Below are 55,678 nucleotides of genomic sequence, written 5' to 3'. Positions count from 1 at the left end.
ATGCGCGCGAACGCGGCTTGAGGTGCGAGGCGAACTGCTCGGATGCGGCGCGCCACGAGAAGCGCTCGGCCCAGGCGCGCGCCGTCGAGCGCTCGATCTTGAGCGCTTCGAGGCAGGCTTCGCGCAGGTCTTCGTTCATCGCGCCCGCGCCGCCCGTGCCCAGCACGTCGATCGGGCCGGTGACCGGGTAGGCGGCGACCGGCGTGCCGCAGGCCAGCGCTTCGAGCAGCACGAGGCCGAAGGTATCGGTGCGGCTCGGGAACACGAAGACGTCGGCGGCGGCGTAGACCTTGGCCAGCTCGGGCTGGCTCAGCACGCCCAGATAGTTCGCCTGGGGATAGCGCGACTTGAGCTCGGCGAGCGCCGGGCCTTCGCCGCAGACCCACTTCGAGCCCGGCAGGTCGAGCTTGAGGAACGCTTCGACGTTCTTTTCGACGGCCACGCGGCCCACGTAGAGGAAGATCGGGCGCGCCGTGTTGAGCACCTTCGATTCCATCGGCTCGAAGATTTCGAGATCGACGCCGCGCGTCCACAGCACGACGTTGGTGAAGCCGAATTTTTCGAGGTCGGTCTTCACGACCGGCGTGGGCGCCATCACCGCGAGCGAGGGCTTGTGGAACCAGCGCAGGAAGCGATAGGTCGCCGACAGCGGAATGCCGAAGCGCGCCTGCACGTACTCGGGAAAGCGCGTGTGGTAGGCGGTCGTGAACGGCAGGTCGTGTTCGATCGCGTAGCGGCGCGCGGCGAGGCCGAGCGGTCCTTCGGTGGCGACGTGGATCGCGTCGGGGCCGAAGGCGTCGATGCGCTCGCGCAGATGGCGCCTCGGGAACAGCGAGAGCTTGATCTCGGGATAGGTCGGGCACGGTATCGTGCGGAATTCGAGCGGCGTGAGCAGATCGACCTGATGGCCGAGCGCGATCAGCTCGCGCGTCGTGTTCTTCAGGGTGCGTACCACGCCGTTGACCTGCGGCTCCCATGCATCGGTCACGATCATCACTTTCATCGGTCGTCGGCCCTCGGGGTTCGGGTGTTGCAGTGGGTTAGCGAATGCGTGGAATTAAAACGGTGCCAAAGCGCGGTGCCAAAGCGGTGCGCGCATCAGGCGGCGCTCACGCGCGCCTTGCGCGGTGCGCTTTGGGCTTCCGGCGACTTCATGACCGTCCAGTAGACGATGCGCAACTCGCCTTCGAAGGTCTCGACCAGCGCCGAGAGGCTCTCGACCCAGTCGCCGTCGTTGCAATAAAGCACGCCGTCGATTTCGCGGATTTCGGCCTTGTGGATGTGGCCGCAGACCACGCCGTCACAGCCGCGGCGGCGCGCTTCGTCGGTCATCACGCGCTCGAACGAGGAGATGAAGTTCACCGCGTTCTTGACCTGGTGCTTGAGGTACTGCGAGAGCGACCAGTACTGGAAGCCCATGCGCGCGCGAATGCGGTTGAACCAGCGGTTGAGCACGAGGATCACCGTGTACGCCGAGTCGCCCAGGTACGCGAGCCACTTGGCATGCTGGATCACGCCGTCGAACAGGTCGCCATGTACGACCCACAGGCGCTTGCCTGCGAGCGTCGTGTGGAAGGCTTCCTCGCGCACGTGAATGTCGCCGAAGGCGAGGTTGCAGAACTGGCGCGCGCCTTCGTCGTGATTGCCGGGGATGTACACCACCTGGGTGCCCTTGCGCGCCTTGCGCAGCACCTTCTGCACGACGTCGTTGTGCGCCTGCGGCCAGAACCAGCCCTTGCGCAACTGCCAGCCGTCGATGATGTCGCCGACGAGGTACAGGTATTCCGATTCGTTGTGGCGCAGGAAATCGAGCAGATAGTTCGCCTGGCAGCCATTCGTGCCGAGGTGGATATCCGATAGCCAGATCGTGCGGTAGCGATGCGGGGCGGGGTGATCGTCGTCGTGCGAGTCGGACGAGCCGGTGTCCTTGAGGGGCAGCGGCGGGGTGGGGAAGACAGCGGCGCTCGGACCGGAGTGGAAGGCGGCGGGATCGCTGTCCTGACCGGAGGTCTGCCGGAAAAGTGGGGTCGCGGACGTCTTCTGGGCCATGGCTCACGCGGCAGGTTGCAATACGCGCATTGCGCCATGAGGCCGTGACGGCGCCGTGACATTCACAAGAAGGTCTTGTTACGCAGTCCTTGCTAGAGCGGAGCGGCTGCCGCCGCAGCCGCGCGGGGCCTGGCTGGGCGGCTGACGATGCCGGTGCGCGCCGATTTCACGTGTCGTGACGTGACGCTTTGATGACGTGGTGCGCCGACTACGGTGCGGTTTTATGCGCCGCGCGCAGCACCGAAACGATGCGCGTCCCTGCGATCCGGTCGTGCGGAAACTGGCGGTCGTGGCTTAACCGGGCGCTGGCGGCCCAGAGCACGACCCAGAGTGCGGCGAGCACGAGCGTATGCGGGACGGTGAGATGCAGCAGCGGATGCAGCGCGAGCGGCGGCAGGAACCAGAGCCAGGCAGCGAAGTATCTGAGCGTGGCGCGGCCGGTCGTGGGGGGCTGGCCGTTCGGGCCGACTACGCGCAGACGCCAGGTCTTCATCGGCAGGGTCTGGCCGCCGTGACGCCAGAAGCCGACGAAGTACGCGCCCGCGACGAACGCAATCCACGCGGCCATCGCCTGGTGATACGTGTAGCCGTTGCGCTGCTGGAGGACGAGGCTGAACGCGAGGCCCGCGAGGAACACCACGCCGAACAGCAGCACGCTCTCGTAGACGAGCGCGGCGAGGCGTCGGCGGATAGTGGGCGGCGATACGATTGCGCGCGGTACGTCATGGGAGACGTCCGCAGCGGTGACGGCGGGCGCAGCGGTAGCGTGTTCGGTCACAGGGGCGCGAAGTGGACGAGACACGTCAGCATAACCGTGAACGATGGCAGCCAGAAACGCGGGAAAACGTGGGCAGCGTGGGCGGCGTAGGCGGCCTGAGCGGTGCGTGCAGTGCGAGCGCGCTCAGGAGCCCTTGAACGCGGCAGGCGCTTCCGAAGGCGACACCGGCACCGGGATCGCCGGTTCGAAACTGCCGGCAGCCGGAATGCTGGCGGCCATGGCTGTGGCAGGCGGTTCGGCGAGCTGGCCCGACGTGCCGGACTGACCCGGCACCGCAGGCGCGGACGTGCCGCCTGGCACGGAAGCCCCCCCGGCGGCGGTGCGCGCGCGGGTGCGATGCTCGCGCTCGTTCACGAGGCGTTCGATGTCGCGGATTTCGCTCTTGTTGCCGCTGGGCGGCGCGCTCACGACGGTGCGGCGCTTGCGTTCGCTCGCGGCAAGCTTGGCTTTCTGGTCTTCGGAGAGTTCCTGATAAGCCTTCCATGCGCGCTGGCGGGCCTGCGGCGGCAACTCCTTCGACACCTGATAGTTCTCGCGCGCGACGCGGCGCTGCTCAGGCGTCATGCGCACCCATTCGGTCATGCGCTCCTGCAGGCGTTTTTGCACATCGGGCGTCATCTTCGGATAACGCGCGGCGATGCGCAGCCATTTGCGCTTGCGCGCATCGCTGAACTTGTCCCATTCGCCGGAGAACGGCGCGAGCGCGGCACGCTGGGCGTCGGTCAGGCGCGACCAGGAGAGCGGGTTGTCGGAATTCTCGTCGGCCGGCGCTGCGGGCACGGCCGCCACAGAGGTGGCGGCGTCGGACGCCGATGGCTGGCCCTGGGCCTGCGTGGCAGGCGAAAGCGCCGATTCCGGGGCGGAAGCCTCGGGGTGAAAGCGCGGATACGTCGCCGCATACGACACCAAAGCCGTGACCACGCATCCGATGACAACGGCCAGGCCGCGCTTGTAACTCACCCCGTCAATCCCCCGCTTATTAGTGCGCGCGCGTCAGGTACGCATTGAAGCCGTGATCGAGATAGGCCGTGAGCGGCAGGTCGTCGCTCAGCATGGCCGCGTCGATATCGGCAAGTTCTGCGGTCCGTTGTTGGTCTTCGAAATAGGCGATCGCGAACAGGCCCGCGACCAGCGCGGCCAGCGGCCAGGCCAGCGCGAAGCGTGCAAGCGCCGAGCGGCGGCGCTGCGGCAGGCCGCCGGGCAGCGCAGCCATGCCCGCGCCGGCACCCGCTGCAGCCAGCGACGGCACGCGCACGAGCACCGGCTCGGCCTTCTTGCGGGCGAGCGCGGCCTTGCGGGCGGCAGTGAGGCGGGCAGTGGTGGCGGACGGCAGGCTGGCCGCGCTCTCGTCGAGCGCGCGGCGCATCCCCTGCACGAACTCTAATTCTTTGTTTTCGAGAGCGGAGCTCATAGCGTGATTCCTTTAGCCTTGAGCGCCTGAGCCAGCGTGTGCGTGGCCCGCGAACAGTGCGTTTTCACGCTACCTTCGGAGCAGCCCATGGCGGCGGCGGTTTCGGCGACATCCATATCTTCCCAGTAACGCATCAGAAACGCCTCCCGTTGACGTGCCGGTAATTTCTGGATTTCTTCTTCGATCAGCTTGAGGACCTGTTCACGCTCGAATTGCTGTTCGCTGCTCTCGACGCCGGGCGAACCCGACTCGGACTCGAAAGTTTCGAGGATGTCGAACTCATCGTCGTCGGCGCCGCCGAGGGACGAGAAAAGGCTCACCCACGTATTGCGAACCTTCTGCCGACGGAAATAGTCGTGCATCGTGTTCTGCAAGATACGCTGGAAGAGCAGGGGGAGTTCGGCGGGCGGGCGGTCTCCGTATTTTTCCGCGAGCTTGATCATCGCGTCCTGCACGATATCGAGCGACGCGTCGTCGTCGCGCACGGCGTAGACCGTCTGCTTGAACGCGCGTCTTTCGACGCCCGCCAGAAAATCGGCGAGTTCCTTGTCTGATGCCATCCGTTGCAGGCGCCGCCACCAGCGTACGCGTAATCGTTCGAAAAATGTCGTAAAACTGGCGGATCCTAGCAAATTTTCGCACAAGCGGGGTGGCTGTCTGGCAAGACGCTTGCGCTAAACCCTGAAAGAATCGCACGCGCTGCTTTCGGCGGGCTTGTGTGAAGGTTGCTGGAGTCTTTCAATTGCCTGATCGTCTGCCCGGTTCGCAAGTGGTCTGCAGGCGGATCTGCAGTGGATCGCCGTCAATTCGTCGCTCACGCAACGTTTATTCCCGATGCGTGACGAATGAACAATAAGCGCTTGACCGAATGCTTTCGAGCCGCTATCTTCGACGGTTCGCAACATAAGTGACTTGTCTCAATTCGGATGTGGCCCAAGAAGCTCATCTGTCAACTGGACGCGCCGCTTGAACCCGAGCCACAAGCCCGGCAGAGAGCACCCGATCAATTTTTTGCCGAAAATTCGAAAGGTGAATGATGAATATGCCCAGCGCGGAATTCTCCACGTCGGTCCCCTCTTCGCAAGAATCTGACCCTCAAGGCAACACCCAATCCATCGGCGGAACTGTGCTGATGAAGGCGCTCGCCGACGAGCAGGTCGAATTCATTTGGGGTTACCCCGGCGGCTCGGTACTTTACATCTACGACGAGCTGTACAAGCAGGACAAGATCCAGCACGTTCTCGTGCGCCACGAACAGGCAGCCGTTCATGCGGCCGACGCCTACGCGCGTTCGACCGGTAATGTCGGCGTGTGTCTCGTGACCTCGGGGCCTGGCGTCACCAATGCGGTGACGGGCATCGCGACGGCCTATATGGACTCGATCCCGATGGTGATCATCAGCGGCCAGGTGCCTACCGCCGCGATTGGTCAAGACGCCTTCCAGGAGTGCGACACGGTCGGCATCACGCGTCCCTGCGTGAAGCACAACTTCCTCGTGAAGGACGTGCGCGATCTCGCCGCTACCGTCAAGAAAGCTTTCTACATTGCGCGCACCGGCCGTCCCGGCCCCGTGCTGATCGACATTCCGAAGGACGTGTCGAAGACGCCGTGCGCGTATGAACCGGTGAAGAACGTCACGCTGCGTTCCTACAACCCGGTCACCAAGGGCCACTCGGGGCAGATCCGCAAGGCGGTGTCGCTGCTCCTCTCGGCCAAGCGTCCGTATATCTACACCGGCGGCGGCATCATCCTCGCGGATGCGTCGCGCGAACTGAACCAGTTCGCCGATCTGCTCGGCTACCCGGTCACGAACACGCTGATGGGTCTGGGCGGCTATCGCGCAAGCGACCGCAAGTTCCTCGGCATGCTCGGCATGCACGGCACCTACGAAGCCAATATGGCGATGCAGCACTGCGACGTGCTGATCGCGATCGGTGCGCGCTTCGACGACCGTGTGATCGGCGACCCGGCCCACTTCGCTTCCCGTCCGCGCAAGATCATTCACATCGACATCGACCCGTCGTCGATCTCGAAGCGCGTGAAGGTCGATATCCCCATCGTCGGCGACGTCAAGGAAGTGCTCAAGGAGCTCATCGAGCAGCTTCAGCACGCCGAACACGGCCCCGACACGGCGGCACTGGCCGACTGGTGGAAGGACATCGAAGGCTGGCGTGAAAAGAACTGCCTGAAGTTCGACCGTTCGAGCGAAATCATCAAGCCGCAGTACGTGGTGGAAAAGGCGTGGGAACTCACGGGCGGCAACGCCTTCGTGTGTTCGGACGTCGGCCAGCACCAGATGTGGGCCGCGCAGTTCTACCGCTTCAACCAGCCGCGTCGCTGGATCAACTCCGGTGGTCTCGGCACGATGGGCTTCGGCCTGCCGGCGGCGATGGGCGTGAAGATGGCGCACCCGGACGACGACGTGCTGTGCATCACGGGCGAAGGCTCGATCCAGATGTGCATTCAGGAGCTGTCGACCTGCAAGCAGTACGACACGCCCGTGAAGATCATTTCGCTGAATAACCGCTACCTCGGCATGGTTCGCCAGTGGCAGCAGATCGAATACAGCAAGCGCTATTCGCATTCGTACATGGATGCGCTGCCTGACTTCGTGAAGCTCGCCGAAGCGTTTGGCCACGTCGGCATGCGGATCGAAAAGACGGCGGACGTCGAACCGGCGCTCAAGGAAGCGCTGCGTTTGAAGGACCGCACGGTGTTCCTCGATTTCCAGACCGACCCTTCCGAAAACGTCTGGCCGATGGTTCAGGCCGGCAAGGGCATCACCGAGATGCTGCTCGGCTCGGAAGACCTGTAACGGTATTCGAAAGGTGCCGCTCCGACCTCGCGCGGCGCGCGTCCACACAAAGGGCGCGCGAGTTCGCGGGGGAGGGCGGCCACCTCGTCAAACTGGATAAATCGCGGATCACATCATGAGACACATCATTTCCGTTCTGCTGGAAAACGAGCCGGGCGCGCTGTCGCGCGTGGTCGGTCTGTTCTCCGCACGCGGCTACAACATTGAAACCTTGACGGTGGCGCCGACCGAAGACCGTTCGCTGTCGCGCATGACCATCGTTTCCATTGGCTCGGACGACGTGATCGAACAGATCACGAAGCATCTGAACCGCCTGATCGAGGTGGTGAAAGTGGTCGACCTTACCGAGGGCGCCCACATCGAGCGCGAGCTAATGCTGATCAAGGTAAGGGCGGTCGGCAAGGAACGTGAAGAGATGAAGCGGATGGCGGACATTTTCCGCGGCCGCATCATCGACGTCACCGAAAAGACCTACACGATCGAACTGACGGGCGCGAGCGACAAGCTCGACGCATTCATCGAAGCGATCGACGCAACCGCGATTCTCGAAACCGTCCGGACGGGCGGCTCGGGCATCGGGCGCGGAGAGCGCATTCTGAAGGTGTGACCCGACCACAGTCGATCTTGCACCGGAACTTGACCGGGTGCGTGCGTGTTGAACGCGCCGCATCCGGCGCAGCAAAAGCTAATAGCAGTACCGAAATTCACCAGACTCTCGCCAAGGAACCAACATGAAAGTTTTCTACGACAAGGACGCCGATCTCTCCCTCATCAAGGGCAAGCAGGTCACGATCATCGGTTACGGCTCGCAAGGCCACGCACACGCGCTGAACCTGAAGGACAGCGGCGTGAACGTCACGGTCGGTCTGCGCAAGAACGGCGCATCGTGGAGCAAGGCTGAGAACGCCGGCCTGACGGTCAAGGAAGTGGCCGATGCGGTGAAGACCGCCGACGTCGTCATGATGCTCCTGCCCGACGAGCAGATCGCCGATGTCTACGCGAAGGAAGTTCACGCGAACATCAAGAACGGCGCAGCGCTGGCATTCGCGCACGGCTTCAACGTTCACTACGGCGCAGTGATCCCGCGTGCCGACCTGGACGTCATCATGATCGCGCCGAAGGCGCCGGGCCACACGGTTCGCGGTACGTACTCGCAAGGCGGCGGCGTGCCCCACCTGATCGCTGTCCACCAGGACAAGTCGGGCGCAGCACGTGACATCGCCCTGTCGTACGCAGCAGCGAACGGCGGCGGCCGTGCCGGCATCATCGAAACGAACTTCCGCGAAGAAACGGAAACCGACCTGTTCGGCGAACAGGCTGTTCTGTGCGGCGGTACGGTCGAGCTGATCAAGGCTGGCTTCGAAACGCTGGTCGAAGCAGGTTACGCGCCGGAAATGGCGTACTTCGAGTGCCTGCACGAACTGAAGCTGATCGTCGACCTGATCTATGAAGGCGGCATCGCCAACATGAACTACTCGATCTCGAACAACGCCGAATACGGCGAGTACGTGACCGGCCCGCGCGTCGTCACGGCAGAGACGAAGAAGGTCATGAAGGACGTCCTGAAGGACATCCAGACCGGCGAATACGCGAAGAGCTTCATCCTTGAAAACAAGGCTGGCGCACCGACGCTGCAATCGCGCCGCCGCCTGGGCGCCGAGCACCAGATCGAAACGGTCGGTGCGAAGCTGCGCGCGATGATGCCGTGGATCGCTGCAAACAAGCTGGTCGACCAGTCGAAGAACTAATCTGACGGGTCAGGACTTCAAGTCCGGTCGGCTGCGCGGTTTTGATGGCTGCGCAGCCGTCGTACCCGACTCAGACTCAACAAAAGCCGCCCAGGTGCGATGATGCCTGGGCGGCTTTTGCTATGCTACGGTTTTTAAAATAACAGCGAAGCCACTATGAATTACCCCCATCCGATCATCGCGCGCGAAGGCTGGCCGTTCATCGCCATTGCGGCCGTCGTCACGCTCTTGATCCATGCGGTCGCAGGCTTCGGGCTCGCATGGCCGTTCTGGCTCATCACGATCTTCGTCGTTCAATTCTTCCGCGATCCGCCGCGCCCGATTCCGACCCAGGCCAATGCCGTGCTGTGCCCGGCCGATGGCCGCATCGTTGCAGTCGAAACCGCGCACGACCCGTATGCCAACCGTGAAGCGCTGAAGATCAGCGTGTTCATGAACGTCTTCAACGTCCATTCGCAACGCTCGCCGGTGGACGGCGCCGTCGCCAAGGTCGAGTACTTCCCGGGCGCGTACCTGAACGCCGCCATCGACAAAGCGTCGACCGAGAACGAGCGCAACGCCGTGGTGCTCACGATGGCCGACGGCACGACCGTGACCTCCGTGCAGATCGCGGGCCTGATCGCGCGCCGCATTCTTTGCTATGTGCGCGCAGGCGAGCCGCTCTCGCGCGGCCAGCGCTATGGCTTCATCCGTTTCGGCTCGCGCGTCGACGTGTACCTGCCGGTGGGCAGCCGTCCGCGCGTGTCGATCGGCGAGAAGGTGTCCGCCTCGTCGACGATCCTTGCTGAACTGCCGACCCAATCGGCATAAGGAGGGTAGCGATGGCCGGACTCAAACCGCGTCGACCCCGTAATCCCGGCAACGCGCCGCTGCCGCGGCCGTTCCGCCGCAACAAGGCCATGCAGGAATCGGTGGGCCCAGCGGCGAGCCGCCGTGCCGCCCGCCAGGAATTCCTGAAGAAGCGCGGCATTTATCTGCTGCCCAACGCGTTCACCACGGCTGCGCTGTTCTGCGGCTTCTTCGCGGTCGTGCAGGCCATGAATGTGCGCTTCGAAGTGGCGGCCATCGCCATTTTCGTGGCGATGGTGCTCGACGGCATGGACGGACGCGTGGCGCGCATGACGCACTCGCAGAGCGCGTTCGGCGAGCAGTTCGACAGTCTGTCGGACATGGTGTCGTTCGGCGTCGCGCCTGCGCTCGTGATGTACGAGTGGGTGCTCAAGGATCTTGGGCGCTGGGGCTGGCTCGCGGCCTTCGTCTACTGCTCGGGCGCCGCGCTGCGGCTCGCGCGCTTTAACACCAACATCGGTTCGGTGGACAAGCGCTTCTTCCAGGGCCTGCCTAGCCCGGCCGCGGCCGCGCTGATCGCTGGTTTCGTGTGGCTCGCCACCGATAACCGCGTGCCGGTCAAGCTGTCGTGGCTGCCGTGGGTCGCCTTCGTGCTGACCATCTACGCGGGCGTGACGATGGTGTCGAACGCGCCGTTCTACAGCGGCAAGGCGCTCGACGTGCGCCATCGCGTGCCGTTCGCGGCCACGCTGCTGGTGGTCGTGGCGTTCGTGCTGGTGTCGTCCGATCCGCCGCTGATGCTGTTCGGCCTGTTCGTGCTCTATGGCCTGTCGGGCTATGTGTTCTGGGGCTGGCAGTCGGTGCGCGGGCGCCATAACCCGGCGCGCTCGTCGCCAAGAGAGCGGTAGAACATTAGAGTTGCTGGATCCAGAAGGGCTGCGCGCGAGCGCGGCCCTTTTTGTTTTTGGCGCTTTCAGATCGCGCGCGTTCGGATTGCGCTATCGCCGGAATCCGGCTATAGTCGGCTGATGGACACCATCCAGTTCCCCTTCTTCTCCCTTCAAGCCGGCGCGCTACTAAGCACGCTAGCGCTAGCGCGCCTGCCGCGCTGATCTCGCTCGCCCTCCGTAAGCCTCGTTCATTGTCAGCGTCGCCATCGGTGGCGCGAACACCCAAAATCCGTTTTTAGACACTGAACAAGTCCCCCCGGAGACCCAAAATGGCAGCAGACAAGCTCATCATTTTCGATACGACGTTGCGTGACGGCGAGCAGTCGCCTGGTGCGTCGATGACGAAGGAAGAGAAGATCCGCATTGCGAAGCAGCTTGAACGGATGAAGGTCGACATCATCGAAGCGGGCTTCGCGGCCAGCTCGAACGGCGACTTCGACGCGATCCACACGATCGCAGGCCTCGTCAAGGACAGCACGATCTGCTCGCTGGCCCGCGCCAACGACAAGGACATCCAGCGCGCCGCCGACGCCCTCAAGCCCGCCGATCACTTCCGCATTCACACCTTCATCGCCACGTCGCCGCTGCACATGGAGAAGAAGCTGCGCATGTCGCCGGAACAGGTGCTCGAGCAGGCGAAGCTCGCCGTGCGTTTCGCACGCAAGTTCACCAACGACGTGGAGTTCTCGCCGGAAGACGGCAGCCGCTCGGACATGGACTTCCTCTGCCGCGTGCTCGAAGCGGTCATCAACGAAGGCGCGACCACCATCAATATCGCCGATACGGTCGGCTACGGCGTGCCGGAGCTTTACGGCAACCTCGTGAAGACGCTGCGCGAGCGCATCCCGAATTCGGACAAGGCCGTGTTCTCGGTTCACTGCCACAACGACCTCGGCATGGCGGTGGCGAACTCGCTGGCCGGCGTGCAGATCGGTGGCGCACGTCAGGTCGAGTGCACGATCAACGGTCTCGGCGAGCGCGCGGGTAACACCTCGCTCGAAGAAATCGTCATGGCCGTGAAGACCCGCAAGGACTACTTCGGCCTCGACCTGGGTATCGACACGTCGCAGATCGTGCCGGCTTCGAAGCTTGTCTCGCAGATCACCGGTTTCGTCGTGCAGCCGAACAAGGCAGTGGTCGGCGCGAACGCGTTCGCGCACGCTTCGGGCATCCACCAGGACGGCGTGCTCAAGGCCCGCGACACCTACGAAATCATGCGCGCGGAAGATGTGGGCTGGACCGCGAACAAGATCGTGCTCGGCAAGCTCTCGGGCCGTAACGCGTTCAAGCAGCGCCTCCAGGAACTGGGCATTTCGCTCGACAGCGAAGCCGAACTCAACAGCGCGTTCGCACGCTTCAAGGAACTGGCCGACCGCAAGGCCGAAATCTTCGACGAAGACATCATCGCGATCGTCACCGAAGAATCGGCTGAAGCCCACGAGAAGGAGCACTACAAGTTCGTCGCACTGTCGCAGCGCTCGGAAACGGGCGAGCGTCCGCATGCACGCATCGTGTTCTCGGCTGACGGCGCGGAAGTGACGGGCGAAGCTGCCGGTAACGGCCCGGTCGATGCGACCTTCAACGCGATCGAAACCGAAGTGGGCAGCGGTTCGGAACTGCTCTTGTATTCGGTGAACGCGATCACGACCGGCACGCAGGCGCAGGGTGAAGTGACCGTGCGTCTCGCTAAGGCCGGCCGCATCGTGAACGGCGTGGGCACCGATCCGGATATCGTCGCGGCTTCGGCGAAGGCGTATATCTCGGCGCTCAACAAGCTGCATTCGGATAACGACAAGCTCAATCCGCAGCGCTCGTAAGCGTCTGAATTCGCCCAGGCGATAAAAAACCCCCGGCCCGTGAGGGCGCGGGGGTTTTGTTTTTCAGGCGAGGGCGGCGCTCAGAACCGGTTGCGCATGTCGGGGTCGTGCAACGGGTCAGGCGTCTTTTGCGTGAGACGCAGGATGCCCTGATCGTCGAAGTAGAAGCTGTAGAGCATGTACCAGACGCCGTCTTCCAGATAGCGATATGTCCACGCTTCTTTCTTCATCAGCGGGAAATAGGCGGTTTCCTCGGGGCGGCCGAAGTTCACGAGCACGTCGGTGCGCGTCCATTTGCCGATCTCGGCCTTGTAGAACTCATTGGGTTGCAGAACCTGGCGAACGCTCACGACCTTGCCGCTGCGGTCGATGTCGGCGGCAATGGTGATTTCGCCCATCGGCTGGGTCGGCCACATCAGGCGCTTGCCGCCGTCGGGTAAGTCATAACTTTCGCGCGCCGGCCCAAAGCGGGCGATCACGGACTGGGCGTCGTCGCCTGCGTGAAATTGCTGCCACGGCGGCACGCAGCCAGCCAGCGCGAGTGCGCCCATGCCGGCGACAATCGCGCGGCGCGGCAACGAAAGCCGACGCGCAACGACAGCGGCGAAGGCGGAGGAAAGGCGGTTGAGCATGAAGTCTCCCGGACGCAACTGCACATCGACAACGGTTGATGTGCGGTGCGCGATTTCGAACTGGGTGGACGAGCGGCCCGACCAGTTATGGAACCGTTATTTTGACACGGCGCGATTTTGCAAGGTGGCCCGATGAACGACGCCGGGCTTGTCTCGGCGCCCGTGCGCGGCCTATGATCCGCGCTTCGAATGAGCCAGATAGATGAAACGAGGAACGAGCGCATGACCTTCCATTACAGGCGCAAGGCTGCGGCGCTGATCGCCGCGCTCACCGCAGCGGCGGGGCTGTTCGCGTTGCCCGCCGCGGGTGCGCAGGCTGCAAGTGCTGGCAAGCCGATCCAGCTCGCGCTGATCGAAGGCACGTCGGGGCCGTTCGCCGATGCGGGCGCGGCGGTCGAACGCAATCTGCGCTTCGGCGTCGAACGCGTGAACGCGGCGGGCGGCGTGGCGCTGCCCGATGGACGACATCCACTGGAACTGGTCGTGCTCGACAGCAAGGGCAGCACCGAGGCCGCGCTGATGCAGTTGCGCGCCGCCCAGGATCGCCATATCGGCTTCGTCCTGCAGGGCAACAGCTCGGCGGTGGCAGCAGCGCTTGTCGCGGCTATCGATCGCCAGAACGCGCGCGAGCCCGGCAACCGGGAGCTGTTCCTCAACTATTCCGCCGACGATCCCGCGCTCACCAACGCCAATTGCAGCTTCTGGCATTTCCGCTTCGACGCGCACGCGGGCATGCGCATGGACGCGCTCGCCGACGTGATTGCCGCCGATAAATCGGTGAAAAAGGTCTACCTGCTCAACCAGGACTACAGCTTCGGCCATGACGTCAGCACGCTCGCCCGCGCGGCGCTGGGCGCGCAGCGTCCGGACATCGCGGTAGTCGGCGACGAGTTTCACCCGATCGGGCGCGTGAAGGATTTCGCGCCGTACATCGCCAAGATCCGCGCATCGGGCGCCGATGCGGTCATCACCGGCAATTGGGGCAACGACCTCACGCTGCTGGTGAAGGCGGCGCGCGAGCAGGGTCTCGACACGCGCTTCTATACGTTCTACGGCAACAGCCTGGGCGCACCGGCGGCGCTCGGCGACGCGGGCGTCAAGCGCGTGATCGCGGTTGCCGACTGGCACCCCAACGCGGGCGGTGCGTCCTCCGACGCGTGGTATCAGGCGTTCCGTGCGCGCTACCCGGCCGCACAGGACGACTATCCGGTGCTGCGCATGGAAATGCTGGTCGAAATGCTCGCGCAGGCCATGACGAAGGCCGGTTCCGCCGATCCCGAGGCCGTCGCGAAGGCGCTGGAAGGCGCGCGCTTCGACAACGGCTTTCATCCGATGTGGATGCGCGCCGACGATCACCAGATGATCCAGCCCCTTTACGTCATGCAGATGGACAAGCAGGGCACGCCGGGCGTGCGCTACGACAACGAAGGGTCGGGCTACGGTTTCCGCACCGTGCTGGCGCTGCCAGCCGAGCGCACCGTGCCCGCGACGACCTGCAAGATGAAGCGGCCTTGAACTATAAGAAGCGTCGCCCGAACCCAGGCGGCTCTCGGCCCGGTCGGGCTGTGCTACAATGCCGGACTCGCCGTATTTTGCGGTGGGTAAGAACCAGTAAGAATCAAGCACGGCACGGCCTTTCTTCCGTGACCGCTCGTTTGTTTTAAAGGAAAAGCAAAATGTCCGTAGCAGATATCAAGAAGTCCGACATCGTCGCGCAATTCGCGCGCGGCACCGGCGACACGGGTTCCCCCGAAGTTCAGGTTGCACTCCTGACGTCGCGTATCAACGAACTGACTGGCCACTTCAAGTCGCACGCGAAGGATCACCACAGCCGCCGCGGTCTGCTGCGCATGGTGAGCCGCCGCCGCAAGCTGCTCGACTACCTGAAGGGCAAGGACGCTGATCGTTACCGCGCTCTGATCGAGAAGCTGGGTCTGCGCAAGTAATCGCAAGGTCTTGCAAAAAGATGCCTGTGTCAGTTCCACTGATACAGGCATTTTGTTTTTGAACGGTACGCTTCTCGCGATGCGTACCGGATAGCGGTACAAGGCAGCACAAAGCAGGACATAGCAGTACAAGGCAACACCAGGCAGTAGAAGCATCACAAAAAAGGCAGTACACCAAGCAGCAGGGCCGGGCCACGGGGCAGAGTTTTGTGTCATTCCATCGCATCGTGCGGCGCGACAGTGCGCCGCAGCGTGTTCGCCGCCGCGCGATCCGCTGGAATGGCATAACACTCCTCTGACCTGCGCGGTATCGGAACCTGTCTTGCCGCGTCGTCCGCGTGTGCGGGCGTCGCATAACAAATGAGTAAGGAGTGAGTGACCATGACCATGTTCAATAAAGTCGTGAAGGAATTCAAATGGGGCCAGCACAATGTGCGCCTCGAAACCGGTGAAATCGCCCGTCAGGCGAGCGGCGCCGTCATCGTCGACGTCGAAGACACCGTCGTGCTCGCGACCGTCGTCGGCGCGAAGACGGCCAAGCCGGGTCAAGACTTCTTCCCGCTCACCGTCGATTACCTCGAGAAGACCTATTCGGCCGGTAAGATCCCGGGCGGTTTCTTCCGCCGTGAAGGCCGTCCGTCGGAAGGCGAAACGCTGATTTCGCGCCTGATCGACCGTCCGCTGCGCCCGCTGTTCCCGGAAGGCTTCTACAACGAAGTCCAGGTCGTGATCCACGTCCTGTCGATCAACCCGGAAATCCCGGCTGACATCCCCGCGCTGATCGGCGCGTCGGCTGCGCTGGCGATCTCGGGTCTGCCGTTCAACGGCCCGGTCGGCGCCGCACGCGTGGCCTACATCGACAACCAGTTCGTCCTGAACCCGACGCGCTCGCAAAGCAAGCAGTCGCGCCTTGACCTCGTGGTCGCCGGTACGGAACGCGCAGTGCTGATGGTGGAATCGGAAGCCGATCAACTGCCGGAAGACGTCATGCTCGGCGCGGTCGTGTTCGGCCACGAGCAGATGCAAACGGCAATCGACGCGATCCATGAACTGGTTCGCGACGGTGGCAAGCCCGAGTGGGACTGGCAACCGGCCCCGAAGAACGAAGCGCTGATCGCACGCGTGACGGAACTGGCTCACAGCGACCTGCTCGCTGCATACCAGCTGCGCGACAAGCAACAGCGTTCGACCAAGCTGAAGGAAGTCTACGCAGCGACGTCGGCGAAGCTCGAAGAAGACGCGGCTGCGGCCGGCACGACGGCGGCCGACAAGGCGACCGTCGGCAACATGCTGTTCGACATCGAAGCCAAGATCGTCCGTTCGCAGATCCTGAACGGCGAGCCGCGTATCGACGGCCGTGACACGCGCACGGTTCGCCCGATCGAAATTCGCACTGGCGTGCTGCCGCGCACGCACGGTTCGGCACTGTTCACGCGTGGCGAAACGCAGGCGCTGGTCGTTGCGACGCTCGGCACGAAGGGCGACGAGCAGATCATCGACGCGCTCGAAGGCGAGTACCGCGACCGCTTCATGCTCCACTACAACATGCCCCCGTTCGCGACCGGCGAAACGGGCCGTGTTGGTTCGCCCAAGCGCCGTGAAGTCGGTCACGGCCGTCTGGCCAAGCGCGCGCTCGTCGCGTGCCTGCCGAGCGCTGAAGAATTCGGCTACTCGATCCGCGTCGTTTCGGAAATCACCGAATCGAACGGCTCGTCGTCGATGGCTTCGGTCTGCGGCGGCTGCCTCGCACTGATGGACGCTGGCGTGCCGATGAAGGCGCACGTCGCCGGTATCGCGATGGGCCTGATCCTCGAAGACAACAAGTTCGCGGTGCTGACCGACATCCTCGGCGATGAAGATCACCTCGGCGACATGGACTTCAAGGTGGCAGGTACGGAAGCTGGCGTGACCGCGCTGCAGATGGACATCAAGATCCAGGGCATCACCAAGGAAATCATGCAGGTCGCGCTCGCGCAAGCGCACGAAGCCCGTCTGCATATCCTCGGCAAGATGACCTCGGCGGTGTCGGGCGTGAACACGGAGCTGTCGGCTTACGCTCCGCGCATGATCACCATCAAGATCAACCCGGAAAAGATCCGCGACGTGATCGGCAAGGGCGGTTCGGTGATCCGCGCACTGACGGAAGAAACCGGCACGACCATCGACATTTCGGACGACGGCGTCGTGACGATCGCTTCGACGTCGAGCGAAGGCATGGCCGAAGCGAAGAAGCGCATCGAGAACATCACGGCTGAAGTCGAAGTCGGTCAGGTCTACGAAGGCGCGGTGCTGAAGCTGCTGGACTTCGGTGCAATCGTGAACCTGCTGCCGGGCAAGGATGGTCTGCTGCACATCTCCGAGATCGCTAACGAGCGCATCAAGGACATCAACGACTATCTGAAGGAAGGCCAGATCGTTAAGGTCAAGGTCATCCAGACGGACGAGAAGGGTCGCGTGCGTCTGTCGGCGAAGGCACTGCTCAACGAGCAGGCCAACGGCGGCGCACCGCAAGGCGAACCGCAGCAGTAAGGCGGCAAGCTGAAACGGCCGGCAGCGCGATGAGCGCGCCGGCCGTTTTTTTATGAGAATGTAGGTGGGATTGCCGTGCGCGCCGCGTCGCGGGCGCAGCGCCATCCACACCTGGGCCAGGCCCTTGGGAGACGCGAAATGTTGGCAGTCGAGATTACCGAATTCGGTGCACCGGACGTGCTAAAACTCGCCGAGCGCGCGACGCCGGAGCCCAAAGCGGGCGAAGTGCTGATCAAGGTGAGCGCATCGGGCGTCAATCGCCCCGACGTGTTCCAGCGCAAGGGCGCTTACGCGCCGCCGCCGGGCGTTTCCGATCTGCCGGGGCTGGAGGTCGCGGGTGAAATCGTCGGCGGCAACATCGACGAAAAGAACAATCCGTTTGGCCTGAAGCTGGGCGATCGCGTCTGTGCATTGATCGCGGGCGGCGGCTACGCCGAATACGCGGTCGCACCGCTCGGCCAGTGTCTGCCGGTGCCCAAAGGGCTCACGGATCTCGAAGCGGCGTCGCTGCCGGAAACCTTCTTCACGGTCTGGAGCAACGTGTTCCAACGCGCCCACCTTGGCAACGGCGAGGGCGGCGAGAACGAGACGCTGCTCGTGCAGGGCGGTTCGAGCGGAATCGGCGTAACGGCGATCCAGATTGCGCACGCGCTGGGCTTTCGCGTGTTCGCGACGGCGGGTTCGGACGAGAAATGCCGCGCGTGCGAAGCGCTCGGCGCCGACCGGGCGATCAATTACCGCAGCGAGGATTTCGTCGAAGTCGTGAAGGCGCTCACGAACGACCGCGGCGTGGACGTGATCCTCGACATGGTGGCGGGCGGTTATGTGGCGCGCGAACTGTCGGCGCTCGCGACGGGCGGACGCATCGTGCTGATCGCGACGCTCGGCGGCTCGAAGGGCGAGATCAACATGGGCGAGATCCTGCGTCGCCGCCTCACGATCACGGGTTCGACCCTGCGCGCGCGTTCGGTCGAGTTCAAGGCGCAGATTGCGCGCGAACTGAAGGAAAAGGTCTGGCCGCTGCTCGAAGAGGGGCGGATCAAGCCGGTCATCTACAAGGTGTTCCCGGCCGCGCAGGCCGCGCAAGCCCACGCGCTGATGGAAAGCAGCGAGCACATCGGCAAGATCATGCTCGACTGGAATCAGGCGGCGTAATCATCGTCGGGTTCGCTTTCATGAAAGGGCAACTCGCCGCAGCAACAGCAGCGGCGAGCTTCGTGCTTGATCGTGCTTGATTTTCCTGGCTTTTTCGACGCAATTTTTCGTGCGCAAGGCGCGGGCCGGTTTGACCCGCTTCAATTACACACAGTAAAATGATGTGTTTTGCGTCCGCTTTTAACAGCAACCGGAACAATGACGAATCAACGATCGAAGCTCGTAGTCGGTAACTGGAAGATGCATGGTCGCCTGGCGGCCAACGCAGCATTGCTCGAAGGTGTCGCACAGGGCGCTCAGGCGCTGCCGGCCGACGTGCGCGTCGGCGTGTGCGTGCCGTTCCCCTATCTCGCGCAGGCGCAGGCATTGCTCGGCGGCAGCCGGGTGGTGTGGGGCGCGCAGGACGTGTCGGCGCACGAGCAGGGCGCTTACACCGGTGAAGTCGCTGCGGGCATGGTCGCGGATTTCGAAGCCGGCTTTGCGATCGTCGGTCACTCGGAGCGTCGCGCGTATCACGGCGAAAGCTCGGAGCTCGTCGCGGTGAAGACGCAGCGCGCACTGGCGGCCGGCCTCACGCCGATCGTCTGCGTGGGTGAAACGCTGGAGCAGCGCGAAAGCGGTGCGACCGAGCAGGTGGTCGGCGCCCAGCTGGACGCGGTGCTCGCCGTACTGTCGGCAGAGGAAGCGGCGCAGATCGTCGTCGCCTACGAACCGGTCTGGGCCATCGGCACGGGCAAGAGCGCGATGTCGGAGCAGGCGCAGCAGGTGCACGCGTTCCTGCGCGCGCGTCTGGTTGCGAAGGGTGCAAACGTGGCGGACGTGCCGCTGCTGTACGGCGGCAGCGTGAAGCCGGAGAATGCGGCGGAGCTGTTCCGTCAGGCCGATATCGATGGCGGCCTGATCGGTGGTGCGGCATTGAAGGCACAGGATTTTCTCGCGATCTGCGCGGCCGCTGCGGCGGGCGCAAGCGTCGCAGGCTAAAGGTTCGCGCACGGCGCCTCTCGCGGGCCGTGCCGGCTTACAATGCGCATCCTCAAGAAGGATGCGTTCAACCAGGACTCAGGTGAGTGTGATGCTGTATTTGAAAACGTTGATTATCGTCGTCCAGCTTCTGTCGGCGCTCGGGGTGATTGGCCTCGTCTTGCTGCAACACGGCAAAGGCGCCGACATGGGCGCGGCCTTCGGTAGCGGCGCGTCGGGCAGCCTCTTTGGCGCAAGCGGTTCCGCCAACTTCCTGTCGCGTACTACCGCAGTTCTCGCAACGGTATTTTTCGTGTCGACGCTTGCGTTAACCTACCTGGGGTCGTATCATGCGAAGCCTTCGGCGGGCGTGCTTGGCGCTTCGGCACCTGCCCCGGTCGTGGCTTCGGCACCGGTCGCAGCGAGTGTTTCCGCAGCGTCCAATGTCAGCGCAACGGCAGCTGCATCGGCTGCGGTAGCGTCTTCGGCACCGGGTAACGACGTTCCGAAATAAGTTTCAAAAATCTGTTTTTGTGCATTGAACAAACGGCGGGAACAGGTTAGAATTTAAGTCTTGAAGCGATTCGCGGTTTGCAATAATTGTTCTCCCGGATTGCATGTAGTGCCGACGTGGTGAAATTGGTAGACACGCTATCTTGAGGGGGTAGTGGCGAAAGCTGTGCGAGTTCGAGTCTCGCCGTCGGCACCAATGTATTCGAGAAAATGCCAGCCGCTTGCTTCATCAGCTTCGGCTGGCATTTTTGCTTTATACGTCGTGTTTGTTTCGTTCGCAGCGCGAAATACGTAAAGCACTTCCCGCGGAGCGACCAGAAGTTCTCCTGCGGAACCTCAGAACCAACCGATAGAGGATAGCCTTGAACCTCGCTACCTATTACCCCGTCCTGTTATTCCTTCTTGTAGGTCTTGGTCTGGGCGTGGCGCTGGTCAGCATCGGCAAGATCCTCGGTCCCAATCGGCCAAACAGCGAAAAGAATTCACCGTACGAGTGCGGCTTTGAGGCGTTCGAAGACGCGCGCATGAAGTTCGATGTACGGTATTACCTCGTGGCCATTCTCTTCATCATCTTCGATCTCGAAACGGCATTCCTGTTTCCGTGGGGCGTTGCCCTGCGCGACATCGGCTGGCCGGGTTTCCTGTCGATGATGCTGTTTCTGCTCGAATTCCTGCTGGGCTTTGCCTACATCTGGAAGAAAGGCGGTCTCGACTGGGAATGACGGGTTAAATCGCCGGATAGCATGGGCGGCACTGTGGGGACACTGCAGGCCGTCCGCTGGAGTGGAAAGCACATGAGTATCGAAGGGGTCTTGAAGGAAGGGTTTGTCACCACCACGGCTGACAAGCTGATCAACTGGACGCGCACTGGCTCGCTGTGGCCAATGACGTTCGGCCTGGCGTGTTGCGCGGTCGAAATGATGCACGCGGGCGCGGCCCGTTACGACCTCGACCGCTTCGGCGTGGTGTTTCGCCCGAGTCCGCGTCAGTCCGACGTGATGATCGTCGCCGGCACGCTCTGCAACAAGATGGCGCCTGCGCTGCGCAAGGTCTATGACCAGATGGCCGAGCCGCGCTGGGTCATCTCGATGGGATCCTGCGCCAACGGCGGCGGCTACTATCACTATTCGTATTCGGTCGTGCGCGGCTGTGATCGGATCGTGCCGGTCGACGTCTACGTGCCGGGTTGCCCGCCCACGGCGGAAGCCCTCGTCTACGGGGTGATCCAGTTGCAGGCGAAGATTCGCCGCACTAGCACCATCGCCCGTCAATAAAGGCCAAACGCCTCCCCCACAATATGGCAAGCAAACTCGAGACCCTGAAAGCGAACCTCGAAGCGGCCCTTGGTGCGCGCGTCGTCAGCCTCACTGAAAAGCTCGGTGAGTTGACCTTGGTCATAAAAGCGGTAGATTACCTGAATGTCGCGACAGAATTGCGCGACAATCCGTCGCTCCGCTTCGAACAACTGGTCGACCTCTGTGGCGTCGACTATCAAACCTATGGTGACGGTGTCTGGGAAGGCCCGCGTTTTGCGGCCGTCTCGCATCTGCTCTCCATTACGAACAACTGGCGTCTGCGTCTGCGCGTCTTCGCGCCGGACGACGAAGTGCCTATCGTGCCCTCCGTCGTGGAGATCTGGAATTCGGCCAACTGGTACGAACGTGAAGCGTTCGACCTCTTCGGTATCGTCTTCGAAGGTCACCCCGACCTGCGCCGTATCCTGACCGACTACGGTTTCATTGGCCATCCGTTCCGCAAGGACTTCCCGGTCTCCGGCTATGTCGAGATGCGATATGACCCGGAGCAGAAGCGGGTAGTCTATCAACCGGTTACGATCGAGCCGCGCGAGATCACGCCGCGTGTGATCCGCGAGGATCGCTACGGCGGTCTGAAGAAACACTAAGAGGGTCGCATGTCAGAGATCAAGAACTACACGCTCAACTTCGGCCCGCAGCACCCGGCAGCGCACGGTGTGCTGCGCCTCGTGCTGGAGCTCGACGGCGAAGTGATCCAGCGCGCCGATCCGCACATCGGCCTGCTGCATCGCGCGACCGAAAAGCTCGCCGAGAGCAAGACCTTCATCCAGTCGGTGCCGTACATGGACCGTCTCGACTACGTGTCGATGATGGTCAACGAGCACGGCTATGTGCTCGCGATCGAAAAGCTGCTCGGCCTCGAAGTGCCGATCCGCGCCAAGTACATCCGGGTGCTGTTCGACGAAATCACGCGCGTGCTGAACCACCTGATGTGGATTGGCTCGCACGGTCTCGACGTCGGCGCGATGGCGGTGTTCCTCTACGCCTTCCGCGAGCGCGAAGACCTGATGGACGTCTATGAGGCGGTGTCGGGCGCGCGTATGCACGCGGCCTACTATCGTCCGGGCGGCGTCTATCGCGACCTGCCGGACGCAATGCCGCAATACAAGGCGTCGAAAATCCACAACGAGAAAGCACTGGCGAAGATGAATGAAGCGCGCCAGGGCTCGGTGCTGGATTTCATCGACGACTTCTTCACGCGCTTCCCGGGCTGTGTCGACGAGTACGAAACGCTGCTCACCGACAACCGCATCTGGAAGCAGCGTCTCGTGGGCATCGGCGTGGTGAGCCCCGAGCGTGCGATGCAACTGGGTCTCACGGGGGCGATGCTGCGCGGTTCGGGCATCGAATGGGACCTGCGCAAGAAGCAGCCGTACGAAGTCTACGACCAGCTCGATTTCGACATTCCGGTGGGCGTGAACGGCGATTGTTACGACCGCTATCTCGTGCGTATCGAAGAGATGCGCCAGTCCACCCGGATCGCGAAACAGTGCATTGAGTGGCTGCGCAAGAATCCGGGCCCCGTGATGGTCGACAATCACAAGGTTGCGCCGCCGTCGCGCGTGAACATGAAGTCGAACATGGAAGAGCTGATTCACCACTTCAAGCTCTTCACGGAAGGCTTCCACGTGCCCGCAGGCGAGGCGTATGCAGCCGTCGAACATCCGAAGGGTGAATTCGGCATCTACCTGGTGTCGGATGGCGCGAACAAGCCGTATCGTCTGAAGATCCGCGCGCCGGGTTATGCCCACCTGTCCGCGCTGGATGAAATGGCGCGCGGCCACATGATTGCCGACGCGGTCACGATCATCGGCACGCAGGACATTGTGTTCGGTGAAATCGACCGCTAGGTAGCAAGCTGCCGGCGCGCCCGCAGGTGCGGTGCGCGCGGCGAAATACCGGGAACGCCACGTCTGACGCAGCGAGCAGGAATGCACAACGCGCGGCAGGAGTTTGTCTGGCGGGAATTGAAACGGTAGGAATTGAAAGAGTCGTGTCTGAAAATGATCTCAGCTGAAGGCCTGAAAGAAATCGATCGCGCGCTGTCGAAGTACCCCGCCGATCAGCGACAGTCCGCCGTGATGGCGGCTTTGGCCGTTGCTCAAGAAGAGCATGGCTGGCTGTCTCCCGAACTGATGCAGTTCGTGGCCGACTACATCGGCATGCCGCCGGTTGCCGTCCAGGAAGTCGCCACCTTCTATACGATGTTCGAGACCCGGCCGGTCGGCAAGCACAAGATCACGCTCTGCACGAACCTGCCGTGTCAGCTCGGCCCGGATGGCGGTGCGGAAGGCGCCGCCGACTATCTGAAGCAGAAGCTCGGTATCGACTTCGGCGAAACCACGCCCGACGGCAAGTTCACCTTGAAAGAAGGTGAGTGCATGGGCGCGTGCGGCGACGCACCGGTGCTGCTCGTGAACAACCACCGCATGTGCAGCTTCATGAGCCGCGAGAAGATCGACCAGCTGCTTGAGGAGCTTTCGAAATGACTGCGTTGCACGACCGTCACATCAAACCCCTGATTCTCGCGGGCCTCAACGGCGAGAACTGGCATCTCGAAGATTACGTTGCACGCGGTGGCTACAAGCAGCTGCGCCGTATCGTCGAAGAAAAGATTCCGCCCGAGCAGGTGATCGCCGACGTGAAAGCGGGCGGTCTGCGCGGCCGCGGCGGCGCGGGCTTCCCGACCGGCCTGAAGTGGAGCTTCATGCCGCGTCAGTTCCCCGGCCAGAAGTACCTCGTCTGCAACTCGGACGAGGGCGAGCCGGGCACGTTCAAGGATCGCGACATCCTGCGCCTGAACCCGCACGCGGTGATCGAAGGCATGGCCATCGGCGCGTACGCCATGGGCATCACGGTGGGCTACAACTACATCCACGGCGAAATCTTCGAGGTGTATCGCCGCTTCGAGGCCGCGCTGGATGAAGCGCGCGCCGCGGGCCTGCTCGGCGACAACATTCTTGGCTCGGACTTCTCGTTCCAGTTGCACGCGCACCATGGTTATGGCGCGTACGTGTGCGGCGAGGAAACCGCGCTGCTCGAATCGCTCGAAGGCAAGAAGGGCCAGCCGCGCTTCAAGCCGCCGTTCCCGGCGAGCTTCGGCGTGTACGGCAAGCCCACCACGATCAACAACACGGAAACCTTCGCGGCCGTTCCGTTCCTGCTGACCGTGGGCCCGCAGGCTTACATGGAACTCGGCAAGCCGAACAACGGCGGCACCAAGATCTTCTCGATCTCGGGTGACGTCGAGCGTCCGGGCAACTACGAGATTCCGCTCGGCACGCCGTTCGCGACGCTGATGGAACTCGCCGGCGGCGTGCGCGGCGGCAAGAAGCTCAAGGCCGTGATTCCGGGCGGCTCGTCGGCGCCGGTCATTCCGGGCGACCTGATGATGCAGACGGACATGGACTATGACTCCATCGCCAAGCAGGGCTCGATGCTCGGCTCGGGTGCGGTCATCGTCATGGACGAAACGCGCTGCATGGTGCGCTCGCTGCTGCGTCTCTCGTACTTCTATTACGAAGAGTCGTGCGGCCAGTGCACGCCGTGCCGCGAAGGCACGGGCTGGCTCTATCGCGTGGTGAACCGTATCGAGCACGGCCAGGGCCGCCAGGAAGACCTGGATCTGCTGAACTCGGTGGCGGGCAACATCATGGGCCGCACGATCTGCGCGCTCGGCGACGCAGCGGCCATGCCGGTGCGCGGCATGCTCAAGCATTACTGGGACGAATTCGAATATCACGTGCACAACAAGCGTTGTCTCGTCGGCGGTCATGCCGGCTCGCACGCGGCCCCGGAAACGGTGGCTGCCTGATCGGGCGAATGAGGACAGCGCGTTGTGCGCGCACCGCGCGGCACGACGCAACGGCGATGAAAGCGGGGAAGGCCGCTGTGAAATTGAGCGGTAACAGGTTAGGGACGATTAACCATCATGGTTGAACTTGAAATAGACGGCAAGAAGGTGCAGGTGCCCGAGGGCAGCATGGTGATCCAGGCTGCGCAGCGCGTGGACACGTACATTCCGCACTTCTGCTATCACAAGAAGCTGTCGATCGCGGCCAACTGCCGGATGTGTCTCGTCGATGTCGAAAAGATGCCGAAGGCCGTGCCCGCATGCGCGACCCCGGTCTCGCAGGGCATGGTCGTGCGCACGACGTCGGACAAGGCCGTGCAGGGTCAGCAAGCCGTGATGGAATTCCTGCTGATCAATCACCCGCTGGATTGCCCGATCTGCGATCAGGGCGGCGAGTGCCAGCTCCAGGATCTGGCAGTGGGTTACGGCAAGTCGGCGTCGCGCTTCAGCGAAGAAAAGCGCGTCGTGTTCCACAAGAACGTCGGCCCGCTCATCTCGATGGAAGAGATGTCGCGCTGCATCCACTGCACGCGCTGCGTGCGCTTCGGCGACGAGATCGCCGGGGTGATGGAGCTCGGCATGCTCGGTCGCGGCATGCACTCGGAAATCAGCACCTTCCTCGGCAAGACCGTGGATTCGGAGCTGTCGGGCAACATGATCGACCTGTGCCCGGTCGGCGCGCTTACGAGCAAGCCGTTCCGCTTCTCGGCGCGTACGTGGGAACTGTCGCGCCGCAAGTCGGTTAGCCCGCACGATTCGACGGGTGCGAACCTCGTCGTGCAGGTCAAGAACAACCGCGTGATGCGCGTGCTGCCGTTCGAGAATGAAGCCGTCAACGAATGCTGGATCTCGGACAAGGATCGCTTCTCGTACGAAGGCCTGAACGCCGAAGACCGCCTCACGCGCCCGATGATCAAACAGGGTGGCGAGTGGGTCGAGACCGACTGGCAGACCGCGCTGGACTACGTGGTCAAGGGCATTCGCGGCATCAGCGACGATCATGGCGAGAACATGCTCGCCGCGCTGGTCAGCCCGCACAGCACGATTGAAGAACTGCACCTCGTGAAGCAGCTCGCGGACGCGATCGGCACGCCGAACGTCGACTTCCGCCTGCGCCAGAGCGACTTCTCGGCGCCGCTGGAAGGCACGCCGTGGCTCGGTGCGAAGATCGCCGATCTGTCGTATGCCGATTCCGCATTCATCGTCGGCTCGTTCCTGCGTCGCGACCACGCGCTGTTCGCCGCGCGTCTGCGCCAGGCAGCGAAGGGCGGCGCACAGGTGTCGTTCCTCAACGCGACGGCCGATGGTTCGCTGATCCCGAACGCGCAGCGCATCGTCGCCGCGCCGTCGGCATGGCTCGACGAACTCGCGGCCATCGCTGCCGCTGCGGCTGAAGCGAAGGGCGTCGCGCTGCCGGAAGGCTTCGCTGGCGCACAAGCGACGGAAGCCGCGAAGCAGGTCGCCGCCTCGCTCGCAAGCGGCGAGCGCCGCTTCGTGCTGCTCGGCAACGCTGCCGTCCAGCATCCGGAATTCTCGCGTCTGCACGCGGCCGCCCAGTTCATCGCCGAGACGACGGGCGCCACGCTCGGTTTCCTCACGGAAGCGGCGAACACGGTTGGCGCGCACCTGGTGGGCGCACTGCCGGGTCGCGACGGCCTGAACGCACGCGAAGTGTTCGAGCAGCCGCGCAAGGGCTATCTGCTGTTCAACGTCGAACCCGAGTTCGACACGGCCAACCCGGCTGCTGCGCGCGCCGCGCTCGCGCAGGCCGAAATGGTCGCCGTGTTCTCGCCGTTCAAGACCGGCCTCGACTACGCCGACGTGCTGCTGCCGATCGCGCCGTACACGGAAACGTCGGGCACCTTCGTCAACGCCGAAGGCACGGTGCAGATCTTCAACGGCGTCGTGCGCCCGCTCGGCGACACGCGTCCGGCCTGGAAGGTCCTGCGCGTGCTGGGTACGCTGCTCGGCCTGCCGGGTTTCGAATACGACGCAGCCGAAGAAGTGCGCCGCAAGGCCATCGGCGACGGCAGCTTCGAAGCACGTCTGTCGAACAGGACTGGCGCTGCGGTTGCGCGCGCAAGCGTCGCGAAGGCAGCGGAAGGTCGCTTCGAGCGCATCTCCGATGTGCCCATCTATCACGCCGACCCGATCGTGCGCCGCTCCGAAGCGCTGCACCTCACGACGGCCGCGCGCGTGGCGAACACGGTCGGCCTGCCGGCTGCGCTGTTCGACCAGCTCGGCCTGAAGGAAGGCGACGCCGTGCGCGTGCGCCAGGGCGAGCTGTCGGTGACGGTGCCCGCGACGCGTGACGCGAATCTTGCGCCGACGGCCGTGCGTCTTTCGGCGGCCACGCCGGCCGGCGCGCAGCTCGGCAGCCTGTTCGGTGAACTGCTGGTGGAGAAGGCGTAAATGAGCTTGTTCGATACGATCAATGCAGGCGGCAGCCAGCTGCTCGGCGTGGCCTGGCCCACGGTGTGGGCGCTGGTGCGCATTCTCGTCGTCGCGGTGGTGATCCTGCTGTGCGTGGCGTACCTGATTCTCTGGGAGCGCAAGCTCATCGGCTGGATGCATGTGCGTCTGGGCCCGAACCGCGTCGGCCCCGGCGGCTTGCTGCAGCCGATCGCCGACGTGCTGAAGCTGCTGCTCAAGGAAGTGATCCAGCCCGCCCAGGCGAGCCGCTGGGTCTACATGGTCGCGCCGATCATGGTGGTGGTGCCGGCCTTCGCGGTCTGGGCGGTGATTCCGTTCCAGGCGGGCGCGGTGCTCGGCGACATCAACGCCGGTCTGCTCTACGTGATGGCGATTTCGTCGTTCGGCGTCTATGGCGTGATTCTCGCGGGCTGGGCTTCGAACTCGAAGTACGCGTTCCTTGGCGCGATGCGCGCCGCGGCGCAGATGGTTTCGTATGAAATCGCGATGGGCTTCGCGCTCGTCGTGGTGCTGATGGTGTCGGGCAGCCTGAATCTGTCGGACATCGTGCGCCAGCAGATGCAAGGCATGTTCGCGAGCCATGGCATCACGTTCCTCTCGTGGAACTGGCTGCCGCTGCTGCCGATGTTCGTCGTCTACTTCATCTCGGGCCTCGCGGAAACCAATCGCCACCCGTTCGACGTGGTGGAAGGCGAATCGGAAATCGTGGCCGGTCACATGGTCGATTACTCGGGGATGGGCTTCGCGCTCTTCTTCCTGGCCGAGTACATCAACATGATCGTGATTTCGGCGCTCACGTCGGTGCTGTTCCTCGGCGGCTGGAGCGCGCCGTTCGCGTTCCTCGATTTCATCCCGGGCGTGTTCTGGCTGGTTCTGAAGACTTTCTTCTTCCTGTCCGTGTTCATCTGGGCTCGCGCGACGTTCCCGCGCTTCCGCTATGACCAGATCATGCGTCTGGGCTGGAAGGTGTTCATTCCGGTGTGCGTGGTCTGGCTGATTGTGGTTGGCTTCTGGTATATGTCGCCGCTGAGCATCTGGAAATAAGGGGGCGACGAAATGACCGCTATTCAACAGTTCTTCAAGACGTTCTTCCTGACCGAGTTGCTCAAGGGCCTTGCGCTGACGGGTCGTTACACCTTCAAGCGCAAGGTGACGGTGCAGTTCCCGGAAGAGAAGACCCCGATGTCGCCTCGTTTCCGCGGTTTGCATGCACTGCGCCGCTATGAAAATGGCGAAGAGCGCTGCATCGCGTGCAAGCTGTGCGAAGCCGTGTGCCCGGCGATGGCCATTACCATCGAATCGGACGTACGCGCCGACAACACGCGCCGCACGACGCGTTACGACATCGACCTGACCAAGTGCATCTTCTGCGGCTTCTGCGAAGAAAGCTGCCCGGTGGACTCGATCGTCGAAACGCACATTCTCGAGTACCACGGCGAGAAGCGCGGCGATCTGTATTTCACGAAGGAAATGCTGCTGGCCGTTGGCGATCGATATGAAGCGCAGATCGCCGCGAACAAGGCAGCAGATGCACCGTACCGTTGATCTTCAGTTTGACGCTGCATCGGCCCGCGTTGCGGGCCGGCTGCGGGGCACGCCTGCGCCTGAAAATGCCGCGACTCCGTATGCCGCCCGCCGCGGCGCGACGCTTCCTGGTCTGGCCGCCAGTCTGCGCTGCGCAATCCGCCTTATGATGGCCTCAACGATGAACCAGTAATCATGGAATTCACGACCGTCCTGTTCTACATCTTCGCGCTGCTGCTCACGCTATCAGGGCTGAAGGTGATCACCGCGCGCAATCCTGTCTCGTCCGCGCTCTTTCTCGTGCTCGCGTTCTTCAACGCGGCCGCGGTCTGGATGCTGCTCGAGGCCGAATTCCTCGCGATCCTGCTCGTGCTCGTCTATGTGGGCGCGGTGATGGTTCTGTTCCTGTTCGTCGTCATGATGCTGGACATCAACGTCGACGTGCTGAGCCGCGACTTCAAGCGCTTCATCCCGGTGGCGACCATCGTGGGCGCGATCATGGTGATCGAGACCGCGCTGATTCTCTGGCACGGCTACGGCGCGACCACCACGCCGGTGGCCGACGGCTCGCTGGCCGCGGCGCAGTCGGGTGCGATGTCGAACACGCATCTGATCGGCAAGATCATCTACACCGATTACATCTTCGCGTTCGAAGTGGCCGGGCTGGTGCTGCTGGTGGCGATCGTCGCGGCGATCGGCCTGACCGTGCGCGAGCCGAAGGACAGCAAGCGCCAGGACGTGTCGAAGCAGGTCGCCGTGCGCGCCAGGGATCGTGTGCGCATCGTGAAGATGCAGGCCGTGGTCGAAGTGCCGGAAGTGGAAGAACCCGCACCGGCCGATGTCGCTGCGGCGCCTGCAGCACCGGCAGCGGCGCCCGGCGCCGCCCCGGCCGCGCCTGCAACAAAGAGCTAAGCGCGAAGGAGCGAACCACTATGTTGACCCTGGCCCATTACCTCGTCCTCGGCGCGATCCTCTTTGCGATCTCGATCGTTGGCATCTTTTTGAATCGGCGCAACGTCATCATCATCCTGATGGCGATTGAGCTGATGTTGTTGGCGGTGAACACGAACTTCGTTGCGTTCTCGCATTATCTCGGTGACGTTCACGGACAGATTTTCGTGTTCTTCGTGCTTACAGTTGCGGCGGCGGAAGCAGCAATTGGTCTGGCTATTCTTGTGACTCTGTTCCGCAGCCTCGACACGATCAATGTCGAGGATCTCGATCAGCTCAAAGGCTAAGGCAGGCGGTTATGGCTACGACACTCAACGAAAACTTGCTGCTGGCGATTCCGCTGGCTCCACTCGCCGGCTCGCTCATCGCGGGTCTGTTTGGCAAGACAGTGGGGCGCGCTGGCGCGCATACGGTCACCATTCTCGGCGTCGCGATTGCGTTCGTGCTTTCGTGCATGACGTTCTTCGACGTGCTGAATGGCGCGAGCTTCAACTCGACGGTCTATGAATGGATGTCGGTGGGCGGCCTGAAGTTCGAAGTCGGCTTCCTGATCGACTCGCTCACGGCGCTCATGATGATCGTCGTGACCTTCGTGTCGCTGATGGTGCACATCTACACGATCGGCTACATGGCGGAAGAAGAGGGCTACCAGCGCTTCTTCTCGTACATCGCGCTGTTCACGTTCTCGATGCTGATGCTCGTGATGGCCAACAACTTCCTGCAGCTGTTCTTTGGCTGGGAAGCGGTGGGTCTGGTCTCGTACCTGCTGATCGGCTTCTACTTCAAGCGTGAAAGCGCCATCTACGCGAACATGAAGGCGTTCCTCGTGAACCGCGTGGGTGACTTCGGCTTCCTGCTGGGCATTGGTTTGCTGCTCGCGTACGGCGGCTCGCTGAACTACAACGACGTGTTCGCGAAGGGCCATGAGCTGGCCGCGCTGACGTTCCCCGGCACCTCGTGGAACCTGCTGACGGTCTCGTGCATCTGCCTCTTCATCGGCGCGATGGGTAAGTCGGCGCAGTTCCCGCTGCACGTCTGGCTGCCCGATTCGATGGAAGGCCCGACGCCGATCTCCGCACTGATTCACGCGGCAACCATGGTGACGGCCGGTATCTTCATGGTCGCGCGCATGTCGCCGCTGTTCGAACTGTCGGACGCCGCGCTCTCGTTCATCGTCGTGATCGGCGCCATTACCGCGCTGTTCATGGGCTTCCTGGGCGTCGTGCAGAACGACATCAAGCGCGTGGTGGCTTACTCCACGCTCTCGCAGCTCGGCTACATGACGGTGGCGCTCGGCGTGTCGGCGTACCCGGTCGCGATCTTCCACCTGATGACGCACGCGTTCTTCAAGGCGCTGCTGTTCCTCGGCGCGGGTTCGGTCATCATGGGCATGCACCACGACCAGGACATGCGCAACATGGGCGGCCTGCGCAAGTACATGCCGATCACGTGGATTACGTCGCTCGTCGGTTCGCTCGCGCTGATCGGTACGCCGTTCTTCTCGGGCTTCTATTCGAAGGATTCGATCATCGACGCCGTGAAGCTCTCGCACCTGCCGGGTTCGGGCTTCGCGTACTTCGCAGTGGTCGCCAGCGTGTTCGTCACGGCGCTGTACTCGTTCCGCATGTACTTCCTCGTGTTCCACGGTGAAGAGCGCTTCCGCGGTCCGAAGCATCCGGAATCGCCGATGGGCATCGAGGCCGCACATTCGGCTCAAAGCGGTCACGGCGACCACGGCCACGACGACCATCACGTCCACGTGCCGCACGAATCGCCGTGGGTGGTCTGGGTGCCGCTCGTGCTGCTCGCGATCCCGTCGATCATCGCTGGTGCTTATGCGATCCAGCCGCTGCTGTTCGGTTCGTTCTTCCAGAGCGGCGTGGCGTTCGACAAGGTCATCTTCATCGGCCAGAACCATCCGGGTCTGAGCGAGATGGCAGAAGAGTTCCAGGGCTGGGCCGCGATGGGCGCGCATGCGTTCTCGGGCGCACCGGTTTGGCTTGCGCTTGCGGGCGTGGTGGTGGCGTGGTTCTTCTATATGAAGCGCCCGGATCTGCCCGCAGTCGTGCAGCGCACGTTCGCACCGGTCTACAAGCTGCTGGCAAATGCGTATTACCTCGACAAGATCAACGAAATCGTCTTCGCTCGCGGAGCAGTCGCGATCGGTCGCGGTCTGTGGAAGGAGGGCGATGTCGTCGTGATCGACGGCGTCGTGAACGGGAGCGCCAAGTTTATCGGCTGGTTTGCAACTGTCATTCGTTTCCTGCAATCCGGCTATATCTATCACTACGCATTTGCCATGATCATTGGCATGCTTGGCCTCCTTACCCTGTTTGTAACGCTCAGCGGCAAATAAGGCGAGGAAACGCATGCACGCAACCCCGATTCTCAGTATTGCGATCTGGATGCCGATCATCTTCGGCATCGTCGTTTTAGTAGTGGGTTCCGACCGGAACCCGGGCCGAGCCCGCTGGCTCGCGCTCATCGGTTCAGTGCTTAGTTTCCTCGTTACGCTGCCGCTCGTTTCGGGCTTCGACACCACCACGGCTGCCTTGCAGTTCGAGGAGAAGTCGGTCTGGATCGACCGTTTCAACATTGCCTATCACCTGGGCGTCGACGGCATCGCGGTGTGGTTCGTGGTGCTCACGGCGCTCATTACCGTGATCGTCGTGATCGCGGGCTGGCAGGTCATCAAGGAAGACGTCGCGCAGTATTTCGCCGCCTTCCTTGTCCTGTCGGGTCTGATGGTCGGCGTCTTTTGCGCCGCTGACGGCCTGCTGTTTTACGTGTTCTTCGAAGCCACGCTGATCCCGATGTACATCATCATCGGTGTCTGGGGCGGCCCGAATCGCGTCTACGCAGCCTTCAAGTTTTTTCTGTACACGCTGGCCGGCTCGCTGTTGATGCTGATCGCGTTGCTGTATCTGTACCGTGTGACGCACACGTTCGAACTGGCCGCCTGGCAGGATGTGAAGCTGGCGATGACGCCGCAGATCCTGCTATTCGTCGCGTTCTTCTTTGCGTTCGCGGTCAAGGTGCCGATGTTCCCGGTTCACACGTGGTTGCCGGACGCGCACGTCGAAGCGCCCACGGGCGGCTCGGTGGTGCTGGCCGCCATCATGCTCAAGCTCGGCGCGTACGGTTTCCTGCGTTTCTCGCTGCCGGTGACGCCGGACGCGAGTCACTATCTGGCGCCTGTCATCATCACGTTGTCGCTGATCGCCGTTATTTATATTGGCCTCGTGGCGATGGTGCAGTCGGACATGAAAAAGCTGGTCGCGTATTCGTCGATCGCCCACATGGGCTTCGTCACGCTCGGCTTCTTTATGTTCGGCCCGTCGAGCCAGCTTGCAGTCGAAGGCGGGATCATCCAGATGATTTCGCACGGCTTCGTCTCGGGCGCCATGTTTCTGTGCATCGGGGTGCTGTATGACCGCATGCATACGCGTCAGATCGCCGATTACGGCGGCGTCGTCAACACGATGCCGAAGTTCGCGGCGCTGGCCATGCTGTTTGCCATGGCCAACTGCGGCTTGCCGGGCACCTCGGGATTCGTCGGCGAATTCATGGTGATTCTGGCGGCTGTGAAGTACAACTTCTGGATCGCATTCGGGGCGGCGTTCACGCTGATCCTGGGCGCGGCCTACACGTTGTGGATGTACAAGCGGGTGTACTTCGGCGCCATCTCGAACGATCACGTTCGCGAGCTGAAGGACATCAACTGCCGTGAGTACGGGATTCTGGTCGTGCTCGCGCTGTTCACGCTTTTCATGGGCATCTACCCGAAGCCCTTTACCGATGTGATGCACGTTTCCGTGGAAAACCTCCTCTCCCACGTCGCAGTGTCGAAACTGCCGCTGTCACAGTAATACCGAGCGGAGGAACAAAAGATCATGCCAAACGCCCCTATGTACGCTCTGCTACCCGATGCGCTGGTCCTCGCCGGCATCATCGTCGCGTGGCTCAACGACACGTTCTCCGGTCCTTCGGGCCGGCGTACGACCTATCTCATCGCCTTGCTGACGACGATCGTCGCCGGCATCTGGTTCGCGGTGAACGCCTTCGACACGCAACAGCCGAGCTATTTCTTCTCGCGCATGTACGTGATCGATGCATTCGCCAGCGCGATGAAGGCGGTCGTGACGCTCGGCTACGCCGTGTCGATCGTGTACTCGCGCAAGTACCTCGAAGACCGCGACCTGTTCCGGGGCGAGTTCTTCCTGCTTGGCATGTTCTCGCTGCTCGGCCAGATCGTGATGATCTCGGGCAACAACTTCCTCACGCTGTACCTCGGCCTCGAACTGATGTCGCTGTCGCTCTACGCGCTGATCGCGCTGCGCCGCGACGCTTCGCAGTCGAACGAAGCCGCGATGAAGTACTACGTGCTGGGTGCGCTGGCTTCGGGCTTCCTGCTGTACGGCATCTCGATGCTGTACGGCGCGACCGGTTCGCTCGATCTGTCCGACGTGTTCAAGGCGGTTGCCTCGGGCCACATCAACGACATCGTGCTGCTGTTCGGCGTGGTGTTCGTGGTCGCGGGCGTGGCGTTCAAGATGGGCGCGGTGCCGTTCCACATGTGGGTGCCGGACGTCTATCAAGGCGCCCCCACGGCAATGACGCTGCTCACCGGCGGCGGCCCGAAGGTCGCGGCATTTGCGTGGGCCGTGCGTTTCCTCGTCATGGGTCTGCTGCCGCTGGCCGTCGACTGGCAGGAAATGCTGATCATTCTCGCGGCGCTGTCGATGATCGTCGGCAACATCACGGGTATCGTCCAGCGTAACGTCAAGCGCATGCTGGCGTACTCGGCGATCTCGAACATGGGCTTCGTGCTGCTCGGCCTGCTGGCCGGCATCGTCGACAACAAGGCGACGGGCGCAGCCAGCGCGTACAGCTCGGCGATGTTCTACAGCATCGTCTACCTGATCACGACGCTCGGCGCGTTCGGCGTGGTGATGATGCTCGCGCGCCGCGACTTCGAAGCGGAAACGCTCGACGACTTCAAGGGCCTGAACCATCGCAGCCCGATGCTCGCGTTCGTCATGATGCTCGTGATGTTCTCGCTCGCTGGCATTCCGCCGACGGTCGGCTTCTACGCGAAGCTCGCTGTGCTTGAGGCGACGATGAACGCTGGCCTCACGTGGCTCGCGATCCTCGCGGTGATCACGTCGCTGTTCGGCGCGTTCTACTACCTGCGTATCGTCAAGCTGATGTACTTCGATGCGCCGCAGGACAGCTCGCCGATCCAGAGCCATGCAAGCAACCGCGCGATGTTGACGATCAACGGTGTGGCCGTGCTCGTGCTCGGCATCATTCCGGGCCCGCTGATGTCGCTGTGCCTGCAAGCCGTCACGCATTCGCTGCCCCTGTAATATGTCGGCAGCAGGGTGGTTTATCGTGTTGTTGGCGCTTGCGGGCGCCAACCTGCCGTTTCTCAATCAGCGTCTGTTCGGTTTCCTGCCGATGCGCGCGCCCAAAAAGAGCGCGTGGATCCGCATCGCAGAGCTGATCGTGCTGTATTTCGTGGTCGGTGCGTTCGGCTTCCTGCTGGAAGCGCGCGCCGGTAACCGCTTCGACCAGGGCTGGCAGTTCTACGCCATCACGTTCAGTCTTTTTGTCGTGTTCGCGTTCCCCGGCTTCACCTGGCAATATCTCGTCAAACGCCGTTCGGCGTGATGTGCGCGCCTCGCTCGACAGCGGGGCGCCTGCACCTTCGATTGCTGCGCGGCTTTTGCCGCGCCTGCCCAGTTCCAGTTCCAGTTCCAGTTCCAGTTCCAGTTTCAAGTCCAATTCCTAATTCCGATCCTCCCGAGGTTGAACATGGCTGCTGAAGATCAGAAACACGACCCGGCGCTCGCCGAGACGTGTGTGGAAAGTACGACGCTCCACGCGGGCAAATTCCTGACGCTCAAGTGCGATACGGTGGCGTTGCCCGACGGCAAGCACGCCACGCGCGAATACGTCCAGCATCCGGGCGCGGTGATGGTGATTCCGCTCTTCGACGACGGCCGCGTGCTGATGGAGCGCCAGTACCGCTATCCGCTCGCGCGCGTGATGACCGAATTCCCGGCGGGCAAGCTCGATCCGCAGGAAGGCGCGCTTGCCTGCGCGAAGCGCGAGCTCAAGGAAGAAACCGGCTACACGGCGCGGGAGTACATCTACCTGACGCAGATTCATCCGGTGATTTCGTACTCGACCGAGTTCATCGACATCTATCTCGCGCGCGGCCTGACGGCGGGCGAGTCGAAACTCGACGAAGGCGAATTCCTGGAAACCTTCACCGCGACGCTGCCCGAACTGCTTGAGTGGGTGCGCGAGGGCAAGATCACGGACGTGAAAACCATCATCGGCACGTTCTGGCTGGAGAAGGCGCTCTCAGGTAGCTGGCCGCTCGGGCAGCCGGCGTAACGCTCGACAGTGCTTTAAAAACGGCGGCCCACAAGGCCGCCGTTTTCACATGCGCGCCACACATTTGCGGCAGGCAAAGGCAAGCGTGCCGCAGCGCGCAGCGCTACAATCGACCACCGATTCGCTGCCGATTGAGCACCGGTCAACAGCTGGCATCGGTGTTTTCCCCGTCCGGAAATTTTACGAACGATCGTTCACAAATTTTCATTTTGCGATACACTCCAACGCAAGCCTCGATTCCCCATGAAGGTCCTCGATTTACAGTGCCCAGACGGCCATCGGTTTGAAGGCTGGTTCGCTTCCGCTGACGATTTCGAATCGCAGCTTTCGCGCAAGCTGGTTGAATGTCCGATGTGCGGCGCCACCAGCGTGGCCCGCGTGCCGTCCGCGCCCCGGCTGAATCTGTCGGGCGCGACGAGTGCAGGGTCATCGGCTGCGTCGGCTTCTTCGCCCGCAGCGGGTGGCCAGTCCGGCAACGCCGGGCCGTCCGCGCAGTGGCAGGCGCAGGCGTTGCGCGCGATCCGCGAGGTCCTGGAGAAAACGGAGAACGTAGGCGACCGCTTTGCCGAGGAAGCCCGGCGCATGCACTACAACGAAGCACCCGCGCGCAATATTCGCGGCGTCGCTTCGGCGGAGGATGCGCGAGCTCTCGTCGAAGAAGGCATCGATGTGATGCCGCTGCCGGTACCGGCCGCGCTGAAGGGTCCGCTGCAATAGCCATGCGGATCTTCGCCGCGGTTCGGGTTCGCTCCCAACCAGCCGCGGCCAGGAGACAAACCGCATGGATCTCGACTACTCCCCCACCGACGAAGCATTTCGCGCCGAAGTCCGCAACTGGCTTGAGGCCAACGTGCCTCAGGACGCCCGCGCCAAAGTTCTCAACCACAAACGCCTGAGCCGCGAAGACATTGCGGACTGGCACAAGCTGCTCGGCACAAAAGGCTGGTCGGCGCCCGCGTGGCCTGCCGAATGGGGCGGCCCCGGCTGGACCGAAGCGCAGCGCCACATCTGGGACGCCGAGTGCGGCCGCATCGGCGCGCCGCCGGTCCTGCCGTTCGGCGTGTCGATGGTCGCGCCCGTGATCATGAAGTACGGCAACGAGGCGCAAAAGCGTCGCTATCTGCCGCGTATTCTCTCGGGCGAAGACTGGTGGTGCCAGGGCTATTCGGAGCCGGGTTCGGGTTCCGATCTCGCCTCGCTGCGCACGAAGGCCGTTCGCGAAGGTGACCACTACATCGTCAACGGCCAGAAGACCTGGACGACGCTCGGCCAGCACGCCGACATGATGTTCTGCCTCGTGCGCACCGACCCCGCCGCGAAAAAGCAGGAAGGCATCTCGTTCCTGCTGATCGACATGAAGACGCCCGGCATCACGGTGCGCCCGATCATCACGCTCGACGAAGACCATGAGGTCAACGAAGTGTTCTTCGAGGACGTGAAGGTGCCGGTCGAAAACCTCGTCGGCGAGGAAAATCGCGGCTGGACTTACGCGAAGTACCTGCTGGGCCACGAACGCACGGGTATCGCGCGGGTTGGCGCGTCGAACCGCGAACTCGCGTTCCTCAAGCACGTCGCGCTGAACCAGAAGAAGAACGGCAAGCCGCTGCTGCTCGACCCGGTGTTCGCGTCGCGCGTGGCCGCCGTCGAAATCGAGCTAATGGCGCTGGAAGTCACGGCCGAGCGCGTGATCGCGAGCAGCAACAACGGCCGCGGCCCTGGCCCCGAGGCGTCGATGCTCAAGATCAAGGGCACCGAGATCCAGCAGGCGCTGACCGAGCTGATGGTCGATGCGGTCGGGCCGCTCGCGGCGCCGTTCGACCCGGACTTCCTTGAAGGCGAGCACGCGCATTCGGCGGCGGGCGACGACGACGCGGCCCCGCTCGCGGCTTACTACTTCAATTACCGCAAGACGTCGATTTACGGCGGATCGAACGAAATCCAGAAGAACATCATCGCGCAGATGATTCTGGGGATTTGAGGAGCGGCGCAATGGACTTCAATTTCACCGAAGAGCAACAGCAACTCGCCGACGCGCTGCGTCGCTATCTCGACAAGAACTACGGCTTTGAAGCGCGCCGGGCGATCGTGAAGACGCCCGAGGGCGTGTCGGCCGCGCACTGGAATGCGTTCGTCGAACTGGGCCTGACCGCGCTGCCGGTGCCGGCGGAGCAGGGCGGCTTCGACGGTTCGACCTTCGACATGCTCGTGGTCATGCAGGAGCTGGGCCGCGCGCTCGTGGTCGAGCCGTACTGGGCGAGCGCCGTGAGCATCGAAGCGCTCAAGCTCGCGGGCGCAGACAATGCGGACAATGCCGCGCTGCTCGAACGCGTCGCCACCGGCGAGATCAAGCTGGCACCTGCGTTCCACGAACCCGGTTCGCGCTACGACCTGCTGACGCTGGCCACGACGGCGAAGGAAACCGGCGACGGCTTTGCGCTCACTGGCGCGAAATCGGTCGTCCAGCACGGTGCGCAGGCCGACTACTGGATCGTGCCGGCCCATCTGGCGGGCGAAGTGGCGCTGTTCGTGGTCGCGCGCGACGCCAAGGGCGTGACGGTCGCCGACTACCGCACCATCGACGGCCAGCGCGCTGCGACGCTCACGTTCGACGGCGCGCAGGCACGACGTCTGGGCAACGCGGGCGCAGCGACGTGGGAGCAGGTGGCCGACTACGCGACCTTCCTGCTGTGCGCGGAAGCCGTCGGCGCCATCGACGCGCTCAATCACGCGACGGTCGAATACACGAAGACGCGCCAGCAGTTCGGCGTGCCGATCGCGCGTTTCCAGGCGCTCCAGCACCGCATGGCCGAGATGCTGATTCACGGCGAGCAGGCGCGCTCCCTCACGTATCTCGCGGCGGCGCGCTACAGTAGCGCTTCGCCCGACGAGCGCCGCCGCGCGATTTCCGCGGCAAAGGTGCGCGTGGGGCAGGCGGCGCGCTATGTCGGCCAGCAGGCGGTGCAGCTGCACGGCGGCATGGGCGTGACCGACGAAGTTGCGGCGGCGCATCTGTTCAAGCGTCTCGCGATCATCGAAACCACGCTCGGCGACGTCGACTATCACCTCGAACGCTTCGCCTCGCTGCCGGGTTTCGCGCAGGCCGCCGCGTAAGCATGGGGTTGTAGTCGAATCGATCTGGAGAGCCATCGATGGGTTTGAGTTACGAAGATCTCGAAGTGGGCAAGTCGTATGAAGTGGGCTCGCACACGTTCGGGCGCGAGGAGATCGTGGAGTTCGCGCAGAAGTACGATCCGCAGCCGTTCCACCTGAGTGAGGCGGGCGGCGAGGCGTCGATGTTTGGCGCGCTCGTGGCGAGCGGCTGGCATACCTGCTCGACGATGATGGGCATGCTGGTGCGCAACTTCTTCAAGGACTCGACCTCGATGGGCTCGCCGGGCATCGACGAGATTCGCTGGATCAAGCCGGTGCGCGTGGGCGACACGCTGTCGATGACCAATATCGTCGTGAGCAAGCGCGTCTCGCAGAGCAAGCCCGATCGCGGCATCGTCGAAACGCGCTGGGAAGGGCGCAACCAGCACGGCGAACTGGTCGTGACGGTCAGCTCGAAAGGCCTGTTCGGCCTGCGCCATCCGGGCGCTTGAATCCAGGCATTCTGAAAACAGGAGACACGGCATGAGCGCAGTCGCTGCAACTGTGGAAATCGCCGATCTGGCCGCGCTGCGCGCGCTGGTCGGCGCCGAGCCTTTCGTGAGCCCGTGGCGCGAAGTGAGCGCGGCGAGCGTGCAGGGTTTCGCCGACGCAACCGGCGATCATCAGTGGATCCACATTGACGCGGAGCGCGCGCGCCGCGAGTCGCCGTTTGGCGGCCCGATCGCGCATGGCTTTCTTACGCTTTCGCTGATGCCGGTGCTGCTGGCGTCGACGGTGACGATACGTCAGCGCATGGGCGTGAACTACGGGCTGAACCGTGTGCGCTTCACGTCGCCGGTGCCGGTCGGCGCGAAGCTGCGCGGGCGCTTTGCCGTGAAAGAGGTGAGCGATGTCGAAGGCGGCGGCGCGCAGGTGGTCTGGAACGTGCACCTGGAGTGCGAGGGCATCGATCGACCCGCGTGTATCGCCGAATTCATTTCGCGGCATTACTTCTGATCCGGCGCATTCGCTGGAATCAAAAAAGGGCGTCGGGTTTTTCACCCGACGCCCTTTTTTACGGTCTCGATTCAACGGGCGATCAAGCCGCCTTCGAATCGTGCTTCGCGTATTGCGTCGCACCGAACAGCATTTCCTTCGCCTTGTCGTCCATGAGCGGCTTGCGCGCGCTGGCCAGCACCTCGACGCCGCGTTGCACGGCCGGACGCGCCGCAATGGTCTCGTGCCAGCGTTTTACATTGGGCAGCGCATCGAGATCGACGCCCTGGTTTTGCCACGAGCGCGTCCACGGGAACGCGGCGATATCAGCGATGGTGTATTCGTTGCCTGCCAGATATTCGGTTTTTTCGAGCTGTGTTTCCATCACGTTGTAGAGACGCTTCGCCTCGTTCGTGTAGCGATTCACCGCGTACTCGATCTTCTCGGGCGCGTAGATGCGGAAGTGGTGCGCCTGGCCGAGCATCGGGCCTAGGCCGCCCATCTGGAACATCACCCATTGCAGCACGTCGTAGCGCGCGGCCAGGTCTTCGGGCATGAACTTGCCCGTCTTCGCGGCCAGATAAACGAGGATGGCGCCGGACTCGAACAGCGAGAACGGCTTGCCGTCCGCGCGCACCGGGCCTTCGGAGTCGGTGATCGCCGGGATTTTGTTGTTCGGGCTGATGTCGAGAAATTCGGGCTTGAACTGGTCGCCCGCGCCGATATCGACGGGATGCACGCGGTACGCGAGACCGGTCTCCTCCAGCATGATGTGGACTTTGTGGCCGTTGGGCGTCGCCCAGCTATAGACGTCGATCATCGTGACTCCTTATCGTGACTTTCGTGATTGCGTAAGCACCTGGGAGGCGCACGGTTGCCGGGCGCCGGATCTCGCGGACGTTAGCATAGTTCGATGCACGCCGCCAAAGCCGTGCGAGTGACCTCAATGCCAGCGTGGGGATCGCGCGCCGCCCGGTGATGGCATCATGTTGGGCAACGTTCACGGAAGGCGATTTCGCCTATGGATGCGATGGTCGATCGAACCGCGTCACCTGCGCCATTTCTTGCGGATTACACGTTCTACGAGCGGCACGAAGCGACGATGGGGCAAGCGCCGCCGTCGCGCATCATCGATGCCGTTGCGGCATTCGACATGCGCGACGATCCAGTCATCGACACGCTGCTGCGCGTGCGCGAATGGCCCGAGCGGCTGGTGCAGCGGCTGGGCGGCAAGCAGTGCGAGCCGTTCGGCCTGTCGGCGTTTACGCCGTTGCATCGCGATGAGCGTGAATTGACGTTCGGACTCGCGGGCCGGTTCTGGCGTCCCGATTTCGGCCTTGTGAAGGTGGCCGATGCCGACGCGTTCATCGCACTCGCGCGCAACGATATCGCCAGGCTGGTGCTGCGCTTTCGGGTGCTGGAGGAAGGGCAGAGCGAGGCAAGGCTCGTCACCGAGACCTTCGTCGATTGCCCGTCGTTGACCACAAAAGCGCTGATGACGCCGTACTGGTGCGCCATTCGCGTGGCGAGCGGCTGGATCCGCAAGCGCACGCTGGCCGCCGTGGCGAGCGCGCTCGCCACGCAGCCCTGACGGTGCGGCAACGTTACGAGCGCGTCACCGGCATTTCCACGCGCGACGCTGCGCCTGCATCCATATAGCGCGCGAGTTCGAGCTTGGCGATGGCGTTGCGGTGCACCTCGTCCGGGCCGTCGGCGAAGCGCAGCGTGCGTGCCTGCGCGTAAGCGTAGGCCAGCGGGAAATCGCCGCTTACGCCGCCGCCGCCATGCACCTGGATCGCCCAGTCCAGCACCTGGCAGGCCATGCCCGGCGCGACCACCTTGATCATCGCGATTTCGCCGCGCGCGCCCTTGTTGCCCACGGTGTCCATCATGTACGCGGTCTTGAGCGTGAGCAGGCGCGCCTGCTCGATCATGCAGCGCGCTTCGGCGATGCGCTCCTGCGTGACGGTCTGTTGCGCGATGGTCTTGCCGAAGGCGACGCGCGAGAGCGCCCGCTTCGACATGAATTCGAGCGCGCGTTCCGCGAGGCCGATCAGGCGCATGCAGTGGTGAATGCGGCCCGGCCCGAGGCGGCCTTGCGCGATCTCGAAGCCGCGACCTTCGCCCAGCAGGATGTTCGACGCCGGTACGCGCACGTTTTCCAGCTTGATTTCCATATGGCCGTGCGGCGCGTCGTCGTAGCCGAACACGGTGAGCGGGCGCTTGACCGTGATGCCGGCGGCGTCGGCGGGCACGAGAATCATCGACTGCTGCGCGTGGCGCGGCGCGTCGGGATCGGTCTTGCCCATCACGATATAGATGGCGCAGCGCGGGTCGCCCGCGCCCGACGACCACCACTTCGTACCGTTGATGACGTAGTCGTCGCCGTCGCGCTCGATGCGCGTCTGGATATTGGTGGCGTCCGATGACGCGACTTCCGGCTCCGTCATCAGGAACGCCGAGCGGATCTGGCCTTGCAGCAGCGGTTCGAGCCACTGGCGCTTGTGCTCGTCATTGCCGTAGCGCTCGATGGTTTCCATGTTGCCAGTGTCGGGCGCGCTGCAATTGAACACTTCGGGCGCCCAGATCACGCGGCCCATGATCTCGCACAGCGGTGCGTATTCGAGGTTCGTCAGGCCCGCGCCGCGATGCGATTCGGGCAGGAACAGGTTCCACAGGCCTGCTTCGCGCGCCTTGACCTTGAGTTGCTCGACGATTTCGGTCGCGATCCACGGGTTGCCGTTGGCGCGGTTGCGCTCGACTTCCGCGTGATAGACGGCTTCGTTCGGGTAGATGTGTTCGTCGAAAAACGCGAGCAGCTTCTCGCGCAGCGCCTGCACCTTCGGGGTGTAATCGAAATTCATCCAGGACCTCGGCAATAGAGCACTAAAGAAGCACTGAGCAGTATCGAGTGCGGATTGTGTACGGCTTGGCGGACAGCCTAAGCGAACAGGTTTAGCGAACCTTCTGCGCGTAATGCCACGCGAGTTCGGCCATCGGTTTCGCGCGGCGGCCCGCATCGGCGGCTTGCGCGCTGGCGGCCGTGCCGTCGACGACGCGCTTCATGATCCCCTGCAGGATGGCCGCGATGCGGAACATGTTGTAGGCAAGATAGAAGTTCCAGTCGCCGTGGATCGTGAGGCCCGTGCGCTCGCAGTAGCGGCGCACATAGGCCTGCTCGTCGGGGATCCCGAGCGCCGCCCAGTCGAGCCCGCCGATGCCGCGAAACTGTCCCGGCTCCACGTGCCACGCCATGCAGTGATACGAAAAATCGGCGAGCGGATTGCCGAGCGTCGACAGTTCCCAGTCGAGCACCGCAAGCACGCGCGGCTCGGTAGGGTGGAAGATCAGGTTGTCGAGGCGGAAGTCGCCATGCACGATCGATACGCGCGCGCTGCCCGCGCTGCTTTCGCTGCTTTCGTCCGGGACGTGTTTTGGCAGCCACTCGATCAGTCGATTCATCGCTTCGATCGATTCGGTTTCCGACGCCTGGTACTGGCGGCTCCAGCGATCGATCTGGCGTGCGAAGTAATTGCCGGGCTTGCCGTAGTCGGCGAGGCCAATGGCGTTCGGATCGACGTTATGGAGCGCGGCGATCACGCGGTTCATTTCGTCATAGATCGCGCCGCGCTCCTCGCGCGTCATGCCGGGCAGCGACTGATCCCACAGCACGCGGCCTTCGACAAACTCCATCACGTAGAACGCGCGGCCGATCACGGCTTCGTCCTCGCAGAGCGCGAGCATCTTCGCGACCGGCACGTCGGTCGCGCCGAGCGCATCCATCACGCGGTATTCGCGCTCGATGGCGTGCGCCGAGGGCAGGAGCTTCGCCTTCGGGCCGGGCTTCGCACGCATGACATAGCTGCGCGACGGCGTCACGAGCTTGAAGGTGGGATTCGATTGGCCGCCTGCGAACTGCTCGACGGTGAGCGGGCCTTCGAAGCCCTTGACGTGCGCCGCGAGCCAGGCGGCAAGCGCCGCCGTGTCGAAGCGCTGGCGCTCGGCGACCGGGCGCGTGCCTTCAAATGCCGAAAAGTCGTTCAAGCGATCTGCGTCGCTTGGCTTGAGGTTCTGGCTGTGGTTCTGGTTACTACTGTGGGTTGTGCGGGTTGTGTCTCCATCCGGCGTGGCTTGCGCCATGTCTGTCTCCCTTTTTCAGTATTCCAGTATGAGGTGCTTGTGCTAGCGCTCCGGGCGATAGCGCAGGTATTGCGCGTACAGCATCTCCATCGTCGTGTTGCGCACGTCGCGGTGCAGCGGAGTGGGCGGGGCGTAGTTGAGCGTGCGCACGACCCAGTCATGCGGCGCGTCGCCGACGTCGAGCGCGTTGATGCAGCCCGTCGTCTGCGCAAGGTGGCCGAAGAACGTGCGGCCGCCCGCAGTGATCGCGTGCGAGAGAATCGCGCGGTTCACGCCGCCGTGCAGCACCAGCAGCGCCGTGTCCCACGACGTATCGGCGCGCAGCGCGGCGACGGCGGGCAGCACGCGTTCGAGCAGCTCGCCGATGGACTCGCCGCCAAGAAAGCGCGTCTGTTCGGGCACCACGCCATCGAAGGCGCGCAGGAAGGCGTCCTCGACATCGGCGGGCGGGATATCGGCAAGACGTCCGCCGCGAATTTCCTGCCACGCAGGTTGCTCTTCCATCGCGATCTTCTGGCCGGTCGCGGCAAGCACGTGCTGCGCCGTTTCGACCGTGCGCCGCAAGCCGCTCACGATCACGCGATCGAAGCGCACGCCTTGCTGCGCAAATGCCTGGCCCGCCGCGCTTGCCTGCGCGCGGCCGGTTTCGTTGAGCGGCACGGTGTCGGGATCGATCGCGCGGCCGCTGTCGTCGAAGTAGGTGACGTCGCCGTGGCGCATCAGGTAGATGCGGCGGCGCTTGGGGAGTTGGAATTCGCTCATCGTCTGTTCATCGCTTGCTTATCGCTTATAGACCGGCGCGCGCTTTTCGAGGAACGCGGTGATGCCTTCGAGCCCGTCGCGATGATGCAGCGAGCTCACGAAGCTCTCGCGCTCGTCGACGAGTTGCGCATCGAGCGTCTGCAGCGGCGCGGCGTTCGTCAGCGCCTTGATGCGCGAGGCGGAATTCGGCGAGATCTTCGCGAGTTCGTCGGCCCACGCGAGCGCGGCGTCGAGTGCGCTGTGCGGCTTGACCACGCGGTTCACGACACCCAGATCCGCTAGACGCTGCGCGCCAATCGGCTTGCCTTCGAGCATCACCTCGAAGGCGAGGGCGCGCGGCAGCGCATGCGAGAGGAACCACGAGCCGCCGCCATCGGGCGTGAGGCCCACGCGCGAATAGGCCATGACGAACTTGGCGTCGTCAGCGGCCACGAGCAGGTCGGCGGCCAGCGCGAGCGAGAAGCCCGCGCCCGCAGCTGCGCCCTCGACGGCGGCGATCACGATCTTGCTCGACTGACGCATCGCCGTGGCCCAGTGCGAAAGCATGTCGATGCTGGCGGCCTGCACCGACGGATCCCTGGCGCGATTTTCCAGCAGGCGGTTCAAGTTGCCGCCCGCGCAAAAGAAGTTGTCGGCGCCGGTGAGGATGATGGCGCGCAGCGACTCGTCGCGCTCGGCCGCGTCGAACGCTTCGATGGCCGCGGCGTACATGTCGGGGTGCAGCGCGTTGCGCGCGCCGGGATTCGACAGCGTGAGCACGAGCGTCGATTCATGGTTCTGCGGGCGGCTGGTGCGGAGTTCGGCGCTCATTGCGATGCCTCGGTCGAGAGAATGTGCGGATGAACGGCAGTCATCGCGGACGTCATGCGCGATGCGTCGAGCTTGCCTTTTGCCGCGAGTTTGGCGAAGGTGTCGGCGGTGCCGGGTGTCTCAATGTTGAAATCGTAATAAGTCATTGGAAGCGTGGCTCCATGATTGGCCTAGAATAGCACGGTCGTACATTTTTATGAAAAAGGTTCTGCGCTTTTCCGTCGTGTCCAGGGTTCACCCCGGCCGGCACGCAGGCCGTCGCCCCCCCAGGAGGAAACGAGGATGATCAAGCTGCATGGTTTTGCCCTCTCGAACTACTACAACAAGGTCAAGTTCGTGCTGCTCGAGCACGGCATCGAGTTCGAGGAAGTGCTGACGAAGCTGCCGCTCGCCGAAGCGCAACTCGCCGAGTCGGCCACGGGCAAAGTGCCGTTCATCGAGACGGAGCAGGGCTTTCTGTGCGAATCGGAAGTGATCGTCGAGTATCTGGCGGCGCGCTATCCCGACAAGCGCATCTTTAGCGCCGATCCGTGGCAGGCGGCCAAGGAGCGCGAGCTGATCACCGTGATCGAGACGCATCTGGAACTGGCCGTGCGCGAGCTTTACGGCGAGGCGTTCTTCGGCGGCACGGTGAGCGACGAGGTCAAGCGCAGCGTCGAAAAGCGCGTGACGCGCTATATCGCGAGCCTCAAGCGTCTTGCCACGTTCGCGCCGTATGCGCGCGGCGCGCAGTTCGGCATCGTGGATATGTCGGCATTCGTGAACCTGCCGCTGATCGGCATGGCGACGCAGAAGATCTACGGCCGCGACATGCTGGCCGAGGCTGGCGTGGACTGGAAGGCGTACGTGAAGCTGCTGGGCGAGCGGCCTGCCGCACAGCGCGTGGGCGCCGACCGCAAGGCGTATATCGAGGCGACGTCTTAAGCCGCGTCTTGAAGCACTAGCCGCGCGTGCGGGAACGCGAGGCAACTCGCGCGATGCCCGGGAACGATCTGACGTTCGCGGACGCATCGCGCGGTTTGACGTGTGATGCCTGTGAAGCGCGCGTCAGAGGCGCGCGAGGCGTTCGAGTGCGCTCGCGAGCGTGCTTTCCTGCTTCGCGAAGCAAAAGCGCACGACGCCCGATTCGTGCGGCTCGTGATAGAACGCCGACACCGGAATTGCGGCTACGCCGATTTCGGCGGTGAGCCACTTCGAGAACTCGGCTTCGGGCAGGTCGCTGATCGCCGAATAATCGACGCACTGGAAGTAGGTGCCCTCGCAGGGCAGCAGCTTGAAGCGCGAATTGGCGAGACCCGCGCGGAAGAAGTCGCGCTTCTTCTGATAGAACGCGGGCAGTTCCAGATACGGCTGCGGATCGCGCAGATAGTGCGCGAGCCCGACCTGCATCGGCGTGTTGACGGTGAACACGTTGAACTGATGCACCTTGCGGAATTCCGCCGTGAGCGCGGCGGGCGCGGCCACGTAGCCCACCTTCCAGCCCGTCACGTGATAGGTCTTGCCGAAGCTCGACACGATGAAGCTGCGCGCGGCCAGTTCCGGATAGCGCGCGACGCTCTCGTGCGGCTGGCCGTCGTAGACCATGTGCTCGTAGACCTCGTCGGAGAGGATCAGCACGTTGGTGCCGCGCACGATCTCTTCGAGCTTGCGCATGTCGTCAGTGCGCCAGACCGTGCCCGTCGGGTTGTGCGGCGTGTTGATGAGGATCAGGCGCGTCTTCGGCGTGATCGCCGCGGCGAGACGATCGAACGGAATCGCGTAGTCGGGCGCTTCGAGCGTCACGAACACCGGCTTGCCGCCCGCGAGTTCGATCGATGGGAGGTAGCTGTCGTAGGTCGGCTCGACCACGATCACTTCGTCGCCGGGATGCACGGTCGCGAGGATTGCCGTGAGCAGCGCCTGGGTCGCGCCCGCCGTCACCGTGATCTCGCTGGCGGCGTCGTAGCGGCGGCCATAGACGCTGGCGATCTTGTCGGAGATCGCTTCGCGCAGTGCGGCGACGCCGGCCATCGGCGGGTACTGGTTGTGGCCGTCACGCATCGCCTGCGCGACCGCATCGACGATACGCTCGTCGCAGCCGAAATCGGGGAAGCCCTGACCGAGGTTCACCGCGCCTTTTTCGGCGGCGAGCGCGCTCATCACCGTGAAGATCGTCGTGCCGACATTGGGCAGGCGCGACGGAAAAGAGGGTGTGAGCAGGTTTTGCTGGGACTCTTGCGACGGATGCGGTGCGTTCATGGCGCGGACAGTGGATGACGGTGGGACGGGAAGGCTTTCAGAAAACCCGGAAGCCCGATTGTAGGACAGCGCCGGTCAGGCCGCTTCAGGTGGTTTCAGGTGGCTTCAGGTGGCGTCAGCCCGCATGCAGCGACAAACGTATCCGGCGTGCCGATCCGAAACCCGAAGTCGCGTGCGATGCGCCTGGCCATCTTCAGCACCGCGCGATCCTTCGAGACCAGCCACGCCGCGCCGCTCGCGCGCGCCAGTTCCAGGAACTTCTGGTCGTCGCGGTCGCGGCATTGCGGCAGGGGGCGTGCGTCGGCGGGCAGCTCCGGCGGCTCGATCGGGCGCACCAGCGTGGCCAGCATGGCGAGCGCGCCGGCCTTGTCGGTGCCGCGCCCCTGAAACTGCGGATAGTCCAGCACATGGGCCAGTTCGCCCTGACAGCGCGCGTCGATCAGCGCGACCAGCGCACCGCGTTCCAGCGCCGTGCGGATCGCCCGCGTATGCGGGTCGTCGAAGACGAGAATATCGAGCCAGATGTTGGAATCGAGCACCACGGCCAGCGGGCCGGCGTCGGTCTGGGAGAGGGCAAGGTCAAGGGGCGTGAAACCGGTCATTCGTGAATTCGCTACAATCGGGCTTTCGCCTTAAACATCGGCACCTGGGTGCCTGCAAGCCTCTATGATAATCGTTCTGTCGCCGGCCAAATCGCTCGACTATGACACGCCGGCGCACATCGACGCCCACACCATCCCCGATTTCGTCGACGACGCCGCCGAGCTGATCGACGGCCTGCGCCGCCTGTCGCCGCAGCAGATCGGCACGCTCATGAGCATCTCGGATCCGCTTGCGCGCCTGAACTTCCAGCGCTACGCAGACTGGTCGACGAAGTTCAGCCGCGACAACGCCAAGCAGGCCGTGCTGGCCTTCAATGGCGATGTCTACGAAGGCTTCGACGCCCGCTCGCTCTCGCATGCCGATCTCGACTACGCGCAGAACCACGTGCGCGTGCTGTCGGGGCTCTATGGCGTGCTGCGTCCGCTCGACCTGCTGCAGCCTTATCGTCTGGAGATGGGCACGCGCTTCGAGAATCCGCGCGGCAAGGATCTCTACGCGTTCTGGGGCGAGCGCATCACGCACGCACTCAACGCGCAGCTGGAGAGCAACAGCAAGGGCGCACGCGTGCTGGTGAACTGCGCGTCCACCGAATACTTCAAGGCCGTCAAGCCGAAGAAGCTGGCGGCGCCCATCGTCACGCCGGTGTTCGAGGACTGGAAGGGCGGCCGCTACAAGATCATCAGCTTCCACGCGAAGCGCGCGCGCGGCCTGATGGCGCGTTATGCGGTCGAGAACCGCATCGCCGAACCCGAAGCGCTCAAGGGCTTCGACGTCGAAGGCTACGCATTCGATGCCGACGCATCGAACGATTCCACTTATGTATTCCGCCGGCGCATTGCCGACTGAGCGGTTGACTCAACGATTTGATTGCTGACCCAGCGAAGGAAAAGTCATGACGATTTCCATTTCCAGCCAGTTCGACGCGGGTGCGATCGACGTGCTGTCGTGCGAAGAGGCCGACAAGATCCGCCTGCGCGTGCGCCCCGATAATCAGTCGGAATTCGCGCAGTGGTTCTATTTCCGCATTTCGGGCGTGCGCGGCGAGCGCTGCGTGATGACGTTCGAAAACGCGGCGCAGTGTGCGTTCCCGGAAGGCTGGCGTAACTACGAAGCGGTCGCGAGCTACGACCGCGTGAACTGGTTCCGCGTGCCGACGTCGTATGACGGCAAGGTGCTCACGATCGACCACACGCCCGATTTCGACAGCATCTATTACGCCTATTTCGAGCCGTACGGCGAGGAGCGCCATTCCGAGTTCATCGGCATGATGCAGCAACTGCCGCACGCGATGCTCACGGAACTCGGCCAGACCGTCGAAGGCCGTCCGATGTCGCTGCTGACGCTCGCGACGCCCGGCGACGACACGCCCGCGGGCAAGCCGAAGAAAACCGTGTGGATCATCGCGCGCCAGCATCCGGGCGAGACGATGGCCGAATGGTTCGTCGAAGGCCTGGTGAAGCGTCTCGCGGGCATGGGCGACTGGGCGGGCGATCCGGTCGCGCGCAAGATCTTCGATCATGCTGTCTTCCACATCGTGCCGAACATGAACCCGGACGGCAGCCGCCACGGCAACCTGCGCACGAATGCTGCGGGCGCGAACCTGAACCGCGAATGGATGGAGCCGGACGCGCAGCGCAGCCCTGAAGTGCTGCTCGTGCGCGAAGCGATCGAAGACACCGGCTGCGATCTGTTCTTCGACATTCACGGTGACGAAACGCTGCCGTACGTGTTCGTGGCGGGCTCGGAAATGCTGCCGGGTTTCACCGATCAGCAGCGCAAGGAGCAGACCGCGTTTATCGAAGCGTTCAAGATCGCGAGCCCGGACTTCCAGGACAAGCATGGCTACGAAGCGAGCCGCTATCGCGAAGACGCGCTCAAGCTGGCGTCGAAGTACATCGGCCACAAGTACGGCTGCCTGTCGCTCACGCTGGAAATGCCGTTCAAGGACAACGCGAACCTGCCCGACGAGCGCGTGGGCTGGAACGGCGAGCGCAGCGCCGCACTGGGCGCCGCGATGCTGCAGGCGATCCTGCATCACGTCGAGACGTTTGCCTGAATCTAGTCACAGGCGCTGCCGTGCGCTGAGCGCGGCGGCGGCATAAAAAAGGGGGAAGCGGTGTGAGCCGCTTCCCCCTTCGTGTTTTCTGGTCGCGTGCGCTTCAGATCGAAGCGCGCGAGATCATTGTGTTGTCGACTTCTTCTTTGTTGTCGATTTCTTTGCCGTGGACTTCGCGGTGGACTTCGACGTCGATTTCGTCGTGGACTTCGTGCTGCTCTTCGATGTCGCGGACGATTTGTGGCTCGACTTGCTTGACGTCGCTTTCTTCGAGCCCTTGCTCTTGCCCTTGACGGCGGCCTTCTTCGATTTGCCGCCGTGCCGGCTGCTCACATGCGAAGCCGTGCCGCCTGCTGCGGCGCTGCTTTCGCTATGCGCGCGCGACGGCGGCACTGGATCGTTCCAGCTGAATGCGAGAATCTGCTGGCCGACATAGCCACAGCGGAACTTGAGATCGTAGGGTGCGTGAGCGCTGTCCTGCGGTACGCCGACGCCATCGACGGTTACGATCGTGTCGACTTTCACGCGCTGCTTGCCTTCGTCGAACGAATCGTTCCAGGGCGTCACGGTGGCGTGCGTGCTGTCGAAGGAGCTGGGCGGAAATTCGACGTGATCGAGGACAGTCGACGTGCTGGCGATGAACTTGCCGTGCGCCGCGCAACTGGCGACGAGCGGATCGGCGTGCATCTGCGTGACGTACGTGTTGACGAGATCGTTTTGCTGTTCGAGCTGATCGGCCTGGGCGGGGAGCGTCCACAGCAGCGTGAGGCTCGCGGCGCAGGCGGCCAGGCGGCCGAATACGGTCAGCAACTGGCGGGATGCGTTGTTGCGGTCCATCTGATTGTTCTTGATGAGGGTGGGACGTCAGGCAACGTAAGATGCGGTGGCGCTGGAATGAGTTCCGGGCCTGCAACAAATAAATTCGTTCACACGGCCGAATAGGGCGGATTGCGGCTGGTTACTGCTGTTGCGATTGCATTGCGCGGAGCTGGCGGGCGGTCATTGTCCTCGGGCCAGACGCGTGCAGGCGCCGGGCCATTCTAGCGCAGGCTTACGGTAAGGCGTTCGAGGAATCTGTCAGACGCGAGCGTACGGTTATGGTGCAGTGCGCGGGCACGCTCGGACAATCTTGCGCACTCAGGCGCGCGGGCCGCCGAGGCGATAGCGGCGCACGTCGTAGGTCGTGACCCAGGCGGGGCGATAGACCGCAATCAGTGCGGTGGCCATGCCGGTGAACCACGCTTCGCCGGACGCGAGCAGGAATACGCTAAACGCATAACCCGCAGGCACGGTGAGCATTGACCCGTCGTTGAGCGCCATGTGCGTGCCGAGCGCGAGATACGCCGCCGCAGACACCGCGATGGCCGGCGAGACGAAGCCCTGGCCGACGATGAACATGAAAAGATTGCGCGGCAACCAGGCGACGCAGGCGCGTTGCAGCAGCGTCGAAACCCCTACTGGAAAGGCGCCAAATACGAGGAAGGTGAGGGCGACCCCGTCCCACGGGGCATCGAACACCAGGGCGGCCAGTGCAACCACAACCGCCATGGCGACGAGCGCGAGCCCCCAGTCGAATAGCGTGACCACCAGGGTGGCGCCGAGCAGGTGCAGCACGGTGCCGTCCTCGAGCCAAGCGTTGCTCGCCCACAGCACGGAGACGGCCACGATGATGGCAAGCCACACGTGCTGGAGCGTCGCGTCCTGAAGACGCTTGAATGGGTTGTTCCATAACGCGAGCGCAAGCAAACCTGCCGATGCAATCCATGCAACGACGATCACCCAGAGCGGAAGCGGCGTGTATAGGAATCCCATGTGCTTCATATTACTCGTTGGAGGGCAAAACGTGTGCGCATCCGGGCGGCGTCTCCTGCTCTTCGCTCGCGTCCGCTTGCGTTGCGGCGAGCGGCGCGGGCGGGCCGAGCGCGTCTGGCGCGGCGGCGCTATAGGGCGTAGCCGCCTCGGCGGCGAGCGGTAGTGCTTCCAGGGTGTCGTCTGTCTGCAACGGATAGCGGAAGGCCGCTTTGCTGCGCTTGCGTAACGGCACCTGGCCGTGTTCGCCATAGGCCGGTCTCGGCGCGCTTTCGAGTTGTGCGCGCAGCACCTGCAACTGACTCGACAACAGGCCGTGGTAGATCGCGACGGCGGCGGCGCGGTTGGGCGCGCCGAGCTGCTGGAAGATGCTCGCCAGATGAACCTTGACGGTGCCCTCGCTGATGCCGAGGGCGCGGGCGATCATCTTGTTCGTGCTGCCCATGTGCACGCAACGCAGGATCTGCTCCTGGCGCGGCGAAAGATCGATCTTTCGCGTGCCTTTGCGTAACGCCGTGGCGCTTCTCGTATTGCGGCGCGGCGGCACCGGCCACGGTGCCGGTGGGCAGAAAGACGGCCCGAAAATATCGGCAGGCAAATGATCGCCGCCGAGCATGATCAGCTCCAGCAGCTTGACGATGAGAATGGAATCGGTGGTGCGCCGGATGATGCCGCGCGCGCCTTCGTCGAGCACGGCCCGCACGCTATGCGGTGGCTCGGTGCGATCGACGAGCACCGCGATCGGCAGTGTTCGATGCCGGTTGGCGAAGTGCCGCAACTCGCCCGGCAAGATGCCCTCGTGCCAGTCGATGACCAGCAGGTTGGGCGTGAAGCGCTGCATTGCGCGCTCGGCGCTGCGCCAGTCGGGTGCGTCGTTAAAACGCGCGCGCCGGTCGATTTGTCGTAACAGCGCCTTGAGCCCTTCGCGTCTTTCGGCGTCCGGATTGAATACTGCAAACCGCATGGGAATGCCCTCCTCTCGTATCAGGCCTCTCGAAATATCGGACGCGACAGTATGTGTGCGCGCCGTTTTGAAACCGGGCCAACAGCACCATCATGACAAAAAGAGAAGCTTCCGACGGCCTGTCCAGATGGCGTAGGACGTAGGGCAAAAAAAAGTCCCGCACACAGGCGGGACTCGGTAGGAAAACGTCAGGTTGCTTAGTGGAAGTGTGGCTGAACGGGCTCAGCATCTTCCGGCATTTCTGCATGAACAATCTCACCGAGGGGATCGGCATAGAGCGGCACACCGCAGTCGTCGCAGTACTCGGGCTCGAAACGGCCGGCATGACGGCGGATATCGTTGATACCCGATTCCTTCAGCAGCGCGACGATTTCTTCGATCGGGCCGCCTCCTACATTTTCCTCGGACGGTTCTTCGTCGATGTCAGCGTCGCCATTTTCGCGGCCATAAAGCGGCCACACGACACCGTAGAGAACATCGTTGCTGCCGCGCTTCGTGAAGCCGACGCGGTACTCGTCGATGCGGCGTTCGCCGAAGCCCGCGACAACCGCGCGCAGGTCTTGCGCCGTCGCGCCGATGGTGTCGATCAGATAGCGCACGGCGGTGCGGATCGTGTGCGGGCGCACGCGCTCGTCGGCATCGCGGCAGGCCGAATAGTAGGCGTCCGGCAGCAGACATTCGAATTCGCAGCCCGGCATGACGACAGCGAGGTTCGCGCCGCCTTGCGTCGCCCATTGCTCAAGGCACTGGCCACGCTCGATGCGCGAGCCGTTTTCTTCTTCCTGCCAGCGGAACAGCGGAGTGCCGACAGGCGCGGCCACCACGGCCAGCAGGAAACGGGGATCGGCGAGGATCGGCGAAGTCTCCGGCAGTTCGCTCGCGCTGATCTTCGCGGCCGAGCCCGTGAGCGCGGCCTGGGTCAGTTGCTGCGCGAGACGCCAGGTCTCGACGTGGTGGCGCGGCAGTTGGTCGATGCTATAGAGATAGGGCGCCATCGCAACACGCGAACCGCTCGCCAGCACGTGCGCCTGCAGATGGGTGCGCAGCGCGTCGGACGCTTCCGCCTTCAACGGGCCCGACGGGATCACATAGCGCGTCCAGGCGAGTACGGGCGCAGCGACGAGGAGCGCTTCGTACTGCACGCCGTCGTGCTCGACGACAAACGACTCGCTATGGGTCTCGGCCATGTCCGCGAGCGCGCCGTAGGCATCCGGGTGGTTCTGCTGCAAATGATCGAGCGCGGCGTCGAGCGTAGTCTGATTGCCGTTTCGCACGACCTTCGCGAGCAGCGTGTCGAGCTTGGCCTCCCAGAAGCGGTCTTCAGTGCGGCTGCCCGATGCGAACAGGGCGAGCGACAGGCCGACGAGCTTGTCGGCATCGGGAGGGAGGCGTTTGGCGATTCGCGAGCGCATAAATCTTGTGTGTTTGGGATGCGGAGAACCTCATATTCTAGTCGGTTCCGCGCAGGCCATCGGTTTGGCCTACAGGAGGCGCGCTGGAGGGAGCATTGCGGCGGCGCAAGGAGGTGACAATGAGATGGCGCAGGAGCGCCAGGAGGGGCGTGCGAGAAAAGACTTGCAATGTGTCATCTGCGTGACTAGAATTCCGCTCCTTCGCTGCTTGCCGTACCGGCTGC

Annotated in this window: 56 protein-coding genes and 1 tRNA gene (1 of these 57 cut by a window edge); 38 read left to right on the top strand and 19 right to left on the bottom strand. The window is 63.4% G+C overall.

Features of this window, described 5'->3' with window-relative positions:
- The 6 genes from BBA01S_RS29530 to BBA01S_RS29505 all read right to left on the bottom strand — a co-directional run.
- Positions 1-1,003, bottom strand: partial view of a glycosyltransferase family 4 protein gene (locus BBA01S_RS29530; protein WP_027819600.1) — the 5' portion only. Its footprint begins 29 nt before the window's first position; only the first 1,003 of its 1,032 coding nucleotides appear in the window; its start codon is at positions 1,001-1,003; its stop codon lies off the left edge, out of view.
- 95 nt (positions 1,004-1,098) lie between these two features.
- On the bottom strand, positions 1,099-2,049 hold the full coding sequence (locus tag BBA01S_RS29525) for a UDP-2,3-diacylglucosamine diphosphatase (RefSeq protein ID WP_027819599.1): 951 nt from the start codon (positions 2,047-2,049) through the stop codon (positions 1,099-1,101).
- Between the two features lie 208 nt (positions 2,050-2,257).
- Positions 2,258-2,758 carry an RDD family protein gene (locus BBA01S_RS29520; protein ID WP_027819598.1) on the bottom strand — a complete coding sequence of 167 codons (501 nt, stop codon included), beginning with the start codon at positions 2,756-2,758 and terminating at the stop codon, positions 2,258-2,260.
- 192 nt (positions 2,759-2,950) lie between these two features.
- On the bottom strand, positions 2,951-3,787 hold the full coding sequence (locus tag BBA01S_RS29515) for a DUF3106 domain-containing protein (protein ID WP_027819597.1): 837 nt from the start codon (positions 3,785-3,787) through the stop codon (positions 2,951-2,953).
- A 19-nt stretch (positions 3,788-3,806) separates the two neighbouring features.
- A complete protein-coding gene (locus tag BBA01S_RS29510; RefSeq protein ID WP_027819596.1) occupies positions 3,807-4,238 on the bottom strand; it encodes a DUF3619 family protein in 432 nt (143 codons plus the stop codon).
- Entirely contained in the window at positions 4,235-4,798 is a 564-nt protein-coding gene (locus BBA01S_RS29505; RefSeq protein ID WP_027819595.1) for an RNA polymerase sigma factor, read from the bottom strand. The genes BBA01S_RS29510 and BBA01S_RS29505 overlap by 4 nt, the downstream gene beginning before the upstream one ends.
- Positions 4,799-5,274: 476 nt before the next feature.
- Between BBA01S_RS29505 and BBA01S_RS29500 the strand changes: the two genes are divergently transcribed.
- The 6 genes from BBA01S_RS29500 (at position 5,275) to BBA01S_RS29475 (ending at position 12,357) form a co-directional block, all read left to right on the top strand.
- A complete protein-coding gene (locus BBA01S_RS29500) occupies positions 5,275-7,053 on the top strand; it encodes an acetolactate synthase 3 catalytic subunit (RefSeq protein WP_027819594.1) in 1,779 nt (592 codons plus the stop codon).
- Positions 7,054-7,168: 115 nt separating this feature from the next.
- Positions 7,169-7,660, top strand: coding sequence for an acetolactate synthase small subunit (ilvN, locus tag BBA01S_RS29495; RefSeq protein ID WP_027795483.1), 492 nt, complete (start codon positions 7,169-7,171; stop codon positions 7,658-7,660).
- 124 nt (positions 7,661-7,784) lie between these two features.
- The gene (gene ilvC, locus BBA01S_RS29490) at positions 7,785-8,801 is read left to right on the top strand and encodes a ketol-acid reductoisomerase (protein WP_027819593.1); all 1,017 of its coding nucleotides are present in this window, start codon (positions 7,785-7,787) and stop codon (positions 8,799-8,801) included.
- 156 nt (positions 8,802-8,957) lie between these two features.
- On the top strand, positions 8,958-9,611 hold the full coding sequence (locus BBA01S_RS29485) for a phosphatidylserine decarboxylase (RefSeq protein WP_027819592.1): 654 nt from the start codon (positions 8,958-8,960) through the stop codon (positions 9,609-9,611).
- 11 nt (positions 9,612-9,622) lie between these two features.
- On the top strand, positions 9,623-10,498 hold the full coding sequence (pssA, locus tag BBA01S_RS29480) for a CDP-diacylglycerol--serine O-phosphatidyltransferase (protein WP_027819591.1): 876 nt from the start codon (positions 9,623-9,625) through the stop codon (positions 10,496-10,498).
- Positions 10,499-10,809: 311 nt separating this feature from the next.
- On the top strand, positions 10,810-12,357 hold the full coding sequence (locus BBA01S_RS29475; RefSeq protein ID WP_027819590.1) for a 2-isopropylmalate synthase: 1,548 nt from the start codon (positions 10,810-10,812) through the stop codon (positions 12,355-12,357).
- Positions 12,358-12,437: 80 nt separating this feature from the next.
- On the opposite strand, the gene BBA01S_RS29470 is transcribed toward BBA01S_RS29475, so the two are convergent.
- The gene (locus BBA01S_RS29470; protein ID WP_027819589.1) at positions 12,438-12,989 is read right to left on the bottom strand and encodes a hypothetical protein; all 552 of its coding nucleotides are present in this window, start codon (positions 12,987-12,989) and stop codon (positions 12,438-12,440) included.
- Between the two features lie 222 nt (positions 12,990-13,211).
- Between BBA01S_RS29470 and BBA01S_RS29465 the strand changes: the two genes are divergently transcribed.
- From BBA01S_RS29465 to BBA01S_RS29330, 28 genes are all read left to right on the top strand, one after another.
- Positions 13,212-14,504, top strand: a complete 1,293-nt coding sequence (locus tag BBA01S_RS29465) for a branched-chain amino acid ABC transporter substrate-binding protein (RefSeq protein WP_027819588.1) — start codon at positions 13,212-13,214, stop codon at positions 14,502-14,504.
- Positions 14,505-14,665: 161 nt separating this feature from the next.
- The gene (rpsO, locus tag BBA01S_RS29460; protein WP_027795476.1) at positions 14,666-14,935 is read left to right on the top strand and encodes a 30S ribosomal protein S15; all 270 of its coding nucleotides are present in this window, start codon (positions 14,666-14,668) and stop codon (positions 14,933-14,935) included.
- Positions 14,936-15,316: 381 nt separating this feature from the next.
- Positions 15,317-17,464, top strand: coding sequence for a polyribonucleotide nucleotidyltransferase (gene pnp, locus BBA01S_RS29455; RefSeq protein ID WP_027819587.1), 2,148 nt, complete (start codon positions 15,317-15,319; stop codon positions 17,462-17,464).
- A gap of 138 nt (positions 17,465-17,602) precedes the next feature.
- Positions 17,603-18,619: an NAD(P)H-quinone oxidoreductase gene (locus tag BBA01S_RS29450; protein ID WP_027819586.1), complete on the top strand. Its 1,017-nt coding sequence runs from the start codon at positions 17,603-17,605 to the stop codon at positions 18,617-18,619.
- Positions 18,620-18,817: 198 nt separating this feature from the next.
- The gene (tpiA, locus tag BBA01S_RS29445; RefSeq protein WP_084162623.1) at positions 18,818-19,600 is read left to right on the top strand and encodes a triose-phosphate isomerase; all 783 of its coding nucleotides are present in this window, start codon (positions 18,818-18,820) and stop codon (positions 19,598-19,600) included.
- Between the two features lie 91 nt (positions 19,601-19,691).
- The gene (gene secG, locus BBA01S_RS29440; protein WP_027819584.1) at positions 19,692-20,093 is read left to right on the top strand and encodes a preprotein translocase subunit SecG; all 402 of its coding nucleotides are present in this window, start codon (positions 19,692-19,694) and stop codon (positions 20,091-20,093) included.
- Positions 20,094-20,203: 110 nt separating this feature from the next.
- Positions 20,204-20,288: transfer RNA gene (locus BBA01S_RS29435), tRNA-Leu, on the top strand.
- A 166-nt stretch (positions 20,289-20,454) separates the two neighbouring features.
- Complete coding sequence (gene ndhC / locus BBA01S_RS29430) at positions 20,455-20,814, top strand: NADH-quinone oxidoreductase subunit A (protein ID WP_027819583.1); 360 nt, start codon at positions 20,455-20,457, stop codon at positions 20,812-20,814.
- Positions 20,815-20,886: 72 nt separating this feature from the next.
- Complete coding sequence (locus tag BBA01S_RS29425; RefSeq protein ID WP_027819582.1) at positions 20,887-21,366, top strand: NuoB/complex I 20 kDa subunit family protein; 480 nt, start codon at positions 20,887-20,889, stop codon at positions 21,364-21,366.
- A gap of 23 nt (positions 21,367-21,389) precedes the next feature.
- Positions 21,390-21,995, top strand: coding sequence for an NADH-quinone oxidoreductase subunit C (locus tag BBA01S_RS29420; RefSeq protein ID WP_027819581.1), 606 nt, complete (start codon positions 21,390-21,392; stop codon positions 21,993-21,995).
- A 9-nt stretch (positions 21,996-22,004) separates the two neighbouring features.
- Positions 22,005-23,258 carry an NADH-quinone oxidoreductase subunit D gene (locus BBA01S_RS29415; protein ID WP_027819580.1) on the top strand — a complete coding sequence of 418 codons (1,254 nt, stop codon included), beginning with the start codon at positions 22,005-22,007 and terminating at the stop codon, positions 23,256-23,258.
- A gap of 153 nt (positions 23,259-23,411) precedes the next feature.
- A complete protein-coding gene (gene nuoE, locus BBA01S_RS29410; RefSeq protein WP_027819579.1) occupies positions 23,412-23,897 on the top strand; it encodes an NADH-quinone oxidoreductase subunit NuoE in 486 nt (161 codons plus the stop codon).
- The gene (gene nuoF / locus BBA01S_RS29405) at positions 23,894-25,222 is read left to right on the top strand and encodes an NADH-quinone oxidoreductase subunit NuoF (RefSeq protein WP_027819578.1); all 1,329 of its coding nucleotides are present in this window, start codon (positions 23,894-23,896) and stop codon (positions 25,220-25,222) included. Before nuoE ends, nuoF begins: the two co-directional genes overlap by 4 nt.
- A gap of 117 nt (positions 25,223-25,339) precedes the next feature.
- On the top strand, positions 25,340-27,673 hold the full coding sequence (gene nuoG, locus BBA01S_RS29400; RefSeq protein ID WP_027819577.1) for an NADH-quinone oxidoreductase subunit NuoG: 2,334 nt from the start codon (positions 25,340-25,342) through the stop codon (positions 27,671-27,673).
- Positions 27,674-28,738 (top strand): NADH-quinone oxidoreductase subunit NuoH, encoded by a 1,065-nt coding sequence (nuoH, locus tag BBA01S_RS29395; RefSeq protein WP_027819576.1) that lies wholly within the window; start codon positions 27,674-27,676, stop codon positions 28,736-28,738.
- A 12-nt stretch (positions 28,739-28,750) separates the two neighbouring features.
- Positions 28,751-29,239 (top strand): NADH-quinone oxidoreductase subunit NuoI, encoded by a 489-nt coding sequence (nuoI, locus tag BBA01S_RS29390; RefSeq protein WP_027819575.1) that lies wholly within the window; start codon positions 28,751-28,753, stop codon positions 29,237-29,239.
- Positions 29,240-29,413: 174 nt separating this feature from the next.
- Entirely contained in the window at positions 29,414-30,130 is a 717-nt protein-coding gene (locus BBA01S_RS29385) for an NADH-quinone oxidoreductase subunit J (RefSeq protein ID WP_027819574.1), read from the top strand.
- A gap of 20 nt (positions 30,131-30,150) precedes the next feature.
- Complete coding sequence (nuoK, locus tag BBA01S_RS29380; protein ID WP_006052894.1) at positions 30,151-30,456, top strand: NADH-quinone oxidoreductase subunit NuoK; 306 nt, start codon at positions 30,151-30,153, stop codon at positions 30,454-30,456.
- Between the two features lie 11 nt (positions 30,457-30,467).
- Complete coding sequence (nuoL, locus tag BBA01S_RS29375; RefSeq protein ID WP_027819573.1) at positions 30,468-32,525, top strand: NADH-quinone oxidoreductase subunit L; 2,058 nt, start codon at positions 30,468-30,470, stop codon at positions 32,523-32,525.
- Positions 32,526-32,538: 13 nt separating this feature from the next.
- Complete coding sequence (locus tag BBA01S_RS29370) at positions 32,539-34,038, top strand: NADH-quinone oxidoreductase subunit M (protein ID WP_027819572.1); 1,500 nt, start codon at positions 32,539-32,541, stop codon at positions 34,036-34,038.
- A 24-nt stretch (positions 34,039-34,062) separates the two neighbouring features.
- Positions 34,063-35,538, top strand: coding sequence for an NADH-quinone oxidoreductase subunit NuoN (gene nuoN, locus BBA01S_RS29365; RefSeq protein WP_042298100.1), 1,476 nt, complete (start codon positions 34,063-34,065; stop codon positions 35,536-35,538).
- 1 nt (position 35,539) lies between these two features.
- Entirely contained in the window at positions 35,540-35,842 is a 303-nt protein-coding gene (locus tag BBA01S_RS29360; RefSeq protein WP_027819570.1) for a DUF2818 family protein, read from the top strand.
- Positions 35,843-35,986: 144 nt separating this feature from the next.
- Positions 35,987-36,574: an NUDIX domain-containing protein gene (locus BBA01S_RS29355; protein WP_027819569.1), complete on the top strand. Its 588-nt coding sequence runs from the start codon at positions 35,987-35,989 to the stop codon at positions 36,572-36,574.
- A 243-nt stretch (positions 36,575-36,817) separates the two neighbouring features.
- On the top strand, positions 36,818-37,291 hold the full coding sequence (locus BBA01S_RS29350; RefSeq protein WP_027819568.1) for a DUF1178 family protein: 474 nt from the start codon (positions 36,818-36,820) through the stop codon (positions 37,289-37,291).
- A 64-nt stretch (positions 37,292-37,355) separates the two neighbouring features.
- On the top strand, positions 37,356-38,552 hold the full coding sequence (locus BBA01S_RS29345) for an acyl-CoA dehydrogenase family protein (protein ID WP_027819567.1): 1,197 nt from the start codon (positions 37,356-37,358) through the stop codon (positions 38,550-38,552).
- A gap of 11 nt (positions 38,553-38,563) precedes the next feature.
- A complete protein-coding gene (locus tag BBA01S_RS29340) occupies positions 38,564-39,685 on the top strand; it encodes an acyl-CoA dehydrogenase family protein (RefSeq protein ID WP_027819566.1) in 1,122 nt (373 codons plus the stop codon).
- A 38-nt stretch (positions 39,686-39,723) separates the two neighbouring features.
- Positions 39,724-40,176, top strand: coding sequence for a MaoC family dehydratase (locus BBA01S_RS29335; protein WP_027819565.1), 453 nt, complete (start codon positions 39,724-39,726; stop codon positions 40,174-40,176).
- 31 nt (positions 40,177-40,207) lie between these two features.
- On the top strand, positions 40,208-40,681 hold the full coding sequence (locus BBA01S_RS29330; protein WP_027819564.1) for a MaoC family dehydratase: 474 nt from the start codon (positions 40,208-40,210) through the stop codon (positions 40,679-40,681).
- An 82-nt stretch (positions 40,682-40,763) separates the two neighbouring features.
- Here the strand turns inward: BBA01S_RS29330 and BBA01S_RS29325 are convergent, their stop codons facing one another.
- Positions 40,764-41,480 carry a glutathione binding-like protein gene (locus tag BBA01S_RS29325; protein WP_027819563.1) on the bottom strand — a complete coding sequence of 239 codons (717 nt, stop codon included), beginning with the start codon at positions 41,478-41,480 and terminating at the stop codon, positions 40,764-40,766.
- 201 nt (positions 41,481-41,681) lie between these two features.
- On the opposite strand from BBA01S_RS29325, the gene BBA01S_RS29320 reads away from it, so the two are divergent.
- A complete protein-coding gene (locus BBA01S_RS29320) occupies positions 41,682-42,251 on the top strand; it encodes a hypothetical protein (protein WP_042298099.1) in 570 nt (189 codons plus the stop codon).
- Positions 42,252-42,264: 13 nt separating this feature from the next.
- On the opposite strand, the gene BBA01S_RS29315 is transcribed toward BBA01S_RS29320, so the two are convergent.
- From BBA01S_RS29315 to BBA01S_RS47105, 5 genes are all read right to left on the bottom strand, one after another.
- Positions 42,265-43,524: an acyl-CoA dehydrogenase family protein gene (locus BBA01S_RS29315; RefSeq protein ID WP_027819561.1), complete on the bottom strand. Its 1,260-nt coding sequence runs from the start codon at positions 43,522-43,524 to the stop codon at positions 42,265-42,267.
- 91 nt (positions 43,525-43,615) lie between these two features.
- Complete coding sequence (locus BBA01S_RS29310; protein WP_027819560.1) at positions 43,616-44,704, bottom strand: phosphotransferase; 1,089 nt, start codon at positions 44,702-44,704, stop codon at positions 43,616-43,618.
- A gap of 138 nt (positions 44,705-44,842) precedes the next feature.
- Positions 44,843-45,562 (bottom strand): histidine phosphatase family protein, encoded by a 720-nt coding sequence (locus tag BBA01S_RS29305; RefSeq protein ID WP_027819559.1) that lies wholly within the window; start codon positions 45,560-45,562, stop codon positions 44,843-44,845.
- A gap of 18 nt (positions 45,563-45,580) precedes the next feature.
- Positions 45,581-46,372, bottom strand: coding sequence for an oxepin-CoA hydrolase, alternative type (locus BBA01S_RS29300; protein ID WP_027819558.1), 792 nt, complete (start codon positions 46,370-46,372; stop codon positions 45,581-45,583).
- Positions 46,369-46,518, bottom strand: coding sequence for a hypothetical protein (locus tag BBA01S_RS47105; RefSeq protein ID WP_156966123.1), 150 nt, complete (start codon positions 46,516-46,518; stop codon positions 46,369-46,371). Before BBA01S_RS47105 ends, BBA01S_RS29300 begins: the two co-directional genes overlap by 4 nt.
- Positions 46,519-46,654: 136 nt before the next feature.
- Between BBA01S_RS47105 and BBA01S_RS29290 the strand changes: the two genes are divergently transcribed.
- Complete coding sequence (locus tag BBA01S_RS29290) at positions 46,655-47,296, top strand: glutathione S-transferase family protein (RefSeq protein ID WP_027819557.1); 642 nt, start codon at positions 46,655-46,657, stop codon at positions 47,294-47,296.
- 123 nt (positions 47,297-47,419) lie between these two features.
- On the opposite strand, the gene BBA01S_RS29285 is transcribed toward BBA01S_RS29290, so the two are convergent.
- On the bottom strand, positions 47,420-48,610 hold the full coding sequence (locus BBA01S_RS29285) for a pyridoxal phosphate-dependent aminotransferase (RefSeq protein WP_027819556.1): 1,191 nt from the start codon (positions 48,608-48,610) through the stop codon (positions 47,420-47,422).
- A 95-nt stretch (positions 48,611-48,705) separates the two neighbouring features.
- Positions 48,706-49,212, bottom strand: coding sequence for a putative toxin-antitoxin system toxin component, PIN family (locus BBA01S_RS29280; RefSeq protein WP_042298098.1), 507 nt, complete (start codon positions 49,210-49,212; stop codon positions 48,706-48,708).
- A gap of 64 nt (positions 49,213-49,276) precedes the next feature.
- Between BBA01S_RS29280 and yaaA the strand changes: the two genes are divergently transcribed.
- A complete protein-coding gene (gene yaaA, locus BBA01S_RS29275) occupies positions 49,277-50,059 on the top strand; it encodes a peroxide stress protein YaaA (protein ID WP_027819554.1) in 783 nt (260 codons plus the stop codon).
- A 46-nt stretch (positions 50,060-50,105) separates the two neighbouring features.
- Positions 50,106-51,269 (top strand): M14 family metallopeptidase, encoded by a 1,164-nt coding sequence (locus BBA01S_RS29270; RefSeq protein ID WP_027819553.1) that lies wholly within the window; start codon positions 50,106-50,108, stop codon positions 51,267-51,269.
- Between the two features lie 123 nt (positions 51,270-51,392).
- On the opposite strand, the gene BBA01S_RS29265 is transcribed toward BBA01S_RS29270, so the two are convergent.
- From BBA01S_RS29265 to BBA01S_RS29250, 4 genes are all read right to left on the bottom strand, one after another.
- Positions 51,393-52,106 carry a BspC domain-containing protein gene (locus tag BBA01S_RS29265; RefSeq protein ID WP_027819552.1) on the bottom strand — a complete coding sequence of 238 codons (714 nt, stop codon included), beginning with the start codon at positions 52,104-52,106 and terminating at the stop codon, positions 51,393-51,395.
- 300 nt (positions 52,107-52,406) lie between these two features.
- Positions 52,407-53,081, bottom strand: a complete 675-nt coding sequence (locus tag BBA01S_RS29260; protein ID WP_027819551.1) for an energy-coupling factor ABC transporter permease — start codon at positions 53,079-53,081, stop codon at positions 52,407-52,409.
- A 10-nt stretch (positions 53,082-53,091) separates the two neighbouring features.
- Entirely contained in the window at positions 53,092-54,042 is a 951-nt protein-coding gene (locus tag BBA01S_RS43280) for a response regulator transcription factor (protein WP_063750575.1), read from the bottom strand.
- Positions 54,043-54,239: 197 nt separating this feature from the next.
- Entirely contained in the window at positions 54,240-55,454 is a 1,215-nt protein-coding gene (locus BBA01S_RS29250) for a DUF2863 family protein (RefSeq protein WP_027819550.1), read from the bottom strand.
- Between the last annotated feature and the right edge of the window lie 224 nt (positions 55,455-55,678).

Origin of the sequence: Paraburkholderia bannensis NBRC 103871, assembly GCF_000685015.1 — a bacterium.
GTDB lineage: Bacteria > Pseudomonadota > Gammaproteobacteria > Burkholderiales > Burkholderiaceae > Paraburkholderia > Paraburkholderia bannensis.
This window is presented reverse-complemented; position numbering and strand designations above follow the sequence as displayed.

Coding starts and splice junctions, on each gene's coding strand:
- BBA01S_RS29525 (WP_027819599.1), bottom strand. CDS start 2,049: ATGGCCCAGAAGACGTCCGCGACCCCACTTTTCCGGCAGACCTCCGGT.
- BBA01S_RS29510 (WP_027819596.1), bottom strand. CDS start 4,238: ATGAGCTCCGCTCTCGAAAACAAAGAATTAGAGTTCGTGCAGGGGATG.
- BBA01S_RS29505 (WP_027819595.1), bottom strand. CDS start 4,798: ATGGCATCAGACAAGGAACTCGCCGATTTTCTGGCGGGCGTCGAAAGA.
- BBA01S_RS29500 (WP_027819594.1), top strand. CDS start 5,275: ATGAATATGCCCAGCGCGGAATTCTCCACGTCGGTCCCCTCTTCGCAA.
- ilvN (WP_027795483.1), top strand. CDS start 7,169: ATGAGACACATCATTTCCGTTCTGCTGGAAAACGAGCCGGGCGCGCTG.
- ilvC (WP_027819593.1), top strand. CDS start 7,785: ATGAAAGTTTTCTACGACAAGGACGCCGATCTCTCCCTCATCAAGGGC.
- BBA01S_RS29485 (WP_027819592.1), top strand. CDS start 8,958: ATGAATTACCCCCATCCGATCATCGCGCGCGAAGGCTGGCCGTTCATC.
- pssA (WP_027819591.1), top strand. CDS start 9,623: ATGGCCGGACTCAAACCGCGTCGACCCCGTAATCCCGGCAACGCGCCG.
- BBA01S_RS29475 (WP_027819590.1), top strand. CDS start 10,810: ATGGCAGCAGACAAGCTCATCATTTTCGATACGACGTTGCGTGACGGC.
- BBA01S_RS29470 (WP_027819589.1), bottom strand. CDS start 12,989: ATGCTCAACCGCCTTTCCTCCGCCTTCGCCGCTGTCGTTGCGCGTCGG.
- BBA01S_RS29465 (WP_027819588.1), top strand. CDS start 13,212: ATGACCTTCCATTACAGGCGCAAGGCTGCGGCGCTGATCGCCGCGCTC.
- rpsO (WP_027795476.1), top strand. CDS start 14,666: ATGTCCGTAGCAGATATCAAGAAGTCCGACATCGTCGCGCAATTCGCG.
- pnp (WP_027819587.1), top strand. CDS start 15,317: ATGACCATGTTCAATAAAGTCGTGAAGGAATTCAAATGGGGCCAGCAC.
- BBA01S_RS29450 (WP_027819586.1), top strand. CDS start 17,603: ATGTTGGCAGTCGAGATTACCGAATTCGGTGCACCGGACGTGCTAAAA.
- tpiA (WP_084162623.1), top strand. CDS start 18,818: ATGACGAATCAACGATCGAAGCTCGTAGTCGGTAACTGGAAGATGCAT.
- secG (WP_027819584.1), top strand. CDS start 19,692: ATGCTGTATTTGAAAACGTTGATTATCGTCGTCCAGCTTCTGTCGGCG.
- BBA01S_RS29425 (WP_027819582.1), top strand. CDS start 20,887: ATGAGTATCGAAGGGGTCTTGAAGGAAGGGTTTGTCACCACCACGGCT.
- BBA01S_RS29420 (WP_027819581.1), top strand. CDS start 21,390: ATGGCAAGCAAACTCGAGACCCTGAAAGCGAACCTCGAAGCGGCCCTT.
- BBA01S_RS29415 (WP_027819580.1), top strand. CDS start 22,005: ATGTCAGAGATCAAGAACTACACGCTCAACTTCGGCCCGCAGCACCCG.
- nuoE (WP_027819579.1), top strand. CDS start 23,412: ATGATCTCAGCTGAAGGCCTGAAAGAAATCGATCGCGCGCTGTCGAAG.
- nuoF (WP_027819578.1), top strand. CDS start 23,894: ATGACTGCGTTGCACGACCGTCACATCAAACCCCTGATTCTCGCGGGC.
- nuoG (WP_027819577.1), top strand. CDS start 25,340: ATGGTTGAACTTGAAATAGACGGCAAGAAGGTGCAGGTGCCCGAGGGC.
- nuoH (WP_027819576.1), top strand. CDS start 27,674: ATGAGCTTGTTCGATACGATCAATGCAGGCGGCAGCCAGCTGCTCGGC.
- nuoI (WP_027819575.1), top strand. CDS start 28,751: ATGACCGCTATTCAACAGTTCTTCAAGACGTTCTTCCTGACCGAGTTG.
- BBA01S_RS29385 (WP_027819574.1), top strand. CDS start 29,414: ATGGAATTCACGACCGTCCTGTTCTACATCTTCGCGCTGCTGCTCACG.
- nuoK (WP_006052894.1), top strand. CDS start 30,151: ATGTTGACCCTGGCCCATTACCTCGTCCTCGGCGCGATCCTCTTTGCG.
- nuoL (WP_027819573.1), top strand. CDS start 30,468: ATGGCTACGACACTCAACGAAAACTTGCTGCTGGCGATTCCGCTGGCT.
- BBA01S_RS29370 (WP_027819572.1), top strand. CDS start 32,539: ATGCACGCAACCCCGATTCTCAGTATTGCGATCTGGATGCCGATCATC.
- nuoN (WP_042298100.1), top strand. CDS start 34,063: ATGCCAAACGCCCCTATGTACGCTCTGCTACCCGATGCGCTGGTCCTC.
- BBA01S_RS29360 (WP_027819570.1), top strand. CDS start 35,540: ATGTCGGCAGCAGGGTGGTTTATCGTGTTGTTGGCGCTTGCGGGCGCC.
- BBA01S_RS29355 (WP_027819569.1), top strand. CDS start 35,987: ATGGCTGCTGAAGATCAGAAACACGACCCGGCGCTCGCCGAGACGTGT.
- BBA01S_RS29350 (WP_027819568.1), top strand. CDS start 36,818: ATGAAGGTCCTCGATTTACAGTGCCCAGACGGCCATCGGTTTGAAGGC.
- BBA01S_RS29345 (WP_027819567.1), top strand. CDS start 37,356: ATGGATCTCGACTACTCCCCCACCGACGAAGCATTTCGCGCCGAAGTC.
- BBA01S_RS29340 (WP_027819566.1), top strand. CDS start 38,564: ATGGACTTCAATTTCACCGAAGAGCAACAGCAACTCGCCGACGCGCTG.
- BBA01S_RS29335 (WP_027819565.1), top strand. CDS start 39,724: ATGGGTTTGAGTTACGAAGATCTCGAAGTGGGCAAGTCGTATGAAGTG.
- BBA01S_RS29330 (WP_027819564.1), top strand. CDS start 40,208: ATGAGCGCAGTCGCTGCAACTGTGGAAATCGCCGATCTGGCCGCGCTG.
- BBA01S_RS29325 (WP_027819563.1), bottom strand. CDS start 41,480: ATGATCGACGTCTATAGCTGGGCGACGCCCAACGGCCACAAAGTCCAC.
- BBA01S_RS29320 (WP_042298099.1), top strand. CDS start 41,682: ATGGATGCGATGGTCGATCGAACCGCGTCACCTGCGCCATTTCTTGCG.
- BBA01S_RS29315 (WP_027819561.1), bottom strand. CDS start 43,524: ATGAATTTCGATTACACCCCGAAGGTGCAGGCGCTGCGCGAGAAGCTG.
- BBA01S_RS29305 (WP_027819559.1), bottom strand. CDS start 45,562: ATGAGCGAATTCCAACTCCCCAAGCGCCGCCGCATCTACCTGATGCGC.
- BBA01S_RS29300 (WP_027819558.1), bottom strand. CDS start 46,372: ATGAGCGCCGAACTCCGCACCAGCCGCCCGCAGAACCATGAATCGACG.
- BBA01S_RS47105 (WP_156966123.1), bottom strand. CDS start 46,518: ATGACTTATTACGATTTCAACATTGAGACACCCGGCACCGCCGACACC.
- BBA01S_RS29290 (WP_027819557.1), top strand. CDS start 46,655: ATGATCAAGCTGCATGGTTTTGCCCTCTCGAACTACTACAACAAGGTC.
- BBA01S_RS29285 (WP_027819556.1), bottom strand. CDS start 48,610: ATGAACGCACCGCATCCGTCGCAAGAGTCCCAGCAAAACCTGCTCACA.
- BBA01S_RS29280 (WP_042298098.1), bottom strand. CDS start 49,212: ATGACCGGTTTCACGCCCCTTGACCTTGCCCTCTCCCAGACCGACGCC.
- yaaA (WP_027819554.1), top strand. CDS start 49,277: ATGATAATCGTTCTGTCGCCGGCCAAATCGCTCGACTATGACACGCCG.
- BBA01S_RS29270 (WP_027819553.1), top strand. CDS start 50,106: ATGACGATTTCCATTTCCAGCCAGTTCGACGCGGGTGCGATCGACGTG.
- BBA01S_RS29265 (WP_027819552.1), bottom strand. CDS start 52,106: ATGGACCGCAACAACGCATCCCGCCAGTTGCTGACCGTATTCGGCCGC.
- BBA01S_RS29260 (WP_027819551.1), bottom strand. CDS start 53,081: ATGGGATTCCTATACACGCCGCTTCCGCTCTGGGTGATCGTCGTTGCA.
- BBA01S_RS43280 (WP_063750575.1), bottom strand. CDS start 54,042: ATGCGGTTTGCAGTATTCAATCCGGACGCCGAAAGACGCGAAGGGCTC.
- BBA01S_RS29250 (WP_027819550.1), bottom strand. CDS start 55,454: ATGCGCTCGCGAATCGCCAAACGCCTCCCTCCCGATGCCGACAAGCTC.